At 69.7% G+C, this 57,096-nt stretch carries 46 protein-coding genes and 2 tRNA genes; 19 read left to right on the top strand and 29 right to left on the bottom strand.

The features are described 5' to 3' along the window. Positions 1-507 precede the first annotated feature (507 nt). The 4 genes from ndk to ACWEKS_RS03300 form a co-directional block, all read right to left on the bottom strand. Positions 508-924: a nucleoside-diphosphate kinase gene (gene ndk / locus ACWEKS_RS03315; protein WP_354834836.1), complete on the bottom strand. Its 417-nt coding sequence runs from the start codon at positions 922-924 to the stop codon at positions 508-510. Between the two features lie 159 nt (positions 925-1,083). Next, complete coding sequence (locus ACWEKS_RS03310) at positions 1,084-1,491, bottom strand: DUF4233 domain-containing protein (protein WP_452338571.1); 408 nt, start codon at positions 1,489-1,491, stop codon at positions 1,084-1,086. Continuing rightward, positions 1,488-2,936: a bifunctional tetrahydrofolate synthase/dihydrofolate synthase gene (gene folC / locus ACWEKS_RS03305; RefSeq protein WP_452338570.1), complete on the bottom strand. Its 1,449-nt coding sequence runs from the start codon at positions 2,934-2,936 to the stop codon at positions 1,488-1,490. The genes ACWEKS_RS03310 and folC overlap by 4 nt, the downstream gene beginning before the upstream one ends. Continuing rightward, positions 2,933-5,632: a valine--tRNA ligase gene (locus tag ACWEKS_RS03300; protein ID WP_452338569.1), complete on the bottom strand. Its 2,700-nt coding sequence runs from the start codon at positions 5,630-5,632 to the stop codon at positions 2,933-2,935. Before ACWEKS_RS03300 ends, folC begins: the two co-directional genes overlap by 4 nt. A gap of 324 nt (positions 5,633-5,956) precedes the next feature. Here ACWEKS_RS03300 and ACWEKS_RS03295 point away from each other — a divergent pair, with 324 nt between their 5' ends. Together ACWEKS_RS03295 and ACWEKS_RS03290 are read left to right on the top strand one after the other, a co-directional pair. Then, the gene (locus ACWEKS_RS03295) at positions 5,957-6,592 is read left to right on the top strand and encodes a class I SAM-dependent methyltransferase (protein WP_452338568.1); all 636 of its coding nucleotides are present in this window, start codon (positions 5,957-5,959) and stop codon (positions 6,590-6,592) included. A 213-nt stretch (positions 6,593-6,805) separates the two neighbouring features. After that, the gene (locus ACWEKS_RS03290) at positions 6,806-7,174 is read left to right on the top strand and encodes a hypothetical protein (protein WP_452338567.1); all 369 of its coding nucleotides are present in this window, start codon (positions 6,806-6,808) and stop codon (positions 7,172-7,174) included. 114 nt (positions 7,175-7,288) lie between these two features. On the opposite strand, the gene ACWEKS_RS03285 is transcribed toward ACWEKS_RS03290, so the two are convergent. Beyond that, a complete protein-coding gene (locus tag ACWEKS_RS03285; RefSeq protein WP_452338566.1) occupies positions 7,289-8,215 on the bottom strand; it encodes a diacylglycerol/lipid kinase family protein in 927 nt (308 codons plus the stop codon). Next, positions 8,212-9,789, bottom strand: a complete 1,578-nt coding sequence (locus tag ACWEKS_RS03280) for an FAD-binding oxidoreductase (protein WP_452338769.1) — start codon at positions 9,787-9,789, stop codon at positions 8,212-8,214. The genes ACWEKS_RS03285 and ACWEKS_RS03280 overlap by 4 nt, the downstream gene beginning before the upstream one ends. Before the next feature lie 131 nt (positions 9,790-9,920). Here ACWEKS_RS03280 and ACWEKS_RS03275 point away from each other — a divergent pair, with 131 nt between their 5' ends. Both ACWEKS_RS03275 and ACWEKS_RS03270 read left to right on the top strand, forming a co-directional pair. After that, the gene (locus ACWEKS_RS03275) at positions 9,921-10,523 is read left to right on the top strand and encodes a TetR/AcrR family transcriptional regulator (RefSeq protein WP_452338565.1); all 603 of its coding nucleotides are present in this window, start codon (positions 9,921-9,923) and stop codon (positions 10,521-10,523) included. A gap of 48 nt (positions 10,524-10,571) precedes the next feature. After that, complete coding sequence (locus ACWEKS_RS03270; RefSeq protein WP_452338564.1) at positions 10,572-12,110, top strand: glycerol-3-phosphate dehydrogenase/oxidase; 1,539 nt, start codon at positions 10,572-10,574, stop codon at positions 12,108-12,110. Between the two features lie 68 nt (positions 12,111-12,178). On the opposite strand, the gene ACWEKS_RS03265 is transcribed toward ACWEKS_RS03270, so the two are convergent. Next, positions 12,179-12,592, bottom strand: a complete 414-nt coding sequence (locus tag ACWEKS_RS03265; RefSeq protein ID WP_452338563.1) for a hypothetical protein — start codon at positions 12,590-12,592, stop codon at positions 12,179-12,181. 206 nt (positions 12,593-12,798) lie between these two features. Here ACWEKS_RS03265 and ACWEKS_RS03260 point away from each other — a divergent pair, with 206 nt between their 5' ends. Beyond that, entirely contained in the window at positions 12,799-14,082 is a 1,284-nt protein-coding gene (locus tag ACWEKS_RS03260; protein WP_452338562.1) for an FHA domain-containing protein, read from the top strand. A gap of 57 nt (positions 14,083-14,139) precedes the next feature. On the opposite strand, the gene ACWEKS_RS03255 is transcribed toward ACWEKS_RS03260, so the two are convergent. From ACWEKS_RS03255 to ACWEKS_RS03240, 4 genes are all read right to left on the bottom strand, one after another. Next, the gene (locus tag ACWEKS_RS03255) at positions 14,140-17,232 is read right to left on the bottom strand and encodes an FAD-dependent oxidoreductase (protein ID WP_452338561.1); all 3,093 of its coding nucleotides are present in this window, start codon (positions 17,230-17,232) and stop codon (positions 14,140-14,142) included. Between the two features lie 97 nt (positions 17,233-17,329). Beyond that, the gene (locus tag ACWEKS_RS03250; protein ID WP_452338560.1) at positions 17,330-19,585 is read right to left on the bottom strand and encodes a protein kinase domain-containing protein; all 2,256 of its coding nucleotides are present in this window, start codon (positions 19,583-19,585) and stop codon (positions 17,330-17,332) included. Then, a complete protein-coding gene (locus ACWEKS_RS03245) occupies positions 19,582-21,288 on the bottom strand; it encodes a hypothetical protein (RefSeq protein WP_452338559.1) in 1,707 nt (568 codons plus the stop codon). The genes ACWEKS_RS03250 and ACWEKS_RS03245 overlap by 4 nt, the downstream gene beginning before the upstream one ends. After that, positions 21,285-22,487, bottom strand: a complete 1,203-nt coding sequence (locus tag ACWEKS_RS03240) for a hypothetical protein (protein ID WP_452338558.1) — start codon at positions 22,485-22,487, stop codon at positions 21,285-21,287. Before ACWEKS_RS03240 ends, ACWEKS_RS03245 begins: the two co-directional genes overlap by 4 nt. Before the next feature lie 290 nt (positions 22,488-22,777). On the opposite strand from ACWEKS_RS03240, the gene ACWEKS_RS03235 reads away from it, so the two are divergent. The 4 genes from ACWEKS_RS03235 (at position 22,778) to ACWEKS_RS03220 (ending at position 26,961) form a co-directional block, all read left to right on the top strand. Beyond that, a complete protein-coding gene (locus ACWEKS_RS03235) occupies positions 22,778-25,081 on the top strand; it encodes an FdhF/YdeP family oxidoreductase (RefSeq protein ID WP_452338557.1) in 2,304 nt (767 codons plus the stop codon). Beyond that, a complete protein-coding gene (gene fdhD, locus ACWEKS_RS03230) occupies positions 25,078-25,890 on the top strand; it encodes a formate dehydrogenase accessory sulfurtransferase FdhD (protein WP_452338556.1) in 813 nt (270 codons plus the stop codon). Before ACWEKS_RS03235 ends, fdhD begins: the two co-directional genes overlap by 4 nt. Positions 25,891-25,991: 101 nt before the next feature. After that, the gene (locus ACWEKS_RS03225; protein ID WP_433565210.1) at positions 25,992-26,363 is read left to right on the top strand and encodes a nuclear transport factor 2 family protein; all 372 of its coding nucleotides are present in this window, start codon (positions 25,992-25,994) and stop codon (positions 26,361-26,363) included. A 73-nt stretch (positions 26,364-26,436) separates the two neighbouring features. Beyond that, on the top strand, positions 26,437-26,961 hold the full coding sequence (locus ACWEKS_RS03220; protein WP_452338555.1) for a hypothetical protein: 525 nt from the start codon (positions 26,437-26,439) through the stop codon (positions 26,959-26,961). Between the two features lie 407 nt (positions 26,962-27,368). Here the strand turns inward: ACWEKS_RS03220 and clpX are convergent, their stop codons facing one another. From clpX to ACWEKS_RS03190, 6 genes are all read right to left on the bottom strand, one after another. Continuing rightward, the gene (clpX, locus tag ACWEKS_RS03215; RefSeq protein ID WP_357006134.1) at positions 27,369-28,649 is read right to left on the bottom strand and encodes an ATP-dependent Clp protease ATP-binding subunit ClpX; all 1,281 of its coding nucleotides are present in this window, start codon (positions 28,647-28,649) and stop codon (positions 27,369-27,371) included. Between the two features lie 327 nt (positions 28,650-28,976). After that, complete coding sequence (locus ACWEKS_RS03210; RefSeq protein WP_452338554.1) at positions 28,977-29,651, bottom strand: ATP-dependent Clp protease proteolytic subunit; 675 nt, start codon at positions 29,649-29,651, stop codon at positions 28,977-28,979. Positions 29,652-29,689: 38 nt separating this feature from the next. Next, positions 29,690-30,274, bottom strand: a complete 585-nt coding sequence (locus tag ACWEKS_RS03205) for an ATP-dependent Clp protease proteolytic subunit (RefSeq protein ID WP_452338553.1) — start codon at positions 30,272-30,274, stop codon at positions 29,690-29,692. Between the two features lie 231 nt (positions 30,275-30,505). Then, the gene (tig, locus tag ACWEKS_RS03200) at positions 30,506-31,909 is read right to left on the bottom strand and encodes a trigger factor (RefSeq protein ID WP_452338552.1); all 1,404 of its coding nucleotides are present in this window, start codon (positions 31,907-31,909) and stop codon (positions 30,506-30,508) included. Between the two features lie 162 nt (positions 31,910-32,071). Beyond that, positions 32,072-32,641 (bottom strand): FKBP-type peptidyl-prolyl cis-trans isomerase, encoded by a 570-nt coding sequence (locus ACWEKS_RS03195; RefSeq protein ID WP_364617141.1) that lies wholly within the window; start codon positions 32,639-32,641, stop codon positions 32,072-32,074. 126 nt (positions 32,642-32,767) lie between these two features. Further along, the gene (locus ACWEKS_RS03190; protein WP_452338551.1) at positions 32,768-34,006 is read right to left on the bottom strand and encodes a DUF7373 family lipoprotein; all 1,239 of its coding nucleotides are present in this window, start codon (positions 34,004-34,006) and stop codon (positions 32,768-32,770) included. Between the two features lie 254 nt (positions 34,007-34,260). Between ACWEKS_RS03190 and ACWEKS_RS03185 the strand changes: the two genes are divergently transcribed. Both ACWEKS_RS03185 and ACWEKS_RS03180 read left to right on the top strand, forming a co-directional pair. After that, positions 34,261-35,895, top strand: a complete 1,635-nt coding sequence (locus tag ACWEKS_RS03185; protein ID WP_452338550.1) for a 3' terminal RNA ribose 2'-O-methyltransferase Hen1 — start codon at positions 34,261-34,263, stop codon at positions 35,893-35,895. Next, complete coding sequence (locus ACWEKS_RS03180) at positions 35,895-38,474, top strand: polynucleotide kinase-phosphatase (RefSeq protein WP_452338549.1); 2,580 nt, start codon at positions 35,895-35,897, stop codon at positions 38,472-38,474. The genes ACWEKS_RS03185 and ACWEKS_RS03180 overlap by 1 nt, the downstream gene beginning before the upstream one ends. Before the next feature lie 21 nt (positions 38,475-38,495). On the opposite strand, the gene ACWEKS_RS03175 is transcribed toward ACWEKS_RS03180, so the two are convergent. The 6 genes from ACWEKS_RS03175 to ACWEKS_RS03150 all read right to left on the bottom strand — a co-directional run bounded on the left by ACWEKS_RS03175 (position 38,496) and on the right by ACWEKS_RS03150 (position 43,558). Continuing rightward, the gene (locus ACWEKS_RS03175; protein WP_452338548.1) at positions 38,496-39,170 is read right to left on the bottom strand and encodes a response regulator; all 675 of its coding nucleotides are present in this window, start codon (positions 39,168-39,170) and stop codon (positions 38,496-38,498) included. Continuing rightward, positions 39,167-40,339: a sensor histidine kinase gene (locus ACWEKS_RS03170; protein ID WP_452338768.1), complete on the bottom strand. Its 1,173-nt coding sequence runs from the start codon at positions 40,337-40,339 to the stop codon at positions 39,167-39,169. Before ACWEKS_RS03170 ends, ACWEKS_RS03175 begins: the two co-directional genes overlap by 4 nt. Before the next feature lie 19 nt (positions 40,340-40,358). Then, on the bottom strand, positions 40,359-41,555 hold the full coding sequence (locus tag ACWEKS_RS03165) for an NAD(P)/FAD-dependent oxidoreductase (protein ID WP_452338547.1): 1,197 nt from the start codon (positions 41,553-41,555) through the stop codon (positions 40,359-40,361). Beyond that, a complete protein-coding gene (locus ACWEKS_RS03160) occupies positions 41,555-41,749 on the bottom strand; it encodes a ferredoxin (protein WP_364617128.1) in 195 nt (64 codons plus the stop codon). The genes ACWEKS_RS03165 and ACWEKS_RS03160 overlap by 1 nt, the downstream gene beginning before the upstream one ends. Positions 41,750-41,764: 15 nt before the next feature. Next, positions 41,765-42,955, bottom strand: a complete 1,191-nt coding sequence (locus ACWEKS_RS03155; protein WP_452338546.1) for a cytochrome P450 — start codon at positions 42,953-42,955, stop codon at positions 41,765-41,767. A gap of 123 nt (positions 42,956-43,078) precedes the next feature. After that, complete coding sequence (locus ACWEKS_RS03150; protein ID WP_452338545.1) at positions 43,079-43,558, bottom strand: NUDIX domain-containing protein; 480 nt, start codon at positions 43,556-43,558, stop codon at positions 43,079-43,081. Positions 43,559-43,769: 211 nt separating this feature from the next. Between ACWEKS_RS03150 and ACWEKS_RS03145 the strand changes: the two genes are divergently transcribed. After that, a complete protein-coding gene (locus ACWEKS_RS03145; RefSeq protein WP_452338544.1) occupies positions 43,770-44,522 on the top strand; it encodes a hypothetical protein in 753 nt (250 codons plus the stop codon). A gap of 26 nt (positions 44,523-44,548) precedes the next feature. Here ACWEKS_RS03145 and ACWEKS_RS03140 read toward each other — a convergent pair whose 3' ends face one another. Further along, complete coding sequence (locus ACWEKS_RS03140; protein ID WP_452338543.1) at positions 44,549-45,760, bottom strand: GAF domain-containing sensor histidine kinase; 1,212 nt, start codon at positions 45,758-45,760, stop codon at positions 44,549-44,551. Positions 45,761-46,122: 362 nt separating this feature from the next. On the opposite strand from ACWEKS_RS03140, the gene ACWEKS_RS03135 reads away from it, so the two are divergent. Next, the gene (locus ACWEKS_RS03135) at positions 46,123-46,602 is read left to right on the top strand and encodes a hypothetical protein (protein ID WP_452338542.1); all 480 of its coding nucleotides are present in this window, start codon (positions 46,123-46,125) and stop codon (positions 46,600-46,602) included. Between the two features lies 1 nt (position 46,603). Here ACWEKS_RS03135 and ACWEKS_RS03130 read toward each other — a convergent pair whose 3' ends face one another. After that, positions 46,604-47,623: a zinc-dependent alcohol dehydrogenase family protein gene (locus ACWEKS_RS03130; RefSeq protein WP_452338541.1), complete on the bottom strand. Its 1,020-nt coding sequence runs from the start codon at positions 47,621-47,623 to the stop codon at positions 46,604-46,606. A 346-nt stretch (positions 47,624-47,969) separates the two neighbouring features. Then, positions 47,970-48,563: a TetR/AcrR family transcriptional regulator gene (locus ACWEKS_RS03125; RefSeq protein WP_452338540.1), complete on the bottom strand. Its 594-nt coding sequence runs from the start codon at positions 48,561-48,563 to the stop codon at positions 47,970-47,972. Positions 48,564-48,677: 114 nt separating this feature from the next. Here ACWEKS_RS03125 and ACWEKS_RS03120 point away from each other — a divergent pair, with 114 nt between their 5' ends. After that, positions 48,678-49,580 (top strand): alpha/beta fold hydrolase, encoded by a 903-nt coding sequence (locus ACWEKS_RS03120; RefSeq protein ID WP_452338539.1) that lies wholly within the window; start codon positions 48,678-48,680, stop codon positions 49,578-49,580. Positions 49,581-49,596: 16 nt separating this feature from the next. Here ACWEKS_RS03120 and ACWEKS_RS03115 read toward each other — a convergent pair whose 3' ends face one another. Together ACWEKS_RS03115 and ACWEKS_RS03110 are read right to left on the bottom strand one after the other, a co-directional pair. Further along, positions 49,597-50,424: a DUF1542 domain-containing protein gene (locus tag ACWEKS_RS03115; protein WP_452338538.1), complete on the bottom strand. Its 828-nt coding sequence runs from the start codon at positions 50,422-50,424 to the stop codon at positions 49,597-49,599. A 68-nt stretch (positions 50,425-50,492) separates the two neighbouring features. Beyond that, positions 50,493-51,506: a diguanylate cyclase domain-containing protein gene (locus tag ACWEKS_RS03110; RefSeq protein WP_452338537.1), complete on the bottom strand. Its 1,014-nt coding sequence runs from the start codon at positions 51,504-51,506 to the stop codon at positions 50,493-50,495. Between the two features lie 394 nt (positions 51,507-51,900). Here ACWEKS_RS03110 and ACWEKS_RS03105 point away from each other — a divergent pair. The 4 genes from ACWEKS_RS03105 (at position 51,901) to ACWEKS_RS03090 (ending at position 55,125) form a co-directional block, all read left to right on the top strand. Then, positions 51,901-51,971, top strand: a tRNA-Gly gene (locus ACWEKS_RS03105). A 38-nt stretch (positions 51,972-52,009) separates the two neighbouring features. Beyond that, a tRNA-Pro gene (locus ACWEKS_RS03100) sits at positions 52,010-52,086 on the top strand. A gap of 368 nt (positions 52,087-52,454) precedes the next feature. Further along, a complete protein-coding gene (locus tag ACWEKS_RS03095) occupies positions 52,455-53,777 on the top strand; it encodes a phosphatase PAP2 family protein (protein WP_452338767.1) in 1,323 nt (440 codons plus the stop codon). A 61-nt stretch (positions 53,778-53,838) separates the two neighbouring features. Further along, positions 53,839-55,125 (top strand): glycosyltransferase 87 family protein, encoded by a 1,287-nt coding sequence (locus ACWEKS_RS03090; RefSeq protein WP_452338536.1) that lies wholly within the window; start codon positions 53,839-53,841, stop codon positions 55,123-55,125. 86 nt (positions 55,126-55,211) lie between these two features. Here ACWEKS_RS03090 and ACWEKS_RS03085 read toward each other — a convergent pair whose 3' ends face one another. Next, on the bottom strand, positions 55,212-56,018 hold the full coding sequence (locus tag ACWEKS_RS03085; protein ID WP_452338535.1) for a LysR family transcriptional regulator: 807 nt from the start codon (positions 56,016-56,018) through the stop codon (positions 55,212-55,214). A gap of 67 nt (positions 56,019-56,085) precedes the next feature. On the opposite strand from ACWEKS_RS03085, the gene ACWEKS_RS03080 reads away from it, so the two are divergent. Further along, positions 56,086-56,979, top strand: a complete 894-nt coding sequence (locus ACWEKS_RS03080; RefSeq protein ID WP_452338534.1) for an NAD(P)H-binding protein — start codon at positions 56,086-56,088, stop codon at positions 56,977-56,979. The last annotated feature ends 117 nt before the right edge of the window (positions 56,980-57,096 follow it).

The raw sequence follows: 57,096 nt of genomic DNA, 5'->3' as shown, positions 1-57,096 counted from the left end.
GACGCGGCCGACGCGGGGGCGCTGTCTTGTTGGCCTCACGCCCGGGGGCGCGAGATCGTAAGTCTTCGCGCCGCGTGCCCCGTTATCACCGGTATCTCGTCGTTCGGGCTAACAGGTCACGTGGCGCCTGGTTGGTTTGGCTCAACGCCGTTTCACGAGCGTTCATCCAGCGTGCCTGCCCGGCGGCCGAGTCTTGGAAGCCGTCGGCGGCAGCGATGATCGTCCGTCGCTCCGCGGTGTCAATCGAAGGTGAACGCCCCCGGCCGCAAACGGCCGGCGTCGGTCACTTCCAGAGCCAGTATCCCACACCACGCCGGAGCGTCGTGCCCGCGCGGCCCGGAGCGGGCCTCGCGAGTCTGACGCGGACCGCGCCGCCTCCGACCGGTGTGGCGGAGGGCCGCCCGCCCGCGCCTGCCTTCCGGGGCGCAGGGGCGGGCGGCTGCCTCTGCCTTCGGGGTCTCCCCCGGACCTATCGAGTGTGTGCGGGGAGCGGTGCCCCGCACGGGTTCAGAGCGCGAATTCCGGGAACCAGAGCGAGATCTCGCGCTTGGCGGACTCGGGCGAGTCGGAGCCGTGCACGAGGTTGTACTGGGTCTCGAGGGCGTAGTCGCCGCGGATGCTGCCGGGGACGGCCTTCTCGACCGGGTCGGTGCCGCCCGCGATCTGACGGAACGCGGTGATGGCGCGCGGGCCCTCGAGCACGGCCGCGACCACCGGGCCGGAGGTGATGAATTCGATGAGCGATCCGAAGAACGGGCGCTCGGCATGCTCGGCGTAGTGCACGGCGGCCAGCTCGGGCGAGACGTTCACGAGCTTCAGCGCCGCGATCTTCAGACCCTTGCGCTCGATCCGGGTGATGATCTCCCCGACGAGGCCGCGGGCCACGCCGTCGGGCTTGATGAGTACCAACGTCTGCTCAGTCACGCCGACACAGTACCGCCTCCCCGAAACGCCAGCGCACGGCCGGGAGCCGTCGCCGGCCCCATTCGCGTGCCGGCGGTCAGGATGCGAAGCAATTTTGGACGTACCCGACGAGTTACCCCGGGCGCAACGAAATCAGTTGTCGCCTGGGGTAACGAGAACTCATGCGCCGGACATGCGCTGACTGGGCAGCGTCCCCGCGTTCATCCGCTTCTGCACATCGGAGCGCAGGAACAGGATGAAGACCCAGACGGCGACGAAGACCACACCGATCACCAGGATCGACAGGTGGATGAAGCCGCCGAGCAGCAGGGCCGCCTGCAGGGCCAGGTTGAACGGGATGGCCCAGGGCCGGCGCTGCAGGCCCGCGCCCAGGAACATGACCACGGCCAGGCCGACCACGTAGAGGACGGACCACCAGCGCAGGCCGCCGCCGACCGCGCCGATCACCGGCAGCGCCAGCAGCACGGTGATGGCCTCGAGGACCAGGGTGCCGGCCATGACGCCGCGCAGGCCCTTCCACGGGTCGGTGGCGGGCGGCGGGACGTCGGGCGTGGCGTCGGAGGTCATACGGGATCCTTTCCGAACAGGCTGCGGGCGGCCCCGGCGGTGACGACCGAGCCGGTGATGACTATGCCCGCACCGGAGACCAGTTCGCCGTCCTCCCCGCCCTCGGCGAGGGCGATGGCGGTCTCGATGGCGTCGGCCAGGTCGTGGGCGACGGCCACGCGTTCGTCGCCGAAGCGCTGGACCGCGAGGTTGGCCAGGTCGTCGACGGGCAGGGCGCGCGGGGAGCCGTTCTCGGTGACGACGATCTCGTCGAAGACCGGTTCCAGGGCGTCGAGGATGCCGCCCGCGTCCTTGTCGCCCAGCACCGCGATCACGCCGACCAGTTTGCGGAAGTCGAATTCGCTGGTCAGCGTGGCCGCCAGGGCCGCGGCCCCGTGCGGGTTGTGGGCGGCGTCGATGAAGATGGTGGGCGCGCTGCGCATGCGCTCCATCCGGCCGGGGCTGACGGCGGCCGCGAATCCGGCTCGTACGGCATCGATGTCGAGCTGCCGGGACGCGCCCGCGCCGAAGAACGCCTCGACCGCGGCCAGCGCCAGCACCGCGTTGCGGGCCTGGTGCTCGCCGTGCATGGGCAGGAAGATCTCGTCGTAGACGCCGCCGAGCCCTTGCAGCTCCAGCATCTGGCCGCCGATGGCGACGCGACGGGACAGCACCTGGAACTCCGAGCCCTCGCGGGCGACGGCCGCGTCGACCTCGACCGCGCGGCGCAGCAGCACCTCCATGGCCTCGGGTTCCTGCTGGGCGATGACGGCGACGGTGTCGCGCGGGACGAGGTCGTCGGCGGGGGCCTTCTTGATGATCCCCGCCTTCTCCCCCGCGATGGAGGTGAGGTCGGGGCCCAGATAGTCGATGTGGTCCAACCCGATCGGGGTGATGACGGCGACCTCACCGTCGATCACATTGGTGGCGTCCCAGCGACCGCCCATCCCGGTTTCCACCACGGCCACGTCCACCGGCGCTTCGGCGAAGGCCGCGTAGGCCATCCCGGTGAGCACCTCGAACTTCGACATGGCCGGGCCGCCTGCGGCTTTCGACTGCGCGTCGATCATCTCCACGTACGGCAGCAGTTCGCGGTAGATCTCGACATAACGCCCGGGCGTGATGGGCGCGTTGTCGATGGCGATGCGCTCGGTGGCCAGCTGCAGGTGCGGGCTGGTGATGCGCCCGGTGCGCCGGTGCAGCGCGGTGAGCAGCGAGTCGATCATGCGGGTGACCGAGGTCTTGCCGTTGGTCCCGGCGACGTGGATGGCCGGATAGGACTGCTGGGGCGAGCCCAGCAGGTCCATCAGCGTCGCGATGCGGGTGAGCGACGGCTCGATCTTGGTTTCCGGCCAGCGCTGGTCGAGTTCGGCCTCGACCAGCGCCATCTCGGCCAGGTCCACCGGCGAGGTGCCGCTGCTCAGCGGGGCGCCCTCGGCGTACTGACGTTCCGGTTCGTCGTTCATTGGGCCGCCAGCTTGGCGATCTCGGCGAGGCGGGCGGTGATCCGCTCGACGTCGCCCTCGGCGATCTCCTTGCGCGCCTTGATCTTCGCGACCACGTCCTCGGGGGCCTTGGCCAGGAACGCCTCGTTGCCGAGCTTGCCGGTGGTGCCGGCCAGTTCCTTCTGGGCGGCGGCGAGGTCCTTCTCCAGGCGGCGGCGCTCGGCGTCGAGGTCGACCGTGCCGGAGGTGTCGATCTCGACGGTCACCGTGGCGGTGCTCAGGCGCACCTCGAGCGAGGCGGTGGCGGCGAAGCCGTCACCGGCCGGGGTGAGCTTGGCCAGGTTGGCGATACCGGCCTCCTGGGCGCGCAGGTCGGCGGTGTCGATGCCGTTGAGCTTGGCGGCCACCTTCTGGCTGTCGGCCAGGCCCTGGTCGGAGCGGAAGCGGCGGATCTCGGTGATCAGCTTCTGGGTGTCCGAAACCCGGCGGGCCGCAACCGCGTCGGCGGTGGCGCCGGAGACGGCCGGCCAGGCCGAGATGACGATGGACTCGCCCTCGGCGCCGTCGGTGAGGGCCTGCCACAGCGTCTCGGTGACGAACGGGACGGCCGGATGCAGCAGGCGCAGCACGGCGTCCAGGACGGTGCCGAGCACCAGGCGGGTGCTCGCCGCGCGCTCCTCGGACTCGGCGAACTGCACCTTCGCCAATTCCAGGTACCAGCTGCAGAATTCGTCCCACGCGAAGTGGTACAGACCCTCGAGGGCCTTGCTGAACTCGTAACGGTCCAGGGCCGCATCGACTTCGGTGACGACCTCGTCGAGGCGGTCCAGGATCCAGCGGTCGGTGTCGGTGAGGCTCGCGCGCGCGGGCAGTTCGCCCGGCTGCGCGCCGTTCATGAGCGCGAACTTGGTGGCGTTGAACAGCTTGGTGATGAAGCTGCGCGAGGCCGTCACGTGCGGGGTGCCGACCGAGAGGTCGCCGCCGGGCTGCGCGCCGCGGGCGAGGGTGAATCGGGTGGCGTCGGCGCCGTATTCGTTGATCCAGTCCAGCGGGTCGATGCCGTTGCCGCGCGATTTGGACATCTTCTTGCCGAACTCGTCGCGAATCAGGCCGTGCAGGAACACGTCCTGGAACGGGACCTGCTTCTGGTTCGGGTCCTTGCCGACGGTGAGCACCGGGTCGTCGGAGACGAACATGCCGAACATCATCATCCGGGCGACCCAGAAGAAGAGGATGTCGTAGCCGGTGACCAGCACGCTGGTCGGATAGAACGTGCTCAGCTCGGGCGTCGCGTCCGGCCAGCCCATGGTGGAGAAGGGCCACAGGCCCGAGGAGAACCAGGTGTCGAGCACGTCCGGGTCCTGGACGTAGCCCTCGGGGGCCTGCTCGTCGGGTCCGACGCAGACGATCTCGCCCTCGGGGCCGTACCAGATCGGGATGCGGTGCCCCCACCACAGCTGGCGCGAGATGTTCCAGTCGTGCATGTTGTCGACCCACTCGAACCAGCGCGGTTCCTGGCTGGCGGGGTGGATCTTGACGTCGCCGTTGCGGACCGCGTCACCGGCGGCCTTGGCGATGCCCTCGACCTTCACCCACCACTGCATGGACAGGCGGGGTTCGATGGGTTCGCCGGAGCGCTCGGAGTGGCCGACCTGGTGGATGTAGGGATACTTGCGCCCGACCACCCGGCCCTCGGCCTCGAGCCGCTCGCGGATCTTGAGCCTGGCCTCGAAGCGGTCCATCCCGTCGAATTCGGTTCCGCTGTCGGCGATCTTGCCGGTCTTGTCCATGATGGTGGGCATGGGCAGGTTGTGGCGCAGGCCGAGCTCGAAGTCGTTGGGATCGTGCGCCGGGGTGATCTTGACCGCGCCGGAACCGAATTCGGGGTCCACGTAGTCGTCGGCGACGATCGGGATCTGGCGGCCGGTGATCGGGTGGTAGACCGTGGTGCCGATGAGGGCCTGGTACCGCTCGTCGTCGGGATGCACCGCGACGGCCGTGTCACCCAGCATCGTCTCCACCCGGGTGGTGGCCACGATCACGTGCGGCTCATCGTCGTTCAGCGAGCCGTAGCGCAGGGAGACGAGTTCGCCCTCGACCTCCTTGTGGTCCACCTCGAGGTCGGAGATGCCGGTCTGCAGCACCGGTGACCAGTTCACCAGGCGCTCGGCGCGGTAGATGAGGCCCGCGTCGTAGAGGCGCTTGAAGATGGTCTGCACGGCCCGGGAGAGCCCGTCGTCCATGGTGAAGCGGTCGCGGCTCCAGTCCACACCGTCGCCGAGGCGGCGCATCTGACCCTGGATCTGGCCCCCGGACTCGCGCTTCCAGTCCCAGACCTTGTCGACGAACAGCTCGCGGCCGAAGTCCTCCTTGGTCTTGCCGTCGACGGCGAGCTGCTTCTCCACCACGGTCTGGGTGGCGATACCCGCGTGGTCCATGCCGGGCAGCCACAGCACCTCGAAGCCCTGCATGCGCTTGCGGCGGGTGAGCAGGTCCATGAGGGTGTGGTCGAGGGCGTGGCCCATGTGCAGGGTGCCGGTGACGTTCGGCGGGGGCAGCACGATCGAGTAGGCGGGCTTGGCGCTGCCCGGGTCGGCGGCGAAGTAACCGGCGGCTACCCAGCGCTCGTACAGGTCGGCCTCGACATCGCTGGGGTTCCAGCTCTTGGGGAGGGCATCGGCACGATTACGCGGGTTCTCAGAGGCTGCGCTGGTCACCGGTCGATTCTAAGGGCTGGGATTATCGCCGAACGACCGGGTTTTTCCTAGGCCCGATTTACCGGCGGAGCGAGCCCGGATGGATAGCCGAAGGGCGAGGCTTCCGACGGATGAGGGACACCGGAAGCCTCGCCCTCGATGGTCAGCCTACCGCCGTTTCGGGCCCCACTCCCGGATCCAAAGGCAATTCTCAGGTTCTGACCCAAATGGGCCAGGGTAGACCAGATTTCGTTGCATCGACGTTGCGTCCGCCGCATTGTTTTCGCGTCGTGACAAGCGCATTGCGAGGTCCCGGCGGAGCGACCGGCGGGTAACCTGTCGAGCATGAATCCGATTGTCTCGCGGGTGATGTCGACGGTCGCCGGGCAGCTGGGAAATCCGCACGGAGTGCTGGGCAAGGGCGTGGCGCGCCTCCTCAATCGCGGTAACCGGCCGATGATCGAGGCCGCGGTGGCGGCGACCGAGGTGGCCGCCGGTGACGCGGCCGCCGATATCGGATTCGGCGGGGGCATCGGGCTGACCCTGCTATTGGACCGGATCGGGTCCGGCACGGTGACCGGTGTCGAGCTCTCCCCCGACATGCTGGCGCGGGCGCGATCGGAGTTCGCGGCCGACGTCTCGTCCGACCGCCTGCGCCTGGCCGAGGGCTCCCTCACCGAGCTCCCGTTCCCGGACGCCGCCCTGGATGCCGTGATCACCTGCAACACTATCTATTTCGTGCCGGACCTGGATCGCGCCTGCACCGAGCTGGCACGGGTCCTCGCACCCCAGGGCCGCTTGGTGATCGGCATCGGCGACCCGGACGCCATGGCGAAAATGCCTTTCGCCCCATACGGATTCACCCTCCGCCCGGTCGCCGCGGTGAAGGATGCGCTGGAGCGGGCCGGGCTGACGGTTGCTCACCAGCTCCTGCCGCGGAAGCCGATTTCTGGAAACTTGCTCATCGCACGCCCGTCCTAGCCGGCGCTCCGACCGCCTGTCGCATTTGCCCGGTCAGAGCATGTGAGCTGAATCACTTTTACCTGTCAGAGTGACATAAATCACTCGAGCCTTGCCATGGTGACCTGCGGTGATGTGTTCTGGCTACCCGGCTGGATCCAGTCGCCACAGTTCACCGCAGTAATCGATACAGCTCCGCAGGACATCTCTCCCGCCGCTGGAAAGCGAGTCATCATGCGTGTTCGAACCTTTGCTCTTGCCGCGGCCGCCTGCGCGGGGCTCGGTCTGGCCGGATCTGCCTGGGCCGGAACCGCTTCCGCCGCAACCCCGTTCGTGATTCCGCAGATCGGCGCGGCGGGGGTGGAGCTCGATCACGGTGAGACGCAGGCCCTGGCCGAGAGCCCGATTCCGGCGCTGGTCGACCGGTATGCGCCGCATGATGCCGTTATCGTGGGGCTGCAACCCGATTCGACTCTCCTCGAGAACGGCCATGCCGTCTTCGCGGATATGCCCGCGATCGTCGGTGAGGCCGCGGCGCATCCCGGCGGCTCGGTGGATGTGGTGCTGAGCCCGAAGGGTTTGGGCGTCTTTCAGGTCTGGTGAGAATTCCAGCCCACCTTCCTCCGACCCGATATGACAGATGCGCCCCATGCCGAAAGGCATGGGGCGCACTGCTTTTGCCGGACGACCGGACGCGGTCGGGCGGTACGACAGGGGTCAGGGGACCAGCACGTCCAGGGCGCCCCGGGCGGCGCGGAAGTGCGCGGGGAGCAGTCCGGCCGGGTCGCCGTCGGCGGTGGCGGGCGCGCCGGGAGCGGTCAGGCGGATCTCCCGGGCCTGGTACTGGACCGAGGCGGGATGGTCGATGCGCTTGCCGGAGGACAGGGTCGGGAGCAGGCGCAGCATCTCCAGCCGGGACATGGCCCCGACCACGGTCAGGTCCAGCAGGCCGTCGTCGATGAGCGCGTCGGGGCAGATGAGCATGCCGCCGCCGTAGGTGCGGGTATTGCCGACGGCGACCATGACCGCGTCCAGTTCCAGGACGGTGCCGTCCGGATGGTCGGGTGAGCCGGTCAGTTCGATGCGGTAGGGCACGGCCAGCTTGCCCGCGAGTTCGAGCAGGGCGGCGACGGTGTAGCGCATCGGGCCGCTGGGCCAGCGGAGAGCGTTGGCGCGCAGGGTGACTCGCGCGTCGAGGCCGGTGCCGGTGACGGTGGCGAACCAGAGGGCGCGGCCCGACTCCTCGGTTTCCACGGTGCCGAGATCGATGGCGCGGGTCCGGCCGCCCACGACCGCGGCCACCGCGGCGTCGGTGTCGTCGGGGACGCCGAGTTCGCGGGCGAGGTCGTTGCCGGTGCCGCCGGGGATCAGGCCGAGGGGGACGCCGGTGCCGACCAGGGCCTGCAGCACCACGCCGACCAGTCCGTCACCGCCCGCCGCCACCACGGCGTCGGGGCGGGCGTCCGGGTCGGCCAGCGCCTTGCGCACCAGCCGTTCGCTCTCGGCGGCCGACTCACCGCGGATCTCGGTGACCTGGACACCGCGGGCGGCGAAGCGGTTCGCCGCCTCCACGGCGACCAGCGCGCCCTTGCCGTGACCGGACAGCGGGTTGGTCACCAGGGCGATGGAGCGGATCGTTGTCACGGAATCAGCTTCCCAGGGTTGAGGATTCCGGCGGGGTCGACGGCATTCTTCACCGCACGCAGCACCTGCACACCCAGATCGCCGATCTCGTCGGTCATCCACGGCCGATGGTCGGCGCCCACCGCGTGATGGTGGGTGATGGTGCCGCCCGCGGCCACGATGGCGTCGCCCGCGGCCCGCTTGGCGACGGCCCACTGCGCGATCGGGTCCGCGGCCTGCTTGCCGACGACGGTGAAGTACAGCGACGCGCCGGTCGGGTAGGTGTGCGAGATGTGGCACATGACCAGCGCGGGGGTGCCCTGGGCGGTGAGCGAATCGGTCAGCGCCGCAGTCACCTTCGCCTTGAGGTTGGCGAGATCGGCCCAGCTGGTGGCGGTTTCGAGGGTCTCGCAGAGCACGCCCACGTCCAGCAGCGCATCACGCAGGTAGGGGGCGGCGAAGCGGCCGTGTTCCCATTCCCGGGCGGGGGTTTCGCCGAGCGCGGTGCCGCCGGCGGCGGCCAGCAGGGCGGCGGCCTCGGCACTGCGGGCGGCCACGTGCGCGGCGGTGCCCTCGAAGGTGGTGACCGCGAGGCAGCCGCCGACGGGCGCGCCGCCGATGTCCCCGGCGCGGGCCAGGTTCAGGCCGGTCTCGGCCTCGTCGGACAGGCGCATGACGGTGGGGGCGGCGCCGGCCTGGATGACGGTGCGCAGCGCATTGGCGCCGGTGGCGAAGTCGGGGAACGACCAGGCATGGTAGCCGGTGGTTTCCGGGACCGGGTGCACGCGCAGGGTGACGCCGGTGATGATGCCGAGGGTGCCCTCCGAACCGGAGAACAGTTCGCGCAGGTCGGGTCCGGCGGCCGAGGCGGGCGCCCGGCCGAGGTCGAGATCGCCTGCGGGCGTGGCGATCCGGAGCCGCTGGATCATGTCGTCGAAGCGGCCGTAGCCGGCCGAGGCCTGGCCCGAGGAGCGGGTGGCCGCGAAGCCGCCGATGGTGGCGTATTCGAAGCTCTGCGGAAAGTGGCCGAGCGAAAGACCTTGGCGGGCAAGCAGTTCCTCTGCCTGCGGGCCGGACAGGCCCGCGCCCAGGGTGGCGGTGCCGCTGACCGGATCGACGTCGGTGAGGGTGTCGAGGCGGCGCAGATCGAGGGCGACGACGGCCGGGAAGCGGCCGCGCGCGGGATCCAGGCCGCCGACCACGCTGGTGCCGCCACCGAAGGGCACGACCGCGATGCCCTTGGCGGAGCAGTACTTCAGCAGCGCGAGGACCTGATCGTGATCGGCGGGGAAGACGACGGCGTCGGGCGCGTCCTGCTCACCGTCGGCGCGGCGGCGCAACAGGTCGGGCGTGGATTTGCCGCCGGCGCGCAGCAGGCGGTCGCGATGGTCGATCGACAGGTGCTCGGCTCCGACCACCGCGACGAGCCCGGCGTGCTGTTCCGGCGTGAGCGCCGAAGCGCGCAGCGGCACGTCGCCCTCATCGCGACGGGTCACCGGCTCACCGGACACCCCGAAAACCTGTGCGAGCAGTCCCCGAATCTGGTCGGACAGCGGTTTGTGTCCGGACGGGGAGCCCCAGGCGTCCCACACCATACTCGCGCGAACCTGCGGCTCGCCCGGGTTTTCCGTGGACGCGGTAGCTGCTTGTGTGTCGACCATGCGTTACAGTCTGACATAGAATGTCAAGCAGTAACGACAACGACTACTCTCCGGTGGTGGCAACCATGAGTTCGACCGAACCATCCTCCGCCGTCGATCGGGCCATCCTCGACGCGGCACGCGCCTGCGTGGCCGAATTCGGCGTCCGGCGCACCACCCTGACCGAGGTGGCCCGCCGCGCGGGCGTCAGCCGGCCGACGGTGTACCGCCGCTGGCCCGATACCGGGTCCCTGGTGGCGGACCTGCTGGTGCGGGAACTGCGCGAGATCATCACCGACACCGCGCCCAGCACGGGCAGCGCGCGCGAGCGGCTGGTCGGGGCCATTGTCGGCGGCGGCGCGGTGATGCGCCGGAATCCCCTGTTCGCCAAGATCTTCCGCGCCGACACCGACATCATGCTGACCTACGTGTTCGAGCGGCTGGGCCGCAATCAGCGCGCCCTCATCGACCTGTTCGCCGACGCCATCCGAGAAGGTCAGGCCGACAACTCGATTCGCGCCGGGGATCCCCGGCAGCTGGCCGCCATGCTGCTGCTGATGGCCCAGTCCGCGGTCCAGTCGGCGACCGCCTTCGCCCCGGTTCTGGATGGCGACCACCTCGATACCGAACTCGCCTACGCCCTGCACGGCTACCTGACCCCCACCGGCACCTCACCGGGGACCCGGTAGCTCCACATTCTCGACAACCGACAGCGGCACTGACCGAAAGGCCTTCCCATGACTTCGAATACGGCTCGCCCCGACTCGTCGCTCAACGCGGCGCGGCGGCGGCGAGAGCTGTCGGCACTCGGTGACGACGCGGCGATCGATGTGCTGGTGATCGGTGGCGGCATCACCGGTGTGGGTGTGGCGCTGGATGCCGCCGCCCGCGGGTTGCGGACGGTACTGGTGGAGAAGCACGACTTCGCGTTCGGCACCAGCCGCTGGAGTTCCAAGCTGGTACACGGCGGGCTGCGGTATCTGGCCAGCGGCGGGGTCGGGATCGCACACGAGAGCGCGGTCGAGCGCGACATCCTGCTCACCCGCACCGCGCCGCATCTGACCCGGGCGCTGCCGCAGGTGGTGCCGCTGCTGCCGAATATCGGTGCGGCGCAGAAGCTGCTGGTGCGGACCGGCTTCCTGGCCGGGGACGTACTGCGCCGGGCGGCGGGCACGCCGGCATCGGTGCTGCCGCGGTCGCGGCGGGTGGCGGCGGCCGAGGCGCTGCGGCTGGCCCCGACGGTGCGCCGGGCCGGGCTGCGAGGCGGGCTGCTGGCCTGGGACGGGCAGCTGGTGGACGATGCGCGGCTGGTGGTGGCCATCGCCCGCACGGCGGCCCGGGAGGGCGCGACGGTACTGACCCGGGTCGAGGCCATGAATGTCACCGGTGGGAAGGCCACGCTGACCGACACACTCACCGGCGAAACCCTGGACGTGACAGCGCGTTCGGTCGTGAACGCCACCGGCGTGTGGGCCGATCAGGTGGATCCGAGCATCGAACTGCGGCCCTCGCGCGGCACGCACCTGGTGTTCGACGCCGCCGCGTTCGGCGGCCTCACCGCCTCGCTGACCGTGCCGATTCCGGGCAGCACCAGTCGTTTCATCTTCGCGTTCCCGGCCGCGCACAACCGGGTCTATCTGGGTCTCACCGACGAGGAGGCGCCCGGCCCGGTGCCGGACGTCCCGCACGCCACCGACGGCGAGATCGACTTCCTGCTCGACACCGTGAATACCGTGCTGCGGGAGCCGTTGCGCCGCAGCGATATTCGCGGCAGCTTCGCAGGCCTGCGGCCGCTGCTGCGCACCGGCGACGACAGCACCGCCGACATCTCGCGCGAGCACGCCGTGCTCACCTCCCCCACCGGCGTCATCACCGTGGTGGGCGGCAAGCTCACCACCTACCGGAAGATGGCCGAGGACGCGGTGGATGCCGCGGTGGCGCACGCGCACCTGGCCGCCGCACCGTGCCGCACCCGCAGCCTGCCCCTGGTGGGCGCGGTGTCCGGCGCGGCCCGCGATGCCATCCAGGCCCCGCCGCGCCTGGTCGAGCGCTACGGCAGCGAGGCCGCCGAGGTGCTCGCGCTCGCGGAACAGGATCCGGCCCTGGCGGCCGAGGTGGCGCCCGGCATGGACGTCACGGCAGCCGAATTCGCCTTCGCGGTGGCGGCCGAGGGCGCGCTGGACGTCTGCGACCTGCTCGACCGCCGCACCCGGATCGGCCTGGTCGCCGAGGATCGCAAGGCCGCGGAACCGGCCGCGCAGGCCGCTTTCGAGTAGGGCCGGGCGCCCACCGCCGAGAGATCTGTCAGCCCACCGCCGAGAGAATCGACCGTTCGGCGCCGTGCCTAGTTGGCGACGCCGCAGCCGGAGCCGGTCGGCACGCCGTTGCCGACCTGGATGTCGACGTACGGCAAGACGTCCTGCCAGTCGGGGCGGTGCTGCCAGACCTGCAGGCGGTGCGGTCCGGCGGTGACGGGCGTCCACCGGGTCTGGGCCAGCGAGCCGGAGGGAGTGGCGTAGGCGAAGGGAACCCCGTTGTCGTAGAAGACGACCGGGGTGACCGGGTCGTCGACAATGCCGTCGATGGCGTAGCTGCAGCCGGTGCCGTAGTTGGTGGCCGAGCCGAAGCTGATGCCCGGGTCGATGCCGACCCGGGTCGCGGTCGCGCCGGCGGGCGCGGCCAATCCGGCGATGGTCGCGAGCGCGGCACAGCCGATCGCGGCGGCGGTGGTGGTGGTCGTGATGATCGTGCCTCTCATGGTTCGGTCCTCATCGGTGACGCCGGAGCCGTATGCACCGGCACGATGCCTCGATCCTCGTGCCCGGATCCCGGCCATGGGCGGCATTCCCGCAAACCGGTGGACACGTGTCGCCGGGCGCCCCGACGGATCGGTCATATGCCCGGGCCGCGGAACGGTCCTATGCTTGGCTGCGATGTTGTGGGCGCCGGGAGAGGGAGGCGCGGATGGGTCGGATTCCGACGACGGTCGGGTTGGTACCGGGGGCAGGACTGGTCGCCCGGTTCGGGAATGTGGTCATCTTCTTGCACGGTGAAAGTCCGTCCACGGAACGGATAATCGGCGCGGCGGAGACCGCGGCGAGCGCCGCGGATCCCGGTGTGGCGATCGCGCAGCGGCTGGCGGCGACCGTGTTCACCAGCAGTTCCGCACAGCCGCCGCCCTTCGGGGTGGTCGCGCCGACGGCGGGCGGGATCCTGATCCTGCTGCGCGGGGCGGTGACGGCAGCGGTCGACGGGCCCGAGGGCGCCCGCCTGCTGTCCGGGGAACGCGCCCTGACCTGGGCCGACGAAATCGTGCGCGATCCGATCCGGCGGCTCACCGTGGTCGCCGACGACGCGGGCAGCGAACTGCCGCACACCGATCTGCGGGCCGGAGTCGTGGCGGGCGGCGGTTTCGTCCTGCACGCCCCGGTCTCGGGACTGACGGCCCCGCGCGCCAGTGAGACCCCGCCGAAAGCCGCGCCGGAGTCCCCTCCGGTCGCCGACCTCACCCGCCGGGCCCCGACCCCGACGCCCTCCCATCCGCGTTTCTCAGGACCCGTTCCAGCCCCGAGCACGGAATCTGCTGCCGGACAGCAGGTTTCCCCGAATCCGCCGGAGCCCGCCGCCGAACCCGTGAATCCCCGCAATGCCGCCACGACTCCTGCTCCGGGCTCACGGCTCGCGGGTGACTCTGGTCCGGACCAACCTGCGCCGGCGCTCGGCAAGCGGGTGCGGATCGAGGCGCAGGCCGACTCCGGACCCGATTCCGGCCGTCCGGCCGGGCGAAAGGATCGCCCCGCCCCGGAGGATCAACCGCCGACCGCTGCGTACAGCCCGGGCGCCGAAGACATCGCCGAGCCCGGAACCCGCGCCACCGCCGGGCCGCAGCCGCCCGCGACCTCCGCCATGGCCGCGGCAGGTGGGGCGCTCACCAGCACCGAGGGCGCGGTGTATCCGCTGGATCGGCCGTATGTGATCGGGCGGGATCCGATGATCGACGAGGCGGTGCGGCGGGCGGTGGCCTCGCCCATCGTGATCGCGCGGGATCGGCACGTGTCGCGGGTGCACGCGCGGGTGTTCGTCGAGAACGGCCTGGTGTACGTGCGGGACGCGGGGACGCCCGGCGGGACCTTCGTGGCGGCTCCCGGTGCGGCGGACTGGGTTCGGGTGGGGCAGCGGCCGACGGAGTTGAAGGCGGGGTGGAGTCTGCGTATCGGTGAGCGGGTTCTGACCTATCGCACGGCGTAGGCCGCCCAGTAGGTCGCAGTGCCGACCAGGTGGCCACCGCGCAGCCGACATCCCGCGCTACTGCAATGCGGACCAGTCCCCTCGCTGCAGGGCATTCCGAGCCGCCCCGGGTATCGCCTTCCGGGCGCGGACGGCCTGCTGCGCGGCGGCCACATCGGTGGGGTGATGGCCGAGCACGATCGCCCCGACCGCACGGTCGCCGGAAATGACCAGCCGCCGATAGGACGGCCGGGGTGATTCGTCCACCACGATCACCTCGTCGCGCTGTCCCGGCTCGACCTGCCCGATGCTGAACAGCTCCAGGCCGACTCCCTTGAGGATGGTGGCGGGCGTCTCCGCGGTCAGCACCTGATCGCCGCCGAGCGCGTTCACCGCCGCGGCCTGCGCCTGTTCGGCGGCGATGGGCCACAGGCCGAGTACGCGGTCGCGATGTTCGGCCACGTCTCCGGCCGCGTACACGTGCGGCACGGCGGTGCGCATGCGGTCGTCCACGAGAATGCCGCGCCGGACCGGGATTCCGGCGCGGGCGGCCAGGTCGGTATTGGGGCGGATGCCGGTGGCGGTGAGGAATACCTCGCACGGCAGCACCGTCCCGTCCTTCAGGACCACGGACCGGACCGGATCGGAGTCGCGGCCGGGCCCGCGCTGCCCGCCGGGTGCGACCGCCCCGGAATCCTCGGTCAGCGCGGCGGTCTCGGCCCGGTGCCGGACCTCGATCCCGGCCCGGGTGATGTGGTCCAGCACGATGGCCGACGCCCGTGGATCGAGCTGCTTGCCGAGCAGCCGCGGCCCGCGTTCCAGCACGGTGACGCGTAATCCCAACTGGTGCAGGGCATATGCGGCCTCGAGACCGAGCAGACCACCGCCGGCGACCACGGCGCGGACGCAGGACCGCTGCTGGGCGTAGGCGCGAATGGTCATGGCGTCCCCCGCCTCGCGGAGCACGAAGCTGCCGGGCCGGTGCAGTCCGGCGATCTCGGGCAGCGCGGCGGACGCACCCGTCGCGAGGATGAGCCGGTCGTAGGGCAGGACGTCGCCGGTGCCGAGGTGGACCCGCTGCGACCGTGGATCCAGTTGTGTGGCAAGGGTATTGAGCCACGGCGTGATGCGGTGGTCCTCGTACCACTGTTCGGGCAGCAGGTGCAGGCCCTGCATGGCGGACCGGCCGGGGATGAGGCGCGAGATGCCCATGCGGTTGTAGAAGTCGTGGGATTCCCTGCCGACCAGGTGGATTTCGCAGTCGGGGTGGCCGCGGCGCAGGAAGTCGGCGGCGGTGACGCCCGCGATGCCCGTGCCGATGACGACCAGGCTCATCAGGGAGCGATCGAAGTGGGCGGGGCGGTCGCCGGTGCCGTGCCCCGGTTCGGGGGTGAGCGAGACCCGGACGCCGCCGCCGTGCACGCGGGCGCCGCAGGCCATGCGGGTGTTATCGGCGAATCCCAACCGCCGCAGAGTATTTCGCTCGTCAGCGGTCGGATCGCACAGCTGCTCGCCACCCTCGAGGATCGCGACCGGGTCGGCGCCGCAGACGCCCATGCGGCAGCCCGACTCCAGGAGCAGGTTCGCCTGCTCGGCGAGATCGAGCAGGCTCACGCCGAGTTCGGCGGCCACGGTCCGGCCGTCGAAGTCCACCGAAGCCGCTGGGGCGGTGGCATTGTCGTCGTCGATGCGCGGCCGCGGGAAGGGCAGCAGGACGGGTTCGGTGCGGGCGCCGGTGCTGAGCGCGTACTGGAGTTCGCTGACCCGGGTGCGGGCCAGGAACAGCAGGGTCGCGGCCAGGACGAAAAAGCTGATCGGCCAGCGCAACCAGGCCACGCCGCCGACCCCGGTGATGGTGGTGAACGAGCCGAGCAGCACCGGTCCCGCGAACCAGTAGAAGCCGTTGAGGGCCACCACCGCGTACACCGCCGACAGCATGGCCGGGCCCACCCCGGTCAGCGCCTCGACGGCGAAGTAGACGCCCACCGCGACCAGCAGAACCAGGCCCAGCGTCAGATACCGTTGCGGCACCGGCACTCCCGGATATCCGGCCAGCACCATGAACCCGAGCACGAATCCGGGCAGCGCGGCGGCGAACAGCTTGCGCGGCGCGCTCCAGCCGGGGTCCGGATCGGCCATATCGGCCTGGTAGGCGGCGCGCGGCTTGAAGTCGAAGCAGTTCTTGGCGCAGCCCACACACGGGCGGCAGTGATTGTTGGCGATGGTGACGAACGGCGTCTGCCCGTAGGCGCGCTGCAGCGGGAACAGCGGGCAGATGCTGCTGCACCAGCCGCTCTTGCCCTTGAACACGACACCTCCGGTGAACGCCGCCAGCAGGACCGCGGACAGCACGAGACCCGTGGCGACGCCGCTGCGGTCCAGGCCCGCTAGGCGCGATCCGGCGATGCCGAAGAACAGCGCGACGGCGATCAGATAGCCGCGCTGCTGCAGCCAGGCCGGCGGCGTGAGCGCGCGGGTGAAGCGGAACAGCCGCGGCAGCTGATTGGTGGCGGCCAGCGGACAGGTGTTGCGCCACAGGCCCGGTGCGATGAGGAACAGTCCGGGCAGCAGCGGGACGACGATCCCGAAGAAGACGAACAGGCCACCCGCGGGCCGCACGAACAGCGTGACGATGAGCGCCAGGTAGGCGGTGATGCTCAGGAAGCGCGCCGCCTGCCAGACCGGCAGCGGTATCCGGCTCGGCAGTTCGGTGAAGGCGGGGAACAGGTTTCGCTCACCGGTCGGGTCGAGGCCGAGGATCCGGTTGGCGAGGGCCACCCAGCGCGCGGGCGTCGGCTCGCCGCCGGGCGGGCGGGGTATCGCGCCGGACGGCCCGAGCACGGTCTCGGCGGGGCCGTGCTCGTCCGGTTCGCCGGTCGGGGTGTGCAGCACCAGGATCTCGCTGCGGCCCAGGCGCACCACGTCACCGGTGACGAGTTCCCGCCGGCCGGTCAGGGCCACGCCATTGACGGTGGTGCCGTTGCGGCTGCCCAGGTCGACCACGGACAGGGCCGTCGGGGTGGGCACCAGCCGCAGGTGCTGCCGCGAGACCCCGCCGTCGGCCAGCACCTCGTGACTACCGTCGCGCCCGAAGACGATGGGCCCGTCCAGCAGCCGCCGCCGCGCGGGCCGTCCCCATTCCCGGATCTCGATGACCGGCCGCCCCGCCATGTTCCCGCCCCTTCCCCGGCGCAGTCGTCGATCTCGCTGCGCTCGTGCGTATATCGCCGGAAGCCCGGTTCACCATTACCGCCGCGCTGCCTCGAGGTCAGGCGCGCTCCCGGAGCAGTTGCACCCGCAGATAGCGGTACCGCTTGCCGACCCGGCGGCAGCCGACGGCCAGGGCCAGTCCGGCCGCGACACCGCCTGCGGCGCACACGATCACGCCGGGCAGGGTGGGTTCGCGGCCGAGCAGCACCCACGCCGCCCCGGCCGCCGCGATCCCGAGCAGTCCCGTGCTGATGGCCAGCCCGGCGGTCGCCGCGAAGCGGGCACTGCCACGCCGCAGCGTGCGGGCGTTCGATTCGGCGTATGCGGCGGCGAACAGCAGGAGCAGCAGGATTCCGACGGCCGTCGCGGTGGTCGTGGCCCGCTGCCGTGTCCGCACCCCGAACCGATAGGTGGCCGTCTCGGAACCCGCACGGGACAGCGACAATTCACCGGTCAGCCGACCCGCGAGCACGTACTGGTTCACCGGCGCGGACAACTCCCCCGACCCACCCGGCAAAGCCGCACCCTGTCCCCCGGCCCGCACACCCAGCACATCCACCGACAGCTTCGCCTCATCAGCGTCCGCCCCGCTGACAGTGATCGGCACCGGCTTGGACAGATCGAGATCCACGGTCCCCGAGGCGGGATCCATCCCGTCGATCCGAATCATCCCCGCAGGAGGCACATTCCGCTCCGCCGCACCCACGCCGAGCACCCCAACCGCCCCCGTCACCACCACCAACAACGCCGCCACCAGCAACGGCACCCGAGGCGACGGCAGCGTGACCACCTGCTGCACCGGCACCAGCTCCGCCCGATCCACCTCCGCCAGCCGCGCCCCACCACGCTGAATCGGCTCGCGCGGCCGTATCCGCTCCATCGGCGCGGAAGCCCCGGGCCCGAAACCTCCGCCCGGTCGCGGACCGCTTTCATGCCCGAATCCTGCTGGACCACTGCCGAACCCGTGTCCGGCCGGTATTCCGGCTCCACCCTTTCGCTGGGGCGCAGCGGGCCCGCCGTGCGAGGCGGCTGCTGACACGCCTCGGTCGGCTCGCCGTGTCGGTTCCGAGCGGGGGTCGGCGGGTGGCGGCGCAGCGCTACCCTGCCCCGCGCTCGGGCTCGAGGGCGATCCGTGCGGCGTGGCGGGCCCGCCGGAGGTGCGGCGCAGCTCTTCCCGGGACATCGAGTCGGCGATGGGTGCGTTCGGCGGGTGGTGCGGGCGAATCGGTTGTGGCGGAGGTGTTATCGGCCCGGAGCCGCGGTCGCGGGTCACCGCGCCGGGCGGTGGGGGCATCGCACCGGGCGGCGGGGTGTAGGGATCGTGGGAGCCGGGTCTCGGGGGTGGGGTCTGTGGAGTGAAAGGGCCGGGGGTGCGCGGGCTGCGGGTGGCGGCGGCCACGATGGTGTCCGCGCCGATGACCGGGATGCCCACGGGGGTGAGCCAATTCGCGCCCCAGAAGTGGGCGGCGGGCTCGGCGATGGCGACGCCGAAGGTTTCGGCGGTGTCGTAGCGGTCGGCGGGGTCGGAGGCCAGGCCGCGCATGACCGCCTCGGCGATGGGCTGGGGGACGAACGGAGCCACCTCGGTCAGCGGGATCGGGTCGCCGTAGGCGTGGGCGAACAGCAGGGACAGGGCGTCGGGGCCGGGCGGGAAGGGCAGTACGCCGGAGAGCAACTGGTAGAGCATGGTGGCCAGGGCATAGACGTCGGTAGCGGGTGAAAGCCCTTGGCCGCGCACCTGTTCCGGCGCGATGTAGGAGGGCGTGCCGATGATCTCGCCCGCCCGCGTCACCAGCGTGTCCGCGCCGCCGACGATCTTGGCGATCCCGAAGTCGGTGAGTTTGAGCGCGCCATTGGCCGCGAACATGAGGTTGGACGGCTTCACATCCCGGTGCAGGATGCCGCTGCGATGCGCGGCGTCGAGCCCGGCCGCGCACGACAGCGCCACCGCCACCGCCGCGGTCGCCTCGAATCCCGCTGTGATGAAACGGTTCTCGACGGTGCCGCCGGGCAGGTACTCCAGTACCAGCAGGCACAGGTCGTCGTGCTCGATGTAGTCGTATACCGGCACCACGTGCGGGTGGTCGAGCGCCGCCATCATCCGTGCCTCGTCGACGAACCGCCGCCGCACCTGCATATCGTCGGCGAACTGCGGCGGGATCTGCTTGATCGCGACCCGCCGGTGCAAGCCGCGATGCACGCCGGCCAGCACCACCCCGCAGCCGCCGCGCCCGATCTGCCCGCCGACCTCGTACCCCGGCAGCGCCGCCCGCACCCGGGCCAGCTCGGCGGTGCCGGCATTCCCCACGCTCATCGGCCCGCTCCCTCCGGCTGGAAGCCCGGTCCGCCGGGCCCGCTGCGCAGTGTCGGCTCGTCCCCCGGATCCGCCGCCTGGACTGCCGGTCCCGGGTCGTCCTTTCCACCGGCGGGATCCCGCCCGATCGTCGTCTCCCCGAGCCCGGCCCCGGACCGCGGCCGCTGCACCCCGCCGGGATATCCGACCGTCGAATCATCCACGCCCGCCGCCGAGTACCGGAATGCTTCGCCGCCCGGTCTGCTGACCGTCGGCAGCCCGCCCGACCCTGTGGCATGTGGACCGGTTCCGGCCTGCATCTCGGGCAGACTTCCCGAGCCTGGAGAATCCGTTGCCGCAGTCGCGCTTTCATCGGTGTCGGGCTGCATGGCCGATGCCAGCGGCCCACCGCCCGGATATAGGCCGCCACCGATTCCCGGATGCGCGATCCGGGTCGTCTCACCGCTCGGGTCACCGCCGGAAATCGGGCCGGAAGCGGGTCCACCCGGGAAGACCCGCATCGCGCCCGGGGCCCCGGCGGGACCGACCTGCGTCGCGGCCTCTCCCGAACCTGGTCCGCCGGGCGGGTGGTACGGCACGAACTCCGTTGCACCGGAGTCTGATTGAGACCGAACATCCAGGTCCGGGTAGGTACCGCCCGGGATTCCCACCGCACCGAGGTCGCGGAAGGTGCCACCATAAGGCGGATTGGGCCCTGCCGCGCCGGCATTGGCATCGAGTTCCTTCGCGGCAGCGAGATCCTCGGGGTCGAGGCCGAGATCGTCGGACTGCCGCGGGGTCGGCGAGAGGTATCCGGCCACGAAGAAGAGGGCGGCAGTGGCGCCCGCCAGGGCGAGCCACAGGGCGGTGCCCGGCACCCACCAGCGCGCCACCGAACCGGTGAACCCGATCATCAGGCCGAGGCCGAGGCCGGGCGCGAGCAGGCGCAGGCCGCGCTGCCAGCGATTGGCCGAGAGGCGGTGGCGCGCAACGGTCAGGGCCGCGTCGACAATGGCCAGGGCGGTCAGGACCGCGATGATGATGCCGAACAGCCCGTACACCGACGCCAGCGAACCGCGCACATCGACGACGGTGTGCACCGCGGTCAGCGGCTTGCCGTCCGCACCGATGAGCGTGAGGTCGGAGCCGATGAGCCCGGTCGCCTGCCCGTCCAGCCCGGCCGGATCCAAACGGTAGGTGAGCTTCTCGGTCTTGCCCGCCGCGACCGTCAATTCGACTGTCGTGGAATACGAATAGAAGTTCAGGCCGAGCACGTGCCCGGCGAGATCGACGCGACGGACCGACACCGGATTCGCGGTCCCATTGGTCACCTCGACGACGACCTGCGCGACCCGTTTCGGATCCAGACGCACCGGATTCCCGGCATTGGCGCCGGCAATGGCCCGGCCGTCGAGGGTCGCGGTCGCGCTCACCCCGGTGGCGGCGCGAGCGGGTCCGGCCACGAAGACGACCGCCACCACCACGAGGGCGACCATGAGGAGGGCGCCGAGCACGGTCCCGCCGATCGCCCGGCGGCCGCGGGCGCGAGCGACCGGCCGCGATTCGCCCTCGGCGCCAACAGGTTCGGCGGGTCGCCCGGCGGCCGACCAGCCGTCGTCCCATCCGGTATCGCGTTCCCACCGGACGCATCGGTCACTCGCACACCGGAATTCCGGCAAGCTGGGCGGCTGCACCTGGTACGGCGCGGTTGTGCGACTGGTCATCGGAGCCTCCGTGCCGGGAGATGGGAGATCAGGCGGTGGCCGTAGAACCACCCGCCTACGAGTAGGAAGAACAGCAGCACCGTCATCGTCGCCGCGCCGCCGCCGACCTGGCTGACCAGCACGATGTCCAAGGGCGCGGCCAGCTTTCGCCCGCACTCGGCGGTCACCTCGTGCTGGCCGATATCGGTGCCGCCGGTGGCGAGGGTGGCCGCGAAGCCGCCATCGGCCCCGGCCGTGGTGTCGGCGGCGGTGGTCCCGCCGATCGACAGCTTCACGGTGGCACCGGGATCACAGCCGGTGCCGCTGGCCTGCACCGGCGCCCCGGGCGCCACGGCGGGCGGCTCGAGGGAAAGCCCGGAGGTCTGCGCGGGAACGGGAGTGGTCGATGCGGGCGGCTTGGCTTCCGCACTCGGCGGCACCGCCTCGGTGGTGGTCGGCGGCGGTACGGCGATCGTCGGCACCGGCGTCGTCGGCACCGGATTGGGTTGCGGCTGCGGCTGATTCCCGCCCGGCGTGGTGCCAGGAGGTATGACAGCAGTGACGCAAGTTCCGCTCGCGGGCTTGACCGAACCGTCCGGACAATACTGCGGCTGCGCCGACGGACACACCCCACTCGACGGCTCGACCGAACCATCGGCGCAATACTGCGGCTGCGCGGAGGGACACACCCCGCTGGAGGGTTTCACCGAGCCGTCGGGGCAGTACTGCGGCTGTGCGGACGGACAGACTCCGCTCGCGGGTTTCACCGAACCATCCGGACAGTACTGCGGCTGCGCCGACGGACAGACTCCGCTCGCGGGTTTCACCGAACCATCCGGGCAATACTGCGGCTGCGTCGGCGGACACATCCCGCTGGGGGGTTTCACCGAACCGTCCGGGCAGTACTGCGGCTGGGTGCAGGGGGTCCAGCCGCAGCCGGTGTCGCCGCCGCTGTCGCACGAGGCGCCGCACTGGCCGCCGGGATTCGTCTTGCCGTGGCTGGGCGGGCCGTCGTGGGTGCCGGTGCAATCGGTGTAGGTGCAGTCGTTGCCCGGCTGCTGGGTGCTGACCGGCGGCGGATTCACCGTGCTGGGAGGAACTTTCACCGGTGCGCGCTCCTGCGGCGCCGGGACGGAGACGGTGGTGAGCGGAACGGGTTGGGTGGCACCCGGATTCGCCCAGCCGATGCCGGCCGGCAGTGCGAGCGCGATGGCCGCCACGAACAGCAGAACAAGCTGTAGGGTCCGGGGTGAAAGTCTCACCGCGCGGGCCAGTTTCGCATGCCGGTCCCCACCGGCACGCCGAGCAGAATGCGCACATGTCTTCATTCGGCGTGACCTCGCTTGTTCGATGGTAAGGCCATCCACGTGCCCGCTGCCTTGTCTATCGCGGTAGTGATCACCCGCGTTCACACCCGAGACCGACCAGTCCGCTGGCCCGCGCGTTTCGCGCCCTACGATGCGGGTATCGACTGGGACGCCCCATCGCGCCGGAGAGGACAATCGGGACCATGTATCGTGCCGCGCCGAAGAGCGATATCGACGAGTCCGCGCTGACCGTCACCGCACCGAAGACCGAGGCCGCGGGCGTCAAGGCGGTCACCGTCGCACTGGAGCGCGCCGTCGAGGAGATGGGTGTGGTGCGCACCGCGCGCACGCTGGCCCGAGTGAATCAGCGGCACGGGTTCGACTGTCCGGGCTGCGCCTGGCCGGAACCGACCGGTCGGCGTCGCCCCGCGGAGTTCTGCGAGAACGGTGCCAAGGCCGTCGCCGAGGAGGCGACCCTGCGCACCGTCACCCCGGCGTTCTTCGCCCAGCACTCCCTCGAGGACCTGGCCGGCAAGTCCGGCTACTGGCTCGGCCAGCAGGGCCGCCTCACCCACCCGATGGTGCTGCGCGAGGGCGAGGACCACTACTCCCCGATCGGCTGGGACGAGGCCTACCGCCTCATCGCCCACACCCTGCGCGGCCTGGACTCCCCCGACCAGGCCGTCTTCTACACCTCCGGCCGCACCGCCAACGAGACCGCGTTCCTCTACCAGTTGCTGGTCCGCAGCTTCGGCACCAACAACCTGCCCGACTGCTCCAACATGTGCCACGAATCCTCGGGCACCGCGCTCACCGGCTCGATCGGCATCGGCAAGGGCTCGGTCACCATCGACGACTTCGCCAAGGCCGACCTGATCATCGTGGCCGGGCAGAACCCCGGCACCAACCATCCGCGCATGCTGTCCGCGCTCGGCGAGGCCAAGGCACACGGGGCCACCGTGATCGCGGTCAACCCGCTACCGGAGACCGGGCTCATCGGCTTCAAGGACCCGCAGACCGTCAAGGGCTTCACCGGCGGCATCACCATCGCCGACGATCTCCTGCAGATCCGCCTCGGCGGCGACATGGCCCTGTTCCAGGGCCTGGCCAAGCTGCTGTTCGAGGCCGAGGACCGCGCACCCGGCACGGTTGTGGACCGTGTCTTCGTCGATACGCACACCGCGAGCTTCGCCGAATACGAACAACAGATGCGCGCGGTCGATCTCGGCATCGTCGAGCAGGCCACCGGCCTGCGCCGCGCAGACCTGGACCGCACCGCGAAACTACTGGCCGAGTCGAAGGCCACCATCATCTGCTGGGCCATGGGCCTCACCCAGCAGGTGCACGGCGTCGCCACCATCGAGGAGGCCACCAACCTGCTGTTGCTGCGCGGCATGATCGGCAAGCCCGGCGCGGGCGTGTGCCCGGTGCGCGGCCACTCCAATGTCCAGGGCGACCGCACCATGGGCATCTGGGAGAAGATGCCCGACGCCTTCCTCGACGCCCTGGACCGTGAATTCGCCATCACCAGCCCGCGCGAACACGGCTGGGACACCGTCAATGCCATCCGGGCCATGCGCGACGGCCGCGGCACGGTGTTCTTCGGCATGGGCGGCAACTTCGTCTCCGCCACCCCCGACACCGAGGTCACCGAGGCCGCACTGCGCAATTGCGCACTGACCGTGCAGGTGTCGACCAAACTCAACCGCAGCCACGTGGTGCACGGGCGCACCGCCCTGATCCTGCCCACCCTGGGCCGCACCGACGCCGACCTGCAGGACGGTGTGCGCCAGCAGGTTTCGGTCGAGGACTCGATGTCCATGGTGCACCTGTCCACCGGCCGGCTGGACCCGGTGAGCGACCAGCTGCGCAGCGAGGTCGCCATCGTGTGCGAGCTGGCCCAGGCCGTGTTCGGTCCGGACCACTCCGTACCGTGGGGCGAGTTCCGGCGCGACTACGACAAGATCCGCGACGCCATCGCCCGGGTGGTACCCGGCTGCACCGACTACAACCGGAAAGTACGCGGCCGCAACGGCTTCCAACTCCCGCACCCGCCACGCGACGCCCGCGAATTCCGGACCGCCACCGGCAAGGCCAATTTCGCGGTCAACGACCTGCACTGGCTGCCGGTCCCCGAGGGCCGGCTCATCCTGCAGACCCTGCGCAGCCACGACCAGTACAACACCACCATCTACGGCCTCGACGACCGCTACCGCGGCATCCACAACGGGCGACGCGTGGTGCTGGTCCATCCCGAAGACATCACCGCCCTCGGTTTCGCCGAGGACGATCTGGTGGACGTCATCTCCGAATTCGACGACGGCACCGAGCGCAGCGTGACCGGCTTCCGCCTCGTCGCCTACCCGACCCCGCGCGGCAATGCCGCCGCCTACTACCCCGAGACCAACCCCCTGATCCCGCTGGACCACGTCGCCCGGCGCTCCAATACGCCCGTTTCCAAGGCGGTCACCATCCGCCTGGAACGCCACACCCACACGGTCGCATGAGCAGGGTCACCGCGCGCCGCCGCACCCTGCGCATCTCGCCCAGCGGCACCGTCACCCGGCCCGACACCCTGGCTGTGGAGGAACCGCTCGAAATCCGTACGGGCGGGCAGTCGCTGACGATCACCATGCGCACCCCCGGCGCGGATATCGACCTCGTGCACGGCTTCCTCTACGCCGAGGGCGTCATCGACTCGGCCGAGGACATCGTCAGCGCCCGCTACTGCGCCGGCACCGACGAGAACGGGCAGAACACCTACAACGTGCTGGACATCCAGCTCCGGGCCCCGGTCCCGGTGCAGCCCAGGCCCTTTCTGACCAACAGTTCCTGCGGATTGTGCGGCAAGACCGCCCTCGACGAGGTGCGCACCCGGATCCGGCACGCCATGCCTGCGGATTCGCCCCGCGTCGACGTGCACACTCTCGCCAAGCTGCCCGACGAGCTGCGTTCCCGCCAGCAGGTTTTCGACGCCACCGGCGGGCTGCACGCCGCGGGCCTGTTCACCCCCGAGGGCGAGGCGCTGGCCGTGCGCGAGGACATCGGCCGGCACAATGCCGTCGACAAGCTGGTCGGCTGGGCGATTCGCGAGAATCGGCTTCCCGCACACGATCTCGTCCTCATGGTCAGCGGCCGCGCCTCCTTCGAGCTGGTGCAGAAGGCCATCATGGCGGGCATTCCGATCATGGGCGCGGTGTCCGCCCCCAGCTCGCTGGCCGTGGATCTCGCCGCCGACGCCGGCCTCACCCTGGTCGGCTTCCTGCGCGGCGAAACCATGAATGTGTACACCGGTGAGGACCGTCTGGCGATGTGATCGTCGCCCGTTCCACAGGGTGGGGCAGCGGGGTTCCTTTGCACGTTCCGGCTGTTACTCTCCGCAATAGAACACGTTTCAATTCTTGATGGGAGTCATCCATGGCAGCGCAGCCCCGCGATGTGGTCGAGCAGTACGTGAAGCTGGTGGCCACCGGGCCCACGTCGGCGATCGTGGACCTGTACGCCGAGGACGCGGTGATCGAGGATCCGATCGGGACGCCGGAGCGCCGCGGCCACGAGGCCATCGGCGAGCTCTACAAGGCCCTGGAGAACCTCGACCGCGAGACCGAACTGCACACCGTCAAGGTGGCGGGCAACAAGGTGGCGGCGTCCTTCACCCTCGTCACCGTGTCCAACGGGCACCGCATGACCCTCTCGCCCATCGACGTGATGGAGCTCAACGACGAGGGCAAGATCATCAGCATGAAGGCCTACTGGGGTCCGGACGACATGAAGATGGAGCAGATCTGACCCACGGGGTTGTCCCCTCCCGCTCCCCGAATTACGGTGGCAGCACAGTGATTCGGCGAGGGCGGGAGGGCCTGTGCGGATCTCGTTGCGCGGCACCGGTGACGGGGTGCGGGTCAGCATGCGGCTGGAGATCAACCGGCGGCGCTGGATCGCCCTGCTCATCATGCTCGGCGTGCTCACCGCCACGGGGGTGATCACCGGCCTGTGGGCCGTCGTGGCGCCCGAATCGTTCTACACCAGCTTCCCCGGATTCGGCCTGCACTGGGTGCGCGCCGACGGCCCGTACAACCATCACCTGGCCGGCGACGTGGGGGCCTTCTTCCTGGCCCTGGGCGCCATCTCCGGCGCCGCGCTCTACTACCGCGACAGCGTCATCGCCCGAGTCACCGGGCTGGCGTGGCTGGTCTTCGGCGCGCCGCACTTCATCTACCACGCCTTCCACCGCCCGCCGACACTGAGCGGACTCAACTTCACCCTCGAACTGCTGGCGGCCCTGGCCATGCCCGCCCTCGGCCTGGCCATTCTGCTCGTCGCCCCGCGCGAGCGTTTCCCGGTCCCCGAGCCCGCCCCCTTCACCTTCAAATTCCCCCGCCGCTGACCCCGCCGCGAAACTCTCTTTCCCGGTCCCGATGAAATCGGGGACGCCGCCCCGTCGTAACAGGTGACCCAGCCACACCGATTTCTCTGGAGTAACGGAGTAAAGGTTCAACGGCGAACCACGGGGGATCAACGGCGATCCTCGCGACGGGCGCGATCGGCTCCACCGACCGTCACCGGCTCCCTGGCTTTCCGGAAACGGACAGCCCACAGGAGAACAAGCATGAACTGTCGGTTGCCCTCGACGGTTTCTATCAAGCACTCGGTGCCACAAGGTTGTCCGCGCGTCTACCTTCCACGGTGATCAGCTGGAGCAGGTAACTCCTCCGCGGCCGCGTGGCGAGAGAACGAAACCGGCCCCGCGAGAGGGATTCTCGCGGGGCCGGTTTCTTTGCCTGTGGAAGGGCCTTACGCCGACTTCTCGCGGCGCTCCGGGGTCTGGCGCTTGCGCGGGACGATCGTCGGGAGGACGTTGTCGTTCACGGTGTCGGCATTGACGACCACCTTGGCGACATCGTCGCGGCTGGGGATGTCGTACATGACCGGGAGGAGCACCTCCTCCATGATGGCGCGCAGGCCGCGGGCGCCGGTGCCGCGCAGGATCGCCTGATCCGCAACGGCTTCCAGGGCGTCCTGGGTGAACTCCAGATCCACGCCGTCCATTTCGAACAGGCGCACGTACTGCTTCACCAGCGCGTTCTTCGGCTCACCGAGGATGCGGACCAGCGAGTCCTTGTCCAGGTTGGTGACCGAGGCGACGACGGGGAGGCGGCCGATGAACTCGGGGATCAGACCGAACTTGATCAGATCCTCGGGCATCACGTCGGCGAAGTGGTCGGCGGTGTCGATCTCGGCCTTGGACCGGACCTCCGCGCCGAAACCGATGCCGCGCTTGCCGACTCGATCCTGGACGATCTTCTCCAGACCGGCGAACGCGCCCGCCACGATGAACAGCACATTGGTGGTGTCGATCTGGATGAACTCCTGGTGCGGGTGCTTGCGACCGCCCTGCGGCGGCACCGACGCCTGCGTGCCCTCCAGGATCTTCAGCAGCGCCTGCTGCACGCCCTCACCGGACACGTCACGGGTGATGGACGGGTTCTCCGACTTGCGGGCGATCTTGTCGACCTCGTCGATGTAGATGATGCCGGTCTCGGCGCGCTTCACGTCGTAGTCGGCGGCCTGGATCAGCTTCAGCAGGATGTTCTCGACATCCTCGCCGACGTAGCCGGCCTCCGTGAGCGCGGTGGCGTCCGCGATGGCGAACGGCACGTTCAGCATCTTGGCCAGCGTCTGCGCCAGGTAGGTCTTGCCACAGCCGGTCGGGCCGAGCATGAGGATGTTGGACTTGGCCAGCTCGACCGGTTCGCCCCGGGAGTCGCGGCCCTTGTCGCCGGCCTGAATCCGCTTGTAGTGGTTGTAGACCGCCACTGCGAGGGTTCGCTTCGCGGCGTCCTGCCCGATCACGTACTGCTCCAGGAAATCCCGGATTTCCGCGGGTTTGGGCAATTCGTCGAGCTTGACCTCGCTGGATTCGGCGAGCTCTTCCTCGATGATCTCATTGCAGAGGTCGATGCACTCGTCGCAGATGTACACCCCCGGTCCCGCAATGAGCTTCTTGACCTGCTTCTGGCTCTTTCCGCAGAACGAGCACTTCAACAGATCGCCGCCATCACCGATGCGCGCCATCTCCTGGGTCCCTACTTCCTTGTCCGCGTGCAACCGTCTGTCCCCGGCTGCCGGCGAGCTGCCTTCTTCGAGCGTAAGCCGTGACCCCTGAGTTTGCGGATCCGGCAATTCGGCTGTGTGTATCCACGGTGCCCATTACAAACACCTGTGTTGGATGCAGAGGCAGAGCCGACAACCACGAGCAAAGGTCCCTAGAGTGACCGTACCTGTTTCGGCTGACCGAGGTCGACAACTTGGGCACGTTTCTCGCCGGACATGTGCGTGGACTCACCCCTGCCGGGGTGGCGGGGACGCCTGGGACACACAGAACCCCGCCACCCGCCCAGCTCACTTCTGGGCGCTGAGCTTGCGGTACTGGAAAACCTGATCGACGATCCCGTACTCCTGCGCCTCGTCGGCGGTGAGGATCTTGTCCCGGTCGGTGTCCTTGCGGATGGTGTCCGCGTCCTTGCCGGTGTGGCGTGCCAGCGTGGTCTCCATGAGGCGACGCATGCGCTCGATCTCGGCGGCCTGGATCTCGAGGTCGGAGACCTGGCCCTGGATGCCGCCCGAGGTGGACGGCTGGTGGATCAGGACGCGGGCGTTGGGCAGCGCGGCACGCTTGCCGGGGGCGCCGGCGGCGAGCAGCACGGCCGCGGCCGAGGCGGCCTGGCCCAGGCAGACGGTGGCGACGTCGGCGCGCACGTACTGCATGGTGTCGTAGATGGCCATCAGCGCGGTGAAGGAACCACCGGGCGAGTTGATGTACATGGTGATGTCGCGGTCCGGATCCATCGACTCGAGCACCAGCAGCTGGGCCATGATGTCGTTGGCCGACACATCGTCAACCTGGTTGCCCAGGAAGATGATCCGCTCCTCGAAGAGCTTGTTGTACGGGTCCGAGACCTTCTGGCCGAAGCTGGTCTGCTCGGTGAACTGCGGCAGGATGTAGCGCGACTGAGGCAGGCTGCCGGCGGCGGCGAAGGTGATGCCCGCGGCCCGCGGATCGATCATGTTGGACATACGCGTCTCTCCAAAGTCTGTGTGGGTGGGCTGCGGAACTACTTGCTGCCGTTCGCCTGGCTCGCGTGGGTGATCACGTGGTCGATGAAGCCGTAGTCGAGCGCCTCGGCGGCGGTGAACCAGCGGTCGCGGTCGGCGTCGGCGGTCACCTGCTCGACGGACTTGCCGGTGTGCAGCGACTGCAGCTCGTTGAGTTCGCGCTTGGTGTAGGCGAACTGCTCGGCCTGAATGGCGATGTCCGCAGCGGAACCGCCCAGACCCGCGGAGGGCTGATGCATCATGATCCGCGCGTGCGGCAGTGCGTAGCGCTTGCCCTTGGCGCCGGCGGCGAGCAGGAACTGGCCCATCGAGGCAGCCAGGCCCATGCCATACGTGGCGACGTCGCAGTCGGCGAACTGCATGGTGTCGTAGATGGCCATGCCCGCGGTGACCGAACCACCCGGGGAGTTGATGTAGAGCGAGATGTCCTTGGTCGGGTCCTCGGCCGACAGCAGAAGGATCTGCGCGCACAGCTTGTTGGCGATGTCGTCGTCGACCTGAGTGCCCAGGAAGATGATGCGCTCGCGCAGCAGGCGCTCGTACACCGAATCACTGAGGTTCAGACCAGCAGTCGCGGATGTCATGCGCACCCCTGCCTGATGAATTGTCACGGATACCTGCCCTCTCTCAACGGCTCGGTTAACAAGCCCCTACTGATTCGCTGACACAAACCCTAACGAAGCAGGGCGGCACCGAACTCCCGGTACCGCCCTGCTTCGCTCACAGCGCAAACTTACGTCAACACCTCACGTTCCCGCGTTCGGGGTTCTCGGGGTGTCACCCGAGACCCCGGACACCGGGGTGCCGGCATTTATTTACTTGGCGTCGGCGTCGGCGGCCTCGGTCGCGTCGGCGACGGTGGCCAGCTCCTCGGCGGAAACCTCCTCGGCCTCCGCGGCCGGGTTGCCGAACATCTCGGCGGTGTCCACGACGTTGCCGGCGGTGTCGGTGACGGCGGCCTGGACCACGACACCGGCCAGGGCCTTGCCGCGGCGCACGTCGGCGAAGACCGCGCCCAGCTGACCGGCCTGCTGGATCTGCTGGATGAACTGATCGGGCGACATGCCGTAGCGCTGCGCCTGGAAGATGATCCGCTCGTACAGCTCGTCCTGGCCGACCTGGGTGTTCTCGGCCTCGGCGACGGCGTCCAGCAGCAGCTGGGTCTTGACCGACTTCTCGGCGGCTTCCTTGGTGTCCTTCTTGAACTCCTCGAGGGAGGAGCCCTGGGCCTCGAGGGCCTCGGCCAGCTTGGCCTCGTCGTGGTCGAAGCCGTGGACGGCGTCGTGCTCGACGGCGTCGACCTCGGCCTTGACGACACCCTCGGGCAGCGGGATCTCCACGGTCTCGAGCAGCTGCTCGAGCACCTTGTCGCGGATCTCGCCGGCCTGCTGAACCTTCTTGACACGCTCGACGCGGGTCTTCAGGTCTTCCTTCAGCTCGTCGATGGTGTCGAATTCGCTTGCCAGCTGGGCGAACTCGTCGTCGGCCTCGGGCAGCTCGCGCTCCTTGACCGACTGCACGGTCACGGTGATGACGGATTCCTTGCCGGCGTGCTCACCGGCGACCAGCGTGGAGGTGAAGTCCTTGGACTCGCCCTCCTTCAGGCCGATCAGGGCCTCGTCCAGGCCCTCGATGAGCTGGCCGGAGCCGACCTCGTGGGACAGGCCGGTGGTGGAGGCCTCCTCGACGGTCTCGCCGTCGACCGTGGCGGACAGGTCGATGGAGACGAAGTCGCCGTTCTCGATGGCGCGCTCGACCGACTTCAGGGTGCCGAAGCGCTGACGCAGCGACTGCAGCTGCTCGTCGATGTCCTCGTCGGTGATCTCGATCGGGTCGACCGAGACCGCGATGGAGGAGAACTCCGGCAGGGTGATCTCCGGGCGGATGTCGACCTCGGCGGTGAAGGCCAGCTCCTCGCCGTCCTCGATCTTGGTGATCTCGATTTCCGGCTGGCCGATGACCTTGGCCTCGGTGGCGATGACAGCCTCGCTGTAGCGCTTGGGCAGCACATCGTTGACGACCTGCTCCAGCACGGCGCCGCGGCCGATACGGGCCTCGAGAAGCTTGGCCGGCGCCTTGCCCGGACGGAAGCCCGGGATCCGGACCTGCTGCGCGAGAGCCTTGTACGCGCGGTCGAAGTCCGGCTTCAGCTCCTCGAAGGGCACCTCGACATTGATGCGGACCCGAGTCGGGCTCAGCTGCTCGACGGTGCTCTTCACGGACATGCTCCTTGTTCGTAGTTCATGGTTGACGTCTAGGTTCCCCCCGAACGCATCCCGACCAGGTTAGTTGACGGCCCCTCGGGCCGTGTAACCGGTCGCTGCACGGGGCATCGCGACGCCGGTCGGTCGACCGGTCGCCCTGGTACCCGGGGTTCGGGTCTAGCTACCGACCTTGACGGCGTCGGTGACGAAGACCAGCGTCTCGTACGGTTTCATGCCGTGGCCGCCCGCGCCGTAGCCGAGGTCCGGCGGGACGATGAGCAGCCGGCGGGCGCCCTGCTGGACGCCGACCAGGCCCTGGTCCCAGCCCTTGATGACCTCGCCCGCGCCCAGCGGCAGCTCGAAGGGCTCACCGCGGGTGAAGGACGAGTCGAGGACCTTCTTGTCCGACCAGGTGACCAGCGTGTAGTTCATGGTCAGCTGATCCCCGGCCTTGGCGGCCGGGCCGCTGCCCGCGACCAGGTCCTTGACGATGAGCTGCTTGGGCGGGTCGCAGTCGTCCGGGATGGTGATCTTGGGGGCCTGCCCGAAGCCGCCGTCGACCTTGATGTCGTCGGCCGTGCACTCGCGGCCCTTGCTCTGGGTTGTGGTGGCGACGGCCGCGCTGGTCGTGGCCTTGCCAGTGGTGGTCGACGCCGCCTTGTTGTCACTGCTGCTGCCGCACCCCGCGGCCAGCACCGTGGCGGCCGCGACCGCACCGATCACACCGACCTTGCCCACCAAGCGCATTCCCGCTCCTGTCCGTCAGTCCGGATTGCCGCACGGATTGCGACGCCGCGCCGAACCTACACGCCGGGATCGTTCTTCGCCGGGGAGGACGCGGCCGAGCGGATGCCGAATCGGCGATCCGCGGACTCAGCGATCGGTGACCAGCAGCGCGTATTGTGCCGCGGCCATGCGGTGGACGAGTTGCTCGGTCGGGGCGGAGACCTGCGCCAGATAGCGGCCGGCCAGGACGAGGCAGGTGTATTCGCTCTCGCGCGCTGCGGGATTCGAGCCGGGACTCCGCAGGCAGACCGCGTCCGGGACGCCGGCCGGCGGGGCCGTGACGGACCCGCCGGCGCTGGGCTCGGACAGTCGGTTCAGCGCGTGCCGGGCGGCCACGGCGTCGGGGAAGCGCAGCAGCCGAGCCGAATCCGTGACGGCGATGCTCTCGACCGGGATGCGAGGGTCCGTGCCGGACCTGTTGACCCACAGCTCGGCGAGGAGGGGGCCGTAGACGATGCCGCGGGCGCTGCGGTGTCCGCCCCAACCGGCGATGGGTTGCTGCACGTCGTGAAAGAGCTCGGGATAGGGCCATTTCCCGGGGTCGGCGGGCAGCAGACGGCTCAGCATCCCGCCGGGATCCAGTGGGAGCGCGGACAGTTCCTCGGCTGGTGTCGGCGTGAAGGCGTCCAGCTTCGGCAGTTCGGCGTCGAGGGTGGCTTCGGCCAGCTGCTTCAGGGCCGCCAGATCCGTGGCCGGATGCGTGACGAACAGCGTCACCACGAACGGGCCGTGGGCGAGGGTGACCGCCATCGTCGGCACGAAGGTGCGCCAATGACCGTGTGTCGCAAAGTATTCGGAGAACGGTACGACGACATTGTCGTGGTTGACGTCGAAGTCGCGCCCATCTATCTCGCGGGCCGCGTCGATGGCCGTCATATTGTCCCGCATGCGCAGGACGGTGAGGCGCACCGAACGGGCCGTGCCGATCTCCGGGACGCCGGTCGGATCGTCGGTGCCGCCGATGCTGAATCCGGCCAGCATGCCGTGCGCGGCCAGGGTGGCGCGGGTGGCGGCGGCGAGGATTCCGACGGCGTCCTCCGGGGTGGGTACCGGAATGGCCGAGGTCTGCGCCAGGGTCGGATCGACGGCGCGCGGCGCGATGACGGCGTCCGCCATCCGCACCGATTCCATCAGCCGCCCATAAGCTTCCCCGGCCGCCCCCGGCGCGACGAGCGGCCGCCCGCTGTAGCCGCCGAGATCCAGTGCCCCCACCTGCGGCGTCGCCGCCCGTGGTGCCCCGGCGATCGCGCAGGCACTGACCAGTGCCGCGACCGCCACGAGCGATCCGGCGTGCACACGCCGACGGGTCGAATCGAATCGGTGCATGCCGCCACCGCCTGTCGCACAGCTCCCCGCCCGGGTCCCAGCTCTCCGATCACGGTGAGCCCGAACGGTGTTTCGCCCCGGCCCCTCGGATCGCCGGCGAAAACCTCCCCCGGACACCTATTTTCGAGTGTGAGCGCGATCGCGTTGCCCAGCAAGCCCCCTACACTGAGGGGTCCGCGCCCGTCGCTGATATCGGCGCAGGTCGAGAAGGAAATGTATTTGCAGGCGCTCTCGGCCTACGGGAGCATCTCAGGATGCTGTTGACGATTTCTTGTACGCGACCCGAGGGCGCCGCCTGGCCGGCCTCCGATCTGGGGTACCTGCTGCACAAGAATCCTTCGCGCATACAGACTTTCGAGCAGTCCTACGGTGTCGCACACGTCCTCTACCCGGAGGTGGAAGACGACCGGTGCACGGCCGCGCTGCTGCTGGAGATCGATCCGGTCCGGCAAGCGCGGGGAGGCGGAGCGGTGCGCGGAAAGTCCAAGGGCACGCCCGAATTCAGCCTGGGGCAGTATGTGAACGACCGCCCGTATGCGGCGTCTTCGCTGGTGTCCGTGGCTATTTCGACGGTGTTAGGCACCGCCTTGCACGGCCGCTGCAAGCAGCGTCCCGAGCTGGCTGAGACCGCGCTGCCGCTGCGCATCGAGCTCCCGGCCGTCCCCTGCAAGGGCGGGGCGGAGTACGCCGAGCGGGTCTTCGCGCCCCTGGGCTGGACCGTCGTGGCCACTCCCCTCCCCCTGGACCCGGCCTTCCCGGACTGGGGCGATTCCCATTACCTGCGGCTCGAGCTCACCGGAACGCAGCGCCTGTCCGATGCGCTGTCGCACCTCTATGTCCTGCTGCCCGTCCTCGATGGCAGCAAGCACTACTGGCTCGACACCGCCGAAATCGACAAACTCCTCCGCTTCGGCGAGGGCTGGCTCACGACCCACCCCGAACGCGAGTGGATCACCCGCCGCTACCTCACCCGTCGCCACACCCTGGTCCGCGCCGCCCTCGCCCGCCTCGCCGAGCTGGACGACGGCGACCCGGAGGAACTCGGCGCGATCGAGCACGATAGCGACGACGAGGGGGCCGGTGTCGAGACCACGCCGCCCGCGCCCGACCTCGGCGGCGAAGTCTCCTCGGCCGCAACGGAGCTGATGTCAGCGCAGGCAACCGGCCTCGGCCCGGTCTCCGGGGGGACCGGCGATCCGGTCCCGGCGACCGATCCGCGGGCGGAGACTTCCTGTTCCGCGGAGGCGGGCGAACGCGGCCCATCGCTGGCCGTATTGCGGCGGGCGGCAGTGCATCGCGCGCTGCTGTCGGCCGGGGCGAGCCGGGTGCTCGATCTCGGGTGCGGGCAGGGGGCGTTGCTGCTGGAGCTGGTGGCGGACCGGGCGTTCACGGAGATCGTCGGGATCGATGTGTCGATGCGCGAGTTGAAGATCGCGGCGCGGCGGCTGCGGCGGGCGCCGGAGTGGCAGTCGCGGCGGGTGACGCTGCGGCAGGGGGCGCTGACCTATACCGACGCCGCTTTGCGGGGTTATGACGCGGCGGTGCTCATGGAGGTGATCGAGCACGTGGACGCGCCGCGGTTGCAGGCGCTGGAGCACGCGGTGTTCGGGGCTGCCGCTCCGGGCGCCGTGGTCGTGACGACGCCGAACAGCGAGTACAACGTGCGCTACGACGGGCTCGACGCGGGCGCGTTCCGGCATTCGGATCACCGATTCGAGTGGAACCGGGCAGAATTCGCGGACTGGGCGGACCGGGTCGGTGGGACGTACGGGTATGCCGTGCGGTTCGAGCCGATCGGGCCCGAGGATGCGGAAGTGGGGGCGTCGACGCAGATGGCTGTGTTCACCAAACGGGACGGGCAGAACGGCGATGAGAAAGGAGTCGCGTGATGGCAGAGCTGTCGGTTCCGGTGCTGTCGCTGGTCGTGTTGATCGGCAGCAGCGGCTCCGGGAAATCCACGTTCGCGCACAAGCACTTCCGCTCGACGGCGGTGCTGTCGTCGGATGCCTACCGGGGGCTGGTGAGCGATGACGAGGCCGATCAGTCGGTGACGGCCGAGGCGTTCGGGCTGCTGCACCACGTGGCGGGGGTGCGCCTGCGGCGCGGGCTGCGCACCGTCATCGACGCCACCAATGTGCAGCCCAAGGCGCGGCAGGCGCTGGTGGAGCTGGCGCGGGCGCACGATGTCCTGCCGGTGGCGATCGTGCTGGACGTGCCGGAAGCGGTGTGCGTGCAGCGCAATGCACTGCGGGTGGATCGCGCGGATCTGGGGCCGCACGTGGTGGGGCGCCACCAGCGCGATCTGCGGCGTTCGCTGAAGTTCCTGGAGCGCGAGGGTTTCCGCAAGGTGCACGTGCTGAGAGGCGTCGAGGAGATCGAGGCCGCCACCATCGCGGACGAGCGCCTGTGGAACGACAAGACCGATCTCGCCGGGCCTTTCGATGTGATCGGTGACGTGCACGGCTGCCGGAGCGAGCTGGAGACGCTGCTGGGCGAACTCGGCTATGTCATCGCCCGGGACGCGCAGGGACGGGCGGTCGACGCGCGGCACCCCGAGGGTCGCACCGCGGTGTTCGTCGGCGACCTGGTCGATCGCGGGCCGGATACGCCCGGCGTGCTGCGGCTGGTGATGGGCATGGCCGGATCCGGAAACGCCCTGTGCGTCACCGGAAACCACGAGTTCAAGCTGGTGCGCGCGCTCGACGGCCGCCGCGTCACGGTGGCGCACGGCCTGGCCGAGTCGCTCGCCCAGCTGGAGGCCGAGGACGCCGAATTCCGCAAGACCGCACAGGAATTCATGCGCGGCCTGGTCAGCCACTATGTGCTCGACGGCGGCAAGCTGGTGGTCGCGCACGCCGGTCTGAAGGAGGAGTACCAGGGCCGTACCTCGGGCCGGGTGCGCGAGTTCGCCATGTACGGCGAATCCACCGGCGAGACAGACGAATACGGGCTGCCGGTGCGGTACCCGTGGGCGAACGACTACCGCGGCCGGGCGCTGGTGCTCTACGGCCACACGCCGATGACCGAACTGGTGTGGGTGAACAACACCCTGTGCCTGGATACCGGTGCGGTGTTCGGCGGCCGTCTGACCGCGCTGCGCTACCCGGAGCGGGAGCCGGTGTCGGTGCCTGCCGAACAGGTCTGGTTCGAGCCCGTGCGCCCGCTCGCGGCCGCCACCTTCGCCACCGGGGAGGCGGTGGTGCGGCGGGATCCGGGCGTGCTCGACCTGGACGACGTGCTGGGCCGGCGGGTGGTGGAGACCCGCCACCTCGGCCGGGTCACCGTGCAGGAGGACGCCGCGAGCGCCGCGCTCGAGGTGATGAGCCGCTTCGCCGTGGACCCGCGCTGGCTGGTGTACCTGCCGCCGACCATGTCGCCGTGCGCCACCTCCACCCTGGACGGCTATCTCGAGCACCCGGCCCAGGCCTTCGAGTACTACCGCTCCGAGGGCGTGGACACCGTGGTGTGCGAGGAGAAGCACATGGGTTCGCGTGCGGTCGTGGTGGTTTCGCGGTCGGCCCAGGCGGCGCGGGACCGGTTCGGCGTCGAGGACGGCAGCACCGGCGCGGTGTACACCCGCACCGGCCGCCCGTTCTTCGACGATTCGGCGCGCGCCGAATCGCTGCTGACCCGGGTGCGGGCGGCGGCCGAAACCGCCGGGCTGTTCGAGGAATTGGGCACCGACTGGCTGCTGCTGGACACCGAGCTGCTGCCGTGGTCGGCCAAGGCGCTGGGGCTGCTGCGCAACCAGTACGCCGCGGTCGGCGCGGCGGCCCGGGCCTCGCTCGGCCGGGCCGCCGAGGTCTTGGCGGCCGCGATCGAACGCGGTTTGGACGCAGGCGATCTCGCCGCACGCACGGGAGCGCGCCGGGCCGACGCCGACGCCTTCACCGCCGCCTACGGCCGCTACTGCTGGCCCACCGACGGCCTCGACGGCGTGCGCCTGGCCCCGTTCCAGTTGCTGGCCGCCTCCGGCGCGAATTACGCAGGGCGCGACCATAACTGGCACCTGGAGCGCATCGACCGCCTGGTCGCCGCCGACCCGGAGTTCTTCACCTCGACCGGCCGCCGCCTGGTCGACCTCGCCTCCCCGGAGGCCGAGGCCGCCGCGACGGCGTGGTGGACCGAGCTCACCGCGGCCGGCGGCGAGGGCATGGTGGTGAAGCCGCTCGGCTCGCTGGTGTCCGGCACCGGCACCCGCAGTGGCCGGCCGGTGCAGCCGGGCGTGAAATGCCGTGGCCCGGAATACCTCCGGATCATCTACGGCCCGGAGTACCTGCGGCCCGACCAGCTGCACCGTCTGCGCTCCCGCGGCCTCGGCGGCAAGCGCTCGATGGCGCTGCGCGAGTACGCCCTGGGCCTGGAGGCCCTGGACCGCTTCGTGGCCCGGGCGCCGCTGTGGCGCGTCCACGAGGCGGTGTTCGCGATCCTGGCCCTGGAAACCGAGCCGGTCGACCCTCGGCTGTAGCCGACCGGAAGGCTGCCCGGTTCAGCTCGGAGTGTCGGGGCGCACCAGGCCGGTGCGGTAGGCGATGACGACGAGCTGGGCCCGGTCGCGCGCATCGAGTTTGGCCATGGCGCGATTGACGTGGGTCTTGGCGGTGAGGGCGGTGATGAAGAGGCGTTCGGCGATCTCGTCGTTGGACAGGCCCAGCGCGACCAGCGTGACCACCTCGCGTTCGCGCGGGGTGAGTGCCGCCAGTGCGGGCGGCGGCTCCCAGCGCACCGGGTCCGGCTGGGCCAGGAAGCGGCCGATCAGCGCCTTGGTCGCGGTGGGCGACAGCAGGGCGTCGCCGGCGACGACCGTGCGGATGGCGGCGAGCAGTTCGTCGGCGTTCATCCCCTTGCCGAGGAATCCACTCGCCCCGGCGTGCAGGGCCTCGACGACGTGCTCCTCGTGCTCGAAGGTGGTGAGCACCAGCACCTTCACGCCGGCGAGGTCCTCGTCCGCACTGATCAGCCGGGTCGCGGCCAGGCCGTCCAGCTCGGGCATGCGAATGTCCATCAGCACGATGTCGGCCCGGTGGGTGCGGGCGAGTTCGACCGCTTCGCGGCCGGTGGCGGCCTCGCCGACCACCCGCATGTCCTCGGTGGAGTCGATGAGCATGCGGAAGGTGTCGCGCAGCAGCGCCTGGTCGTCGGCCAGCACTACCCGAATCGTCATGACCCGCCCTTTCGGCCGTTGCGATGCGGCAGTTCGGCGTCCACCCGGAAACCACCGTGCGGGCCCGGGCCCGCATCGAGCGTGCCGCCCACGGCCTTCACGCGTTCCCGCATGCCGATCATCCCGTAGCCGGTGCCGGTCTCCGCACGCAGGCGGCCGTCGTCCTCCACGGTGATCCGCACCCGGTCGGGTCGATAGTCCAGCCGCACCCGCGCGGTCCGCACCCCGGCGTGCTTACGGGTATTGGTCAACGCCTCCTGAATGATTCGGTAGGCGGTGAGGTCGGACAGCGAGGACAGCTCGAACGGCTCTCCGGAACGCTCGACGATGACGTCCAGCCCGGCGTGCCGGAAGGACTCCACCAGCTCGGTCAGCTCCCCGAGGCCGGGTGAGGGGGCGCGCGATAGCCCCGACTCGTCCTCCGCGCGCAGCACTCCGACGGTCGCGCGGAGATCGTCGAGGGCGGTCCGGCTGGTGTCGCGAATGCGTTCCAGCGCCTGGTAGGCGTGGTCCGGATCGGTGCGCATCAGATGGTGCGCGACACTGGCCTGCGCGTTCACCAGCGTGATGTGGTGGGCGACCACGTCGTGCAGTTCCCGGGCGATCCGCAGGCGTTCCTCGGCGACCCGGCGGGCGGCCTCCGCCTCCCGGTCACGTTCGGCGGTTTCGGCCCGTTCGAGGGCCGCCGCCAGCAGCTTCCGATGGCTGCGCACCGCATCGCCCGCGGCGACGCCGAGCAGGGTCCAGGCGATCTGGGACAGCGCCTGGGGCAGATCCGCCGGACTCGGCTGCGAAATGAGGATGGCGGCGACCAGCGGCACCGCGGCGCACACGCCGGCCAGCCAGGCGGTGCGCCGATCCATCCGGTTCGCCACCGTGAAGAGCGCGACCGCGGTGGCCGCGGGCGGCGGTGTGGAGTACGGAATCACCAGGTAGCGGGCGACTTCCACCAGCACGGTGGCCGCGACCACCGGGATCGGCCACCGGCTGCGGACCAGCAGCGGCACACAGGTGAGCGCGAGCCCGCTGACCGCCCGGTCCATCGGGCTGTGCCGCAGGTACGCCATGCTCGCGGCCACCGGGGTGGCGACCAGGAAGCATCCGATCGCGACCGCGAGGTCGGCCGCCCACGGCCGGACTCGCAGCCAGCACCGCAGCCGGGCGATCATCCGCACGTCGTCAAGGTACCTACCCGCCGCACGCATCGGCGTGACCCGGCACGGTGACGCGGCCACGGTATTCCCGCAGGGTGCGGGCGCTGTTCCAGCCCACCGCCCCGACGACCCGGTCGCTGACGCGGTAGAGCGCGACGAACTTGCGTTCGCGGGGGTCTCCCGCGACGATCTCGGTCCGGGCGCCGGCGGGACACCAGCCGTGGATCTGGATCTTGCTGTCGTAGTGGTCGGTCCAGCCGTAAGGGGTTGGCGCATAGGGTGTTTCCCGTCCCGGTTCGGCGAGCAGATTGCGGGCCGCGGCCATGGCCTGCTCGCCCGCGTTGGTGCGCTGCTCGAACCGGACCCGGGCGCCGAGGCCCGGATGCGGCCAGTTGGCGACATCACCGGCGGCGTACACGCCCGGCGCGGCCCGGCAGTATTCGTCGCAGAGCACCCCGTCGCCGACCGGGACGCCGGATCCAGCCAGCCAGTCGACGGCGGGGACCGAGCCGATGGCGACCACCACGACATCGGCCGCCAGCCGGGTCCCGTCGTCGAGCACCACGGCGGTGACCCGGCCGTCCGCGCCCTCGATATCGGAAACCTTGCGGCCCATCCGCATTCGCACGCCGTGGTCGCGATGCGTCGCGGCCACCAGGTCCGCGACCTCCGCACCGAACTGGCGGATCAGCGGCGCGGGCTCGGCGTCCACGAGGGTGACGTCCACTCCGAGTTCCCGTGCGGACGCGGCGATCTCGCTGCCGAGGAAGCCCGCGCCGAGCACCACCACCCGCGGTCCGGCCGCCAGTTCCGCGCGCAGGGCGAGGGCGTCGTCGAGGGTCCGCAGCACGTGCATTCCGGCCAGGTCGTGCCCGAAGGGCAGACGGCGGGGGCGCAGGCCGGTCGCGATGATCAGGCCGTCATAGCGCACCCGGTGGCCGTCGGCGAGGGTGACGGTGCGCGCATCGGTGTCCAGACCCGTTGCGCGGCAACCCGATCGCAGTTCGAGATCGAGCCCCGCGAGCGCCGCATCATCGCGCAGCGCGATGTCCGGCGGCTGCCGGTCGCCGGTGAGCAGCTGCTTCGACAGCGGCGGCCGATCATAGGGCGCGTGGGTCTCCTCGCCGATCAGGGTGAGCGTGCCGGTGAAGCCCTCGCGCCGCAGGGCCTCGGCCGCGCTCAGCCCGGCGGCCGAAGCGCCCACCACCACAAGGTGATCGGGGCCGGGCACTACTGCTCCACCCGGATGGCCAGGGCCGGGCAGCGCGCGGCGGCATCGAGCACCCGCGGCAGCAGCTCCTCGGCCGGGCGGGGATCGAGCAGGAGGACAATGCCGTCCTCGTCGCGCTGGTCGAACACCTCCGGTGCGGCCACCACGCACTGACCGCCGCCGCAGCATCTGTTCTCGTCGATGTGGATCTTCATGGAATATCTCCCCTCCTACCAGGTCACCGGCAGCTCGTGGACGCCGTAGACGACCATCTCGTCGCGCATCGGAACCGCCTCCAGCGGCACCGCGAGCCGCAGCTCCGGGAAGCGTTCGAACAGGGCGGTCAGCGCGATGCGCAGCTCCAGCCGGGCCAGCTGCTGGCCGATGCACTGATGGATACCGAAGCCGAACGCCACGTGCGGCCGGTGAGGGCGCAGCAGGTCCAGGCTTTCCGGATCGTCGGGGAACAGCTCCGGGTCGCGGTTGGCCGCGGGCAGGTGCGCGACCACCGTGCCACCCGCCGGGATCAGCTGACCGCCCACCTCGACATCCTCCAAAGCCGTTCGGCGGATGCCGAATTGGATGACACTCAGGAAGCGCAGCAACTCCTCCACCACGGCGTCGGCATGCTCGGGCTCGGCGCGCAGCAGGGCCAGCTGGGCGGGGTCGCGCAGCAGGCACAGGGTACTCAGGGCGATCATGTTGGCCGTGGTCTCATGCCCGGCGACCAGTAGCAGTACACCGATGCCCGCCAGCTCCTCATCGGTGAGGTCCCCGTCCCGGACCAGGGCGCTGAGGATGTCGTCGGCGGGCTCGGTCCGCTTCTGGACGGCGAGGCGGTGGATCAGCTGGTTCAGTTCCAGCTGGGCCCGCGCCACCTCGTCGACCGGTGCGCCGAGCCGCAGCAGCGTGGCCGAATTGTGCTGGAACTCAGCACGATCGGCGTACGGCACCCCGAGCAGCTCGCAGATGACCAGCGAGGGAATCGGCAGCGCGAAGTCCTGCACGAGGTCGACCGGACCGGTGGCCGCCGCCATGGCGTCCAGGTGATCGGCGACGATCCGCTCCACCGCCGGGGCCAGCTCGCGCATGCGCCGCACGGTGAACTGGCCGGTGAGCATCTTGCGCAGGCGGCTGTGCTCCGGCGCGTCCATGAAGATGAACCAGCCCGGCGGAGGCGGCGGAATCTCTTGCGAGCCACGGTGATTGCCGGTGACACCGCGACGTCTCGAGCTGAAACGCGGGTCGGACAGCACGGCCCGCACGTCGGCGTATCGCGTGATCAGCCAGCCGTCGATGCCGTCCGGCAGGGTGACGTGCGCGACCGGATCCTGCTCGCGCAATTCCCGGTATTCCCCGGGCGGGCTGAACGGACAGGTCCGGACCACGGGCTGGCTCCCGGCGAGCTGTGTATGGGTCATCGACGTCCTTTCCGAACGGTGGCGATCCGCTGATCGCGGTAACAACCACCCTGCCGCCGGGACCGGGTGGCCGTCGTCGTCCGGACGTGGACTTTCGGCATACCGCGAACGCGGTATGCCGGGCTACGCGCCGGCGAGGTGCTCGCGCAGGCGGTCGAGGTAGGGGCGCTGGCCCTTGCCGAGTTTCTCGTGGGCGGTGTCCAGGTCGAACCAGGCGACCCGGTCGATTTCGGGGAATTCGGCGATTCGCCCGGATCGTGGCGGCCACTCCATGTCGAACGTGCCCGGCACCACCTGTTCCGGATCCAGGTCGCCCTCGACGGCCCACACCGTGACCTGCTTCTTGCTGCTTCCGCTGCCGTACTGGACGTCGCCGAGCGGAATCCATTCGCCATCGGGCACGGGCAGGCCGAGCTCTTCGCCGAATTCGCGGCGGGCCGCGTCGCGCGGCTGCTCTTCGGCGGGCTCGTACTCGCCCTTGGGGATGGACCAGGCGGCGGCGTCCTTCTTCGCCCACAACGGTCCGCCCATGTGGCCGATCAGCACTTCGAGGCCGGTGGTACGGCGGAACAGCAGGACTCCGGCGCTGAATCTGAGGCTCATGGCAAGGAGTTTGCCGAATCGGCGCGCTGGCGCACACCGCGGGCGCTACTGTGAGCGACGCTGCGGCAATTCGGACGTTAGGGATATTTTCCCGATAACGGACGAATATTTCCCGTGCGGTGTCTTGCGCCCGAAACCTGTTCGGCACCATCGAATTCCATTAAGCTCCTGGGTTCGGACGGCCCACACCTGTTGACGGATTGGATACCGCATGGAGTTCCGCAACACCTGCGCGACTGCCACCCTGGTGATCGGCGCACTCGTGACCCAGGCCACCGCACTGTCGGTGGCAGCCGGCCCGGCGAACGCCGAGCCCGCCGCCCCCGGCCTGGTGTACTCGGCCAAGCTGGTGGACAAGACCGTCGTCACCACGCTCAAGGGCGGCACCTTCGAGTTGTCGCAGGCGGCCGAGGATTCCGCGCCGGCGGCCCCCGATTCGGACCCGGCGGCCAAGCCCGCCGACGTGGTGAACGTGAAGGACGCCGACGGCAAGGTGCTGCTCACGCTGCCGCTGAAATTCCATCTGGGACCCATCGATATTCCGGTCAAGTCCGAGGTGCAGAAGGACGGCACCGTGCTGGCCCTCACTCCCGACAAACCGGCCGGGGTGTCGGTGTCGCAGCCGCTGGTCGTGAAACCGGTTGCCTCGCAAATGGAGAACGACCGCGCGCTGAGCAGCTTCGTCACCCAGTTCAGCCTGGCCACCACCGTCGGCACCTTCGTGGGCACCGCCATCGGCGCGACCATCGGCTGCATCGTCACCCTGGTGGCGGGCTGTATCCCGGGCCTCACCACCGGCGCCGCGGCGGGCGGCATCATCGGCACCATCGCCCTCGGCGGCCCGACCCTCATCGCGGCAGGCATCGATCTGCTGTCCACCATGCAGGCCGCCGACGGCACCACCAAGTGGGCGGACAAGACCACGGCCCCGGCGGCTGCGCAGCCTGCGCAGACGAGCAACTGACGCACCCGGCCGGAAGCGGCCGCCGCTCAGAACTGCGGAATCGGCACCCGCCAGACCAGCGTGGTGCCGTATCCGTCCAGACCCGGCCCAAGTTCGAGCGCGCCGGCGAGGTTGGTGGCGCGTTCGGCGATCTTGCGCAGCCCGCCCCGCCGGGGCGCGTCGCCCACGCCGATACCGTTGTCCGCCACCGAGATTCGCAGTTCCCCCCGGGCCGCGGTGACGTCCACGTCGATGCGGGTGGCCTCGGCGTGGCGCGCCACATTCGACAGTGACTCACGCAGTACGGCCAGCGCCTGCCGCCCGGTCTCCGGCGGCACCCGGGTGTCGAGGGGACCGTCCTGCCGCAGGCTCGGTGTGCAGCCGAGGTGGCGGGCGGCGGTGGACACCAATTCGGTGATCTCACTGCGCAATCCACCCTGCTCGCCGGTGGTCGGCGGCAGCGCGAAGAGGGTGGCGCGGATGTCCTGGACGGCGTCGTCCAGGTCGGCCGCCACGCGGGCGAGCCGCTCCCCGATCTCGGGCGCCGGGTTCATCCGGAGCGCGCTCTGCAGAGCCTGGCCCGAGGCGTGGATGCGCTGGATCACGGAGTCGTGCAGGTCGCGGGCGATGCGATCACGCTCCTCGAGGACGGCGATCGTGGCCGCGTCCCGGCGGCGGCGTTCGGTGTCGTGCTGCACCTGGTCGTACATGCGCACATTGACGATCTTCACGGCCGCGATGACGGCCAGCGCCTCGATGATCCGTTCGTCCTCGTCGCTGAACGCACCCCCGCGCTTGTTCGTCAGGTACAGATCGCCCAGGACCGTGCCGCGATAGCGCAGCGGCACCCCGAGGAAGCTGCGCATGGGCGGATGCCCGTCGGGCCAGGCCGCGAAGGCGGGGCTCTTGGTGAGGTCGGCCAGCCGGACCGGATGCTCCCCGGACAGCACTGTGCCGAGCACGCCCCGGCCGTGCGGCCAGTGCCCGATCCGGCGAATGGTCTCCTCGTCCATACCGACCGGGACGAATTGCGCCAGCTGCCGTTCACCGCTGCCGTTCTCGGGTTCGAGCAAACCCAGTGCGCCGTACTGGGCACCGACCAGCCGGACCGCCGCGGTCACCAGCTGCCGCAGCACCAGATCCACATCCAGGTCCGAGACCACCGTGTACACCGCCTCGACCAGATCGTGTAGCCGCTCTCGCGAGGCCGTCAGTTCACGCAGCTCGTCCGGTACGACACCCCACAGCTCATCGGACATTGGCACAGGCTACCCACAGGCAACCTGAGGACATTTATCTCTCGGGCCGGTGTCGCCGAGAAGAACCACGAAATCAGACCTTTCGGACGAAGACCCAACGCAGCAGTCGCGTTGAGAGCGACTGGGGCACAGGCTTATCCAAGCTTCCCGCGATCACACTGCAGCCACCCCGGGGGGAACAGTCGTCACCATCGGCTCGGGCGGCGGTCGCAGGTCTGGTGTCAGGTACTGATGGACTCGCAAGATCAGCTCGAGCAGACCTCTTCCGTGACGCTCGAACGAGTGGTGTTCTGGATGTGGGTCACCGACCCCGGTCTTCAGAACCGGAGCGGATCATTCGAGTGTCAAGGAAGGCGTGCGCCATGACCACGATCCATCTCCACAAGACGACCACCGCGACGCCTGAGCAGTTCCTGGCCGGCCTCACCGACTTCGGGCCGGGCCGGCACGAACTCTTCGGCAACAGCGCAGACAGCTACCTCGAGGTGCATCACGAAGGCCCCCACGACGCCGATGTCACGGAGGGCTCGAGCGGCATCTGGGAACGTCTGCACTACGACTGGAGCGACCCCCATCACGTGGTGATGACGACCACCGACTCCAACCTGTGGGGTGGCGGTTCGGGCCACACCTACACCCTCACGCAGCTCCCCACGGGCATGACCGACGTGGACGCCGTCGTGGTCCGCGACGGCAAGAACCTCAGGGGACGGCTGCTCGCGACGGTGCTCGGACTCTTCGGCACCCGCGTCCTGGGAAGGCCGTTCGAGAAGTCCATCAAGGCCATCGAAGCTCGCGGCGGCGGCGCGAGTGGAAAGAACACGCAGACGCCAGGAGGGTGAACTACGGTTCGAACACCAGCAGCGGTTTGCCCCCGTGTGCGGGAGCTTCGGCCAAATAGACAGCTTCGCTGAACTTTTCGACGAGAATCGGCCGACCCTCCGGCACCCGCAACGCGCCGCTGCCGGCGAGCTGAAGTGTCCGGTCGATCGTCGCGGCCATCCGATCCTTCGGGGTCTCGGTGAACCAGCGGAACAGCCAGAACCCCCGGACGGTCTTGGTTTCATAGATCAGCGAGCGCGCGAAGACGGGGATGGTGAGTTTGTCGGGATCGGTCTGGCGGTGCGTGGACAGCGCACCGAAGACGACCAGCTCACCGTGCGGTGCCAGCGCACGCGACACGTCCGCACCCACCTGACCGCTGACACAGTCGATCGCCTTGGACACCCCGTCGTGGCCCGCTATGTCGGCCACCCGTTCGCGCAGGTCCTCGTCCTCCGTGCAGATCACCGCGGTGCCACCCAACGCGAGAATGTCCTCGACCGCGGATCGACGGCGGACCACATTGAGGGTCTTGAAGCCGACGTGCACGCCGAGCTGGATGACCGACTGGCCCACGGTTGAACCCGCCGCCGTCTGCAGGAGCCATTCACCCGGTCGAACATCGAGTTCATCACCGGTCAGGATTACAGCGGTGAGCGGATTGCTGAGAATCTGCGCGGCCGTGGAATCGCTCATGCCGACGGGAACGGGCAAGACCCGCTCGGCATCGGCAACGACATACTCCTGCCACGTTCCCCTGACTCCGACCGTAATGACGCGTTGCCCGATGGTCAGACCGTCTGTGCCGCTACCGAGTTCGTCGATCACACCAACCGATTCGATTCCGGGCACGGTGGGGAATTCCGGGGCGAATCCGTATCTGCCGCGGACGGTATGCAGGTCGCTGGCATGAACGGGTGCAGCCGCCACCCGGATCCGGACCTCGCCGGGACCAGGCTCCGGAACAGGGCGGGTCCGCAGGTGCAGAACCTCGGACGGCTCGCCCACCGAATCGGCGACAACAGACTGCATGGTTCTCATCTCCCTGACCCTCCTTCGGTCGGATCCAGGTCCCACAGCGGTTCGACGTGCCTATCGTCGCCCCGCCCTACGACGGCGAAGATTCGAAACAGCGCGGCCCAATTCCAGCCCTACCCTCCAATGCTGCCACCGCTGGGGTTGCCGGGCGTTCGTCGCCGGTGCCGGGCAGGCGGGAGGCGGTGTCGAGATAGTCTGCGACCCTGGGGAATTTGGTGCGCAGCCGCGGCTCGGCGCCGAGCAGGGCGACCAGTTCGGCTCGGCGTTGCGGGGTGAGCGCCAGGTCCATCATCCCATCGATTCCGGGGTCGCCGGCTCGGATTCCGGGGCGTGTCGCGCGATTCGGTGTCTAGACCCGTAGACCGTTGATCAAGGCCAGCACCGCGGGTTCGGTTCGGGCGCGGGCGGTTTCGGGATCGTCGGCATTGGCGATGAACATGGCGGCCTCGCCGAGGGCGGAGAGGATCATCAGGGCCAGGGGACGGACGTCGAGGTCGGCGCGCAGGATGCCGGCCTGGATACCGGATTCGAGGCCCGCGACGACCAGGCCCAGGCCGTACTTCTCGTCGACCGCGCGCCACTCCTGCCAGCCGAGCACCGACGGCGCGTCGATGAGGGTGATACGGACACGTTCGGGGTCGACGCAGGAGAGCAGGAAGTTGTGCAGTCCGGCTTCGAGAACGGCCATGGTGTCCGTCGACGGGGCCTCGGCCATCGTCTCGGCGACCTGCTGGAGGATCTCCTGCTGCACCTGTTCGTAGACGGCGCGGAACAGGTCCTTCTTGTCCTTGAACTGGTGATACAGCGCGCCCCGGGAGCTGCCGGCGCGCTCCACGATCTCGGGGGTGCTGACCGCCGCATAGCCGCGCTCGGCGAAGAGTTCGCGCGCGGCGGCCATCAGATTCGCGCGGGTCGACTCGGACCGTTCGGCTTGCCTGATCATCGACACCTTTCTGGCTCGGTGCCTGGATCGTAACGCGAAACCATTGAAAACAGGCAGCCTGTTTGTTAGTTTGAAATCGTCTTCATCGTCACTGCTCCCGGAGGAGTCATCCAGATGACGCACACCATCTCCCCTGAATCCCGCGCCGCCTGGCGCGACCCCGCCCTCGGCGCCCGACGCGAGCTCACCCTGCCGCAGGGCACGCTGACCGTCTTCGACAGCGGCAGCGGCGATCCCGTCGTCTTCGTGCACGGACTGCTGGTCAATGCCAACCTGTGGCGCCGGGTCGTTCCAGCGCTCGCCGGCGAATTCCGCTGCGTGGCAATCGATCTGCCCTTCGGTTCGCACACCACCGCCATGCCCGGCGCCGACCTGAGCGCCCCCGGCCTGGCCCAGCTGGTCATCCAGGCCATCGAGAAACTGGACCTCGGCCCGGTCACCCTGGTGGGCAACGACTCCGGCGGCGCGGTGAGCCAGCTGGTCGTGGCCGCCCGCCCGGACCTCGTCGCCCGCCTGGTGCTGACCTCCTGCGACGCCTACGAGAACTTCCCGCCGCCGTTCTTCGACTACGTCGGCCTGGCCGCCCGCACTCCGGGGGCGCTCGCCTCGCTGGCCCTGAGTCTGCGCATCCGCGCCGTTCGCCGCCTGCCCATCGCCTACGGCTGGCTGGCCCGCGGCCCGATCGACCGCGCGGTCAGCGACTCGTACGCCCTGCCGGTCGGCACCAAGGCCATCCGCGAGGACGTCCGCCGCGCCATCGGCGGCCTGGACAGCCAGTACACCCTCGCCGCCGCAAAGACTTTCGCCGATTTCAAGAAGCCGGTGCTACTGGCCTGGTCGGCGGGCGACCGCTTCTTCCCGGACCGCTACGCCGAACGCCTGGCCGCCGAATTCCCCGACGCCCGCATCGAATGGATTCACGATTCGCGCACCTTCTCCCCCGAGGATCAGCCCGAACAGCTGACCAGCGCGATCCGCGCCTTCCTGGACTCGACCCGGGCCGAGACCCGGCACTGATCCCCTTCCCGAGGCGTCAGAAGTCGCTGTCGAATCCGTCGAAGCCGCCGAAATTGCCGTAGTCGCCGAAGTCCTGGCCGCCCAGGTCGGCCCCGGGGTCGTAGCCACCCTGGTCGTAGCCGGGGTCCGAGGCGTTCTGGTCGTAGCCGCCGTCGGCATATCCGCCGTCGGCGGCGTCCAGCCCGGCCTGATAGCCGTCGCCGTAACCGCTTTCGAAGGCGGCCGAGTCATACCCGACCCCGGACATGCCGCTGAAGAGGGCATTGAACAGCACCGCCGAGCCGACGCCCCAGGCACCGGCGACCAGGGCGGTCTTCCACCACGGCTCGGAGTACCAACCGGCCGGAACGGGACGACCGGCGACGCGACCGCCCGGGTAATAGTTCGGAGTGGAGGCCGACGGCGTAGGCGAGGCCTCGATGCGCCGCCCGTCGTATTCGATCGCACGGTCCTCGGTGACCCGGCCGGCACTGCGCTGGCCGTCGAGCTCCGGAACAGCCGGACCGGGGTCCAGGCCCATGGCCGTCCGCGCGGCCCCCACGTAGTAAAGCCCTTCGAGCGCCGTCTCTTTCGCGAGCCGCGCCTGCGCGGGTGTGGTGGCCTGCTCGATCTGCGAGCCCGCGGCATTGAACCGCTCGCCCGCATCGGCGAGGGCCTGCTTCGACGCGTCGTCCGTGCCGGCGAGGTTGTAGACCTGCCCGCCGAGGCGCTCGATCACCCGGCGCGCATCGGCCTTGGCATCCTCGAGCTGGGTGTTGGAACGCGATTGCTGCGCGCGGTTGACCGCCACCACAGCAAGCAGGACAACCACCATGACAATGAGCAGAACGACGACCGTAGCCACGCGACCAGCCTACGCGGCAGAATTCGCCGAACTGTTGCTACTCGCTGTGAGCTTCCCCAAACCCCGAATTATCCGGCCACCGCAGCGAAATGCGAGTTGCGGCGACCTGGATCAACCTCCTCTTCGTCTAGCTCCGACACCGCGAACTGACGTTTGCCCGCTGTTTTCGCCGAATACATGGCCCGGTCGGCGCTGCGCAGCAGATCGGAGAAGTCGCACTCCCGTCCGGGCGGACAGAACGCCGTGCCCACACTCGCCGACGCCGGGACCGGACCGGCCGCCGTGGGCACCGGCTCGCACAGCGCGGCCAGCACCCGCATGGCCAGCTCGCCCAGGGTATTGCGGCGGGACGGCAGCGCGACCACGAATTCGTCGCCACCGTAGCGCGAGATCACGGTGTCGGGCGGGCAGGTCGAGCGCAGCCGCTGGGCGATGGTGACCAGCACCTCGTCGCCGACCGTGTGGCCGTAGGTGTCGTTGATCACCTTGAAGTCGTCCAGATCGATGAGCAGCAGCCCCACCCCGCGCGCCGGATCGGTGGACATCACCCGCACCCGCTCCTGCAGTAGTGAGCGATTGGCCAGATCGGTGAGAGCGTCGTGTGTGGCCTCGTGCCGCAGCCGGGTCTGCAGTGCCGCGATCTCCTGCACCCGTACCGAGACCGCCTCCGAGAGACTGCGTTCCTGCTGGGCCAGGGCGCGCTGCTGCAGCGCCTCGGCATAGGCGTCGATGGCCTGGCTGGCGATGAACGACCAGCGGGTGGCGATCAGCGAACCGCGCTGGCCCGGCGAGAGCCCCAGCAGCGCACGGCTGGCGGGGGCGAGCATGCGGGTGCGTTCGAACGGCGATTCGGCCAGACTGCGGCCGATGCGGCGGGCGGACTGCACCGGAAACGGTTCGGACCCGGCCAATTCCAGCAGATCGTCGATGATCCGGCCGAAGATGCGCTCGAGTTCATCGGAGGGAACCGCGGGCGCTTGGCCCAGCGCGGCGCTGCTCGCGCCGGGGTGCACTGCCCGCACCCATTCGCGGATGGTCGCCGCCACGATGGCGGAGGTTCGGGTGTCGAGACGGATGGACATGCGCGCTCACCCGACGCACGAAATGCCAGGACCGGCCGCCACGCCGGTCACGCCCTTCGGATCGAACTCACTACTACGCGGTCGGCCACACCAGTGGTGCATGCTCACCGCCCCCTTTCCAGATACCCCCGTCCGGACTAAAAGGATCCTAGCAAGCCACCCGGCATCGAAAACCCCTGATTCAGAACAGGTTCCCGCTGCCTCGCGAATGGCGATCGGATGTCTCATCGCTGGTGAGGCCCCGGTGTTACACCCAATTTCGGCGGGTTTTCGGCGACTCGCCGACCGACTCGTCCCACTGGCCGCGACATGCGGCAACGGCACCTGATTGGCATTCCAGGAGTGAGGTTCGGTACAGTGCTCAACGCACACAGCATCCATGGATGCGGTCGCTGCGGGTGTAGTTCAATGGTAGAACCTCAGCCTTCCAAGCTGATGGTGCGGGTTCGATTCCCGTCACCCGCTCTTTCCCGTTCAGCGGGAGCGTCGAGTCCGACGTGCAACGGGGTGTAGCGCAGCTTGGTAGCGCATCCGCTTTGGGAGCGGAGGGTCGCAGGTTCAAATCCTGTCACCCCGACCATCTTTCGATTCGCACCACCACGGATGTCACCGCTCACCGCGGGCAATGGCCGTGCGGCGCAGCGCGTTACGGTCCTCGCGCCCTGCATGGTCAGCGTCCACCTCGATGCCCGCCGGATTCCGTTCACCAGTGATCGATCCACGATTCTGCCGCCTCCGGACCTGTCCAGGGTGAACGGGCAGCCCTGCCGATCAACCCGTGGCGTCGCCCGAACCGGCGGCGAACTCCCCGATCACGCGCCGCGCGATCGGCGGCCCGCACTATGGCATCGCACACGCCGGACCCGCCCGAAAATGGGATTCCGGTAACCGGATGTTGTGCCTCCGTTTGCGCTGTGTTATCGATTTACAGTGCTGGTCGACCACAAGATGAACGTTTCCACCTCGGTGCTGTCCGGCACCGGGACTCGTTCTCGGCTCCTCCCGGCCGCCGGGCTGGGCGTGGCGGTGGTGTTGCTGACCGTCGCGCAGGTATGGGCGTCGGCGCACGGGGTGATGGGCCCGCTCCGCAGCCTGATCGACGACTACTTCGCGAACCCGCAGTCGGCGGCCGTGTCATGGGCCGGATTGGGGCTGGCATGCATCGGGGTGCCCACCCGGGTCCGGGTCGTCAGCTTGGTTGCCGCCGCGGTGCTGGACCTGTTGACCTTGGCCCTGCAAATGGCCTGCGGCTGGCACATATCGATCGGCACCGGACCGACGCTGGTCCTGACCGCCCTGACCGTGGTCGTGCTCCGCTGGGAGGGCGAGCGTCGCCGAACCGCCCTGCAGGCCATCGCCTTCGGCGTGCTGCTGGTCATGGCCTCCAAGCTCGCCGACACCTGGCTGATGGTCAGCATCGTCGCCGGACCCCGCGTGCTCGATCAGTACGTCCAGCTGGCCGACCGGGCGCTGGGCGAACCGGCGTGGCTGGTCGGCCGCGCGCTCGAGGCGCTGGGCCCGGTGCCCTCGCACGTGCTGCACGTGGTCTACATCCAGCTCCCGGTGGCGGCGGTGGTCGTCGCCGTCTGGCAGCTGCGCCATGTCTCGACGAGCGCGTGGCCGCGGCACCACCTGGTGCGAACCTTCCTGGTACTGGGCGTGATCGGCCCACTCGGCTATGTGCTCTTCCCCGTCGTCGGCCCGGTCTTCGCCTACGGCCCGCTCGGCCACGGCCTGGAGATCGGTGACTGGCCGCAGGTCTGGCCCGCGCTGACCCACGATCCGCAGCCGATGCTGTTCGACTCCGAGACCGCCCGCAACTGCATGCCCTCCATGCACACCGCCTGGGCCACTGCCCTGTTCATCCACTCCCGCACCGCGCCGCGCTGGCTGCGCTGGGCCGGCGCCTTCTGGCTGGTGTGCACGCTGCTCGCGACGCTCGGCTTCGGCTACCACTACGGCAGCGATCTGGTGGCGGGCGCGGTGCTGTGCCTGACGGTGGAGTCGGCGCTGCGGGATCCGGAGCGCGGCTGGGACCTGTCCCGGGCCCGCATCGTGTCGCTCGGCGCGGCGGTGCTCGCCGGTTTATTGCTGTCCTATCGGTTCCTGTCGGCGACCATGGCGGAGTATCCGGTACCCGCAGGGGGCGTCGTGCTGGGCGCGCTGGCCGCCGTATCCTTCCTCTTCTACGCGACCTGGTTCGCGCGTCCGGGCAGCCGGTTGGCGCACTGGGGCGGCCGAACCCCGATCGATGGATTTGCCATCGATTAACCAGTCTCCCAATGCAATCCGGACATCCTGCGCACCAGCCGAAAGGGTTACTGTCTCCCTGATGATCACTACGCGGGCGGGGCAACGTGACTTGCTGCGCAATCTGAAGTCGGAGGGCCGCCCGGGCCTGCCCCGCATTCCGATCGTGATCGGAATCCTGGTGTCGGTGGCGATCACGGCGATCTTCTCCGCCATGCACGGTTTCCTCGACCTGCAGGTGTACCGGGTCGACACCCGGGGCTGGCTCGAGCACGGCACCCTGTACGGCCCGACCCTGCCGGTGGCGGGCCACACCGACCTGCCCTTCACCTACCCGCCGTCCGCGGCGGTGCTGATGATCCCGCTCGCCATCATGCCGCTGTGGCTGGCCGAACTCATGGTGACCGCCAGTTCGCTGGCGTGCCTGGGCGTTACGATCTGGCTGGTGCTCTCCCGTGTCCGCCCGGATCTGGACCCGCGCACGAAACTCACGCTCAGTGTGACCGCGGTCGTGCTCATGCTGGCTGTCGAACCCGTCCGGACCACACTGTGGTTCGGGCAGATCAACCTCGTTCTCATGGCCGCCGTCGCCCTCGACTGCCTGACCGAGAAGCCCCGCTGGCCGCGGGGCGTGCTGATCGGCGTCGCCGCGGTCACCAAGCTGACGCCCGCCGCCTTCGTCCTGTACTTCCTCATCCGGCGCGACTGGAAGGCCGCGGGCACGGCGGCCGCCACCGCGGCGGGCGTGATCGGCACCGGATTCGTACTGTTCCCAAGGGAATCGCGCGACTACTGGCTGCACGCCATCGCCGACACCAACCGCATCGGCTCCCCCGACTATGTCGGCAACCAGTCCCTCAAGGGCATGGTCTTCCGCCTCGGCCTGTCGAATCCCGCCGCCACCGCGGTCTGGCTGGGCCTGGCCGTGGTGGCGGTCTGCGCGGGCGCCGCCCTGATGCACCACCTGGTCGGTCTCGAACGCCGCAGCGCGGACTCGGCCGGTCCGGCGGGCCCGGTGACCATTGTCTCGGTGACCGCGTTGCTCGTGAATGCCGCGGTCCTGCTGCTGATCTCGCCGGTGTCCTGGACCCATCACTGGGTCTGGGTGGCGCCCGCCCTGATCACGGCCGCCGCCTGGACCACCACGAATCCACGTGTCACCCCGTTCGCGGTGACCAGCGCCTTCGCACTGTTCTTCCTGATCGGCCCGGGCATCGTCCCCAATGGCAAGCATCAGGAACTCGCGTGGTCGTGGTGGCAGCACATTCCGGGCGACATCTACATCATCGCCACTGCGGCCCTGCTCGCCGTCGGTGTCGGGCAGCTGCTCAGGCTGCGGGCGCGCGCCACCCTCGATCGGACCGCGTAGATCGTCAACGCCATCATCCCGGAGCTGCAGATGCCCTGTGCGGTCGCGATTTCCAGCGGTCCGTAGCACGCGGATTCCGGCATGGTTCAGGACCGCAGGGTTGCGGTGGCGATGTCGAGGAATTCGCGGAGGAGCTTGTCGTGGTGGTCCGAGGCGACTGCCAGGCAGGTTTCGGCGCTGGGGGCGTCGGTGACGGGGCGGTGGACGAGGTCGGGGCGGACGTAGGCGCGGGCGACGCTGCGGGGGACCAGGGCCATGCCGTGGCCGGAGGCAATCAGCTCGAACTTTTCTTCCAGTGAGGCGGTGCGGCGTTTCGGGGTGTCGAGCATTCGCTCGCCGTCGAGGTCGGCCAGGGTGAGTTCCCGGCGCGCGGCCAGCGGATGGGTGGCGGGCATGCAGGCGACCCTGGGGTCGTGGCCGACGGGGATGGTGTGCAGTCCGGATTCGTTGAAAGGCCTCCGGAGGTAACCGATCTGGGCTCGGCCGTCGCGTAGCGGCGCGTCCGGCTCCCACCAGCGTGCGGGCACGACATCGGTTTCGACCTCGGGGTGACGTGTCGCGAATTCCCGGATCGCCTCCGAGATGTACAGTCCGGCCGAGAATGCGACCACCAGGCGTCGCACGCCGTGGTCGGCGTCCTGTACGCGCCGCACCGCCGCGTCGACGGCGGCGAGAATCCCCTGCGCCTCCTCGTAGAGCTGCTGTCCGGCAGCGGTCAGCTCCACGGTGCGGGTGGTCCGCACCAGCAGCGCGCAATCCAATTCCTGCTCGAAAGCCTTGATCTGACGGCTCAGCACGGGCTGGGCGATGTAGAGCTTCTCCGCCGCCCGGCCGAAGTGCCGATGCTCGGCCACCGCGGCGAAGTAGCGGAGCTTGCGCAGATCCAGATCCATACCCTCACGGTATCAATCCGCGGAAAGGGTCTTGGACGCCGCGACGAACCGTCACCAGACTCGAAGCATGATCGTCATCACCTCCCCCACCGGCCAGATCGGCAGCCAACTGCTCGACCGCCTCCTCGAAACATCCACTCGCAGTGAAGAATTGCGCGTCATCGTGCGCGATCCCGGGAAGCTCCCGGAGACGATCCGCGCCCGCGTCGACATCGTCACCGGATCGCACGGCGACGCCGATGTCGTGGACCGGGCCTTCGCCGGCGCGGACGCGGTCTTCTGGCTGGTCCCGCCCGACCTGTACGCGCCGAGCCTGGACGACGTGTTCACCGGATTCACCCAAGCCGCCGCGAAGGCGTTCACCACCCACGGGGTCGGGCACGTCGTCGGCGTCTCGTCGCTCGGGCGGGGTACTCCCCTCGCGGGTCGGGCCGGGCACGTGACGGCATCGCTGGCGCTGGACGATCTCATCGCCAGCACGGGCGTGGCCTATCGCGCAGTGGCGAACCCGTCGTTCATGGACAACCTACTGTGGCAAGCGGTTTCGATCCGGGACGACGGCGTGTTCACCGGCAGCGAGGCCGCCGACCGCCCGACGCGGATGGTCGCCACCCGCGATATCGCCGCGGCGGCCGCCCGCCTGCTGCTCGACCGCTCCTGGACGGGAACCGGCGAGGTCCCGGTACTGGGCCCGCAGGACCTGACACCGAACGAGATGGCGCACACCATGTCCGAGGTACTCGGCCGCCGAATCCGTTACCAGCAGCGATCTCTCGACGACTTCCGCGCCACCCTGACCGCGCGCGGCATCGGCGACCCGATCGCGACCGCCTACGTCGACATGATGCACGCCAAGAACAACGGCCTCGACGACGCCGTCCCCCGCACCGACGAAACCGCGAGCCCGACAACCTTCCGCGAATGGTGCGAACAGATCCTCGCGCCGGCGGTCCGCGCATAACCACCCCGGACCGCCCGGATCTCGGCTACTTAAGACTGGTGTTAGGGCCGGGTCCCGGCCAGGATTCGGTCCAGGTGCCCGGTGGGATGCTCGGTCAATCGGCTGCCCGCCAGCATG

It is taken from the genome of Nocardia sp. NPDC004711 (genome assembly GCF_053601595.1).
The sequence above is the reverse complement of the archived record's forward strand: the minus strand, read 5'-3'. Positions and strand labels throughout refer to the sequence as shown.

Bases quoted from the DNA above. Each gene is read 5' to 3' on its own strand.
- ACWEKS_RS03310 (WP_452338571.1), bottom strand. From the start codon at position 1,491: ATGACCTCCGACGCCACGCCCGACGTCCCGCCGCCCGCCACCGACCCG.
- folC (WP_452338570.1), bottom strand. From the start codon at position 2,936: ATGAACGACGAACCGGAACGTCAGTACGCCGAGGGCGCCCCGCTGAGC.
- ACWEKS_RS03295 (WP_452338568.1), top strand. From the start codon at position 5,957: ATGAATCCGATTGTCTCGCGGGTGATGTCGACGGTCGCCGGGCAGCTG.
- ACWEKS_RS03290 (WP_452338567.1), top strand. From the start codon at position 6,806: ATGCGTGTTCGAACCTTTGCTCTTGCCGCGGCCGCCTGCGCGGGGCTC.
- ACWEKS_RS03280 (WP_452338769.1), bottom strand. From the start codon at position 9,789: ATGGTGTGGGACGCCTGGGGCTCCCCGTCCGGACACAAACCGCTGTCC.
- ACWEKS_RS03275 (WP_452338565.1), top strand. From the start codon at position 9,921: ATGAGTTCGACCGAACCATCCTCCGCCGTCGATCGGGCCATCCTCGAC.
- ACWEKS_RS03270 (WP_452338564.1), top strand. From the start codon at position 10,572: ATGACTTCGAATACGGCTCGCCCCGACTCGTCGCTCAACGCGGCGCGG.
- ACWEKS_RS03265 (WP_452338563.1), bottom strand. From the start codon at position 12,592: ATGAGAGGCACGATCATCACGACCACCACCACCGCCGCCGCGATCGGC.
- ACWEKS_RS03260 (WP_452338562.1), top strand. From the start codon at position 12,799: ATGGGTCGGATTCCGACGACGGTCGGGTTGGTACCGGGGGCAGGACTG.
- ACWEKS_RS03255 (WP_452338561.1), bottom strand. From the start codon at position 17,232: ATGGCGGGGCGGCCGGTCATCGAGATCCGGGAATGGGGACGGCCCGCG.
- ACWEKS_RS03250 (WP_452338560.1), bottom strand. From the start codon at position 19,585: ATGAGCGTGGGGAATGCCGGCACCGCCGAGCTGGCCCGGGTGCGGGCG.
- ACWEKS_RS03245 (WP_452338559.1), bottom strand. From the start codon at position 21,288: ATGACCAGTCGCACAACCGCGCCGTACCAGGTGCAGCCGCCCAGCTTG.
- ACWEKS_RS03235 (WP_452338557.1), top strand. From the start codon at position 22,778: ATGTATCGTGCCGCGCCGAAGAGCGATATCGACGAGTCCGCGCTGACC.
- fdhD (WP_452338556.1), top strand. From the start codon at position 25,078: ATGAGCAGGGTCACCGCGCGCCGCCGCACCCTGCGCATCTCGCCCAGC.
- ACWEKS_RS03225 (WP_433565210.1), top strand. From the start codon at position 25,992: ATGGCAGCGCAGCCCCGCGATGTGGTCGAGCAGTACGTGAAGCTGGTG.
- clpX (WP_357006134.1), bottom strand. From the start codon at position 28,649: ATGGCGCGCATCGGTGATGGCGGCGATCTGTTGAAGTGCTCGTTCTGC.
- ACWEKS_RS03210 (WP_452338554.1), bottom strand. From the start codon at position 29,651: ATGTCCAACATGATCGATCCGCGGGCCGCGGGCATCACCTTCGCCGCC.
- ACWEKS_RS03205 (WP_452338553.1), bottom strand. From the start codon at position 30,274: ATGACATCCGCGACTGCTGGTCTGAACCTCAGTGATTCGGTGTACGAG.
- ACWEKS_RS03195 (WP_364617141.1), bottom strand. From the start codon at position 32,641: ATGCGCTTGGTGGGCAAGGTCGGTGTGATCGGTGCGGTCGCGGCCGCC.
- ACWEKS_RS03190 (WP_452338551.1), bottom strand. From the start codon at position 34,006: ATGCACCGATTCGATTCGACCCGTCGGCGTGTGCACGCCGGATCGCTC.
- ACWEKS_RS03185 (WP_452338550.1), top strand. From the start codon at position 34,261: ATGCTGTTGACGATTTCTTGTACGCGACCCGAGGGCGCCGCCTGGCCG.
- ACWEKS_RS03180 (WP_452338549.1), top strand. From the start codon at position 35,895: ATGGCAGAGCTGTCGGTTCCGGTGCTGTCGCTGGTCGTGTTGATCGGC.
- ACWEKS_RS03175 (WP_452338548.1), bottom strand. From the start codon at position 39,170: ATGACGATTCGGGTAGTGCTGGCCGACGACCAGGCGCTGCTGCGCGAC.
- ACWEKS_RS03170 (WP_452338768.1), bottom strand. From the start codon at position 40,339: ATGATCGCCCGGCTGCGGTGCTGGCTGCGAGTCCGGCCGTGGGCGGCC.
- ACWEKS_RS03160 (WP_364617128.1), bottom strand. From the start codon at position 41,749: ATGAAGATCCACATCGACGAGAACAGATGCTGCGGCGGCGGTCAGTGC.
- ACWEKS_RS03155 (WP_452338546.1), bottom strand. From the start codon at position 42,955: ATGACCCATACACAGCTCGCCGGGAGCCAGCCCGTGGTCCGGACCTGT.
- ACWEKS_RS03150 (WP_452338545.1), bottom strand. From the start codon at position 43,558: ATGAGCCTCAGATTCAGCGCCGGAGTCCTGCTGTTCCGCCGTACCACC.
- ACWEKS_RS03145 (WP_452338544.1), top strand. From the start codon at position 43,770: ATGGAGTTCCGCAACACCTGCGCGACTGCCACCCTGGTGATCGGCGCA.
- ACWEKS_RS03140 (WP_452338543.1), bottom strand. From the start codon at position 45,760: ATGTCCGATGAGCTGTGGGGTGTCGTACCGGACGAGCTGCGTGAACTG.
- ACWEKS_RS03135 (WP_452338542.1), top strand. From the start codon at position 46,123: ATGACCACGATCCATCTCCACAAGACGACCACCGCGACGCCTGAGCAG.
- ACWEKS_RS03130 (WP_452338541.1), bottom strand. From the start codon at position 47,623: ATGAGAACCATGCAGTCTGTTGTCGCCGATTCGGTGGGCGAGCCGTCC.
- ACWEKS_RS03125 (WP_452338540.1), bottom strand. From the start codon at position 48,563: ATGATCAGGCAAGCCGAACGGTCCGAGTCGACCCGCGCGAATCTGATG.
- ACWEKS_RS03120 (WP_452338539.1), top strand. From the start codon at position 48,678: ATGACGCACACCATCTCCCCTGAATCCCGCGCCGCCTGGCGCGACCCC.
- ACWEKS_RS03110 (WP_452338537.1), bottom strand. From the start codon at position 51,506: ATGTCCATCCGTCTCGACACCCGAACCTCCGCCATCGTGGCGGCGACC.
- ACWEKS_RS03095 (WP_452338767.1), top strand. From the start codon at position 52,455: ATGAACGTTTCCACCTCGGTGCTGTCCGGCACCGGGACTCGTTCTCGG.
- ACWEKS_RS03090 (WP_452338536.1), top strand. From the start codon at position 53,839: ATGATCACTACGCGGGCGGGGCAACGTGACTTGCTGCGCAATCTGAAG.
- ACWEKS_RS03085 (WP_452338535.1), bottom strand. From the start codon at position 56,018: ATGGATCTGGATCTGCGCAAGCTCCGCTACTTCGCCGCGGTGGCCGAG.
- ACWEKS_RS03080 (WP_452338534.1), top strand. From the start codon at position 56,086: ATGATCGTCATCACCTCCCCCACCGGCCAGATCGGCAGCCAACTGCTC.